The organism is Isoptericola sp. NPDC057559, assembly GCF_042801555.1.
Classification (GTDB): domain Bacteria; phylum Actinomycetota; class Actinomycetes; order Actinomycetales; family Cellulomonadaceae; genus Isoptericola.
The window spans coordinates 91,979-147,958 of record NZ_JBHVFQ010000004.1; the positions used below are offsets into that span (position 1 = coordinate 91,979).

The 55,980-nt window shown below is 76.0% G+C and carries 49 protein-coding genes and 1 tRNA gene (1 of these 50 running past the window's edge); 28 read left to right on the plus strand and 22 right to left on the minus strand.

Features of this window, described 5'->3' with window-relative positions; translation table 11 throughout:
* Nucleotides 1-107: 107 nt before the first annotated feature.
* Together ACFU5J_RS06510 and ACFU5J_RS06515 are read right to left on the minus strand one after the other, a co-directional pair.
* On the minus strand, nt 108-650 hold the full coding sequence (locus ACFU5J_RS06510; protein ID WP_430578173.1) for a GNAT family N-acetyltransferase: 543 nt from the start codon (nt 648-650) through the stop codon (nt 108-110).
* 41 nt (nt 651-691) lie between these two features.
* Entirely contained in the window at nt 692-1,369 is a 678-nt protein-coding gene (locus ACFU5J_RS06515; protein WP_430578174.1) for an NAD(P)-binding oxidoreductase, read from the minus strand.
* A 133-nt stretch (nt 1,370-1,502) separates the two neighbouring features.
* Here ACFU5J_RS06515 and ACFU5J_RS06520 point away from each other — a divergent pair, with 133 nt between their 5' ends.
* Nucleotides 1,503-2,513 carry an AraC family transcriptional regulator gene (locus ACFU5J_RS06520; RefSeq protein WP_430578175.1) on the plus strand — a complete coding sequence of 337 codons (1,011 nt, stop codon included), beginning with the start codon at nt 1,503-1,505 and terminating at the stop codon, nt 2,511-2,513.
* A 55-nt stretch (nt 2,514-2,568) separates the two neighbouring features.
* Nucleotides 2,569-3,417, plus strand: a complete 849-nt coding sequence (locus tag ACFU5J_RS06525) for a TrmH family RNA methyltransferase (RefSeq protein WP_430578176.1) — start codon at nt 2,569-2,571, stop codon at nt 3,415-3,417.
* Between the two features lie 25 nt (nt 3,418-3,442).
* On the opposite strand, the gene ACFU5J_RS06530 is transcribed toward ACFU5J_RS06525, so the two are convergent.
* Nucleotides 3,443-4,450 carry an alpha/beta fold hydrolase gene (locus ACFU5J_RS06530; RefSeq protein WP_430578177.1) on the minus strand — a complete coding sequence of 336 codons (1,008 nt, stop codon included), beginning with the start codon at nt 4,448-4,450 and terminating at the stop codon, nt 3,443-3,445.
* Between the two features lie 115 nt (nt 4,451-4,565).
* Here ACFU5J_RS06530 and ACFU5J_RS06535 point away from each other — a divergent pair, with 115 nt between their 5' ends.
* On the plus strand, nt 4,566-8,060 hold the full coding sequence (locus tag ACFU5J_RS06535; RefSeq protein WP_430578178.1) for an alpha-N-acetylglucosaminidase TIM-barrel domain-containing protein: 3,495 nt from the start codon (nt 4,566-4,568) through the stop codon (nt 8,058-8,060).
* Between the two features lie 41 nt (nt 8,061-8,101).
* Entirely contained in the window at nt 8,102-9,301 is a 1,200-nt protein-coding gene (locus ACFU5J_RS06540) for an ROK family transcriptional regulator (protein WP_430578179.1), read from the plus strand.
* Nucleotides 9,302-9,360: 59 nt separating this feature from the next.
* On the opposite strand, the gene ACFU5J_RS06545 is transcribed toward ACFU5J_RS06540, so the two are convergent.
* Complete coding sequence (locus ACFU5J_RS06545; protein ID WP_430578180.1) at nt 9,361-11,376, minus strand: beta-N-acetylglucosaminidase domain-containing protein; 2,016 nt, start codon at nt 11,374-11,376, stop codon at nt 9,361-9,363.
* 154 nt (nt 11,377-11,530) lie between these two features.
* On the opposite strand from ACFU5J_RS06545, the gene ACFU5J_RS06550 reads away from it, so the two are divergent.
* The 5 genes from ACFU5J_RS06550 (at nt 11,531) to ACFU5J_RS06570 (ending at nt 17,718) form a co-directional block, all read left to right on the plus strand.
* Entirely contained in the window at nt 11,531-12,418 is an 888-nt protein-coding gene (locus ACFU5J_RS06550) for an ABC transporter ATP-binding protein (RefSeq protein ID WP_430578181.1), read from the plus strand.
* A gap of 91 nt (nt 12,419-12,509) precedes the next feature.
* Nucleotides 12,510-13,496 carry an ABC transporter substrate-binding protein gene (locus ACFU5J_RS06555; protein WP_430575462.1) on the plus strand — a complete coding sequence of 329 codons (987 nt, stop codon included), beginning with the start codon at nt 12,510-12,512 and terminating at the stop codon, nt 13,494-13,496.
* Between the two features lie 13 nt (nt 13,497-13,509).
* Nucleotides 13,510-15,612, plus strand: coding sequence for an iron ABC transporter permease (locus tag ACFU5J_RS06560; RefSeq protein ID WP_430575463.1), 2,103 nt, complete (start codon nt 13,510-13,512; stop codon nt 15,610-15,612).
* A gap of 72 nt (nt 15,613-15,684) precedes the next feature.
* Nucleotides 15,685-16,614, plus strand: a complete 930-nt coding sequence (locus tag ACFU5J_RS06565; protein ID WP_430575464.1) for a universal stress protein — start codon at nt 15,685-15,687, stop codon at nt 16,612-16,614.
* Between the two features lie 54 nt (nt 16,615-16,668).
* Entirely contained in the window at nt 16,669-17,718 is a 1,050-nt protein-coding gene (locus ACFU5J_RS06570; RefSeq protein WP_430575465.1) for a siderophore-interacting protein, read from the plus strand.
* 129 nt (nt 17,719-17,847) lie between these two features.
* Here ACFU5J_RS06570 and ACFU5J_RS06575 read toward each other — a convergent pair whose 3' ends face one another.
* The 5 genes from ACFU5J_RS06575 to fabG all read right to left on the minus strand — a co-directional run bounded on the left by ACFU5J_RS06575 (nt 17,848) and on the right by fabG (nt 21,645).
* Nucleotides 17,848-18,432: a YbaK/EbsC family protein gene (locus tag ACFU5J_RS06575; protein WP_430578182.1), complete on the minus strand. Its 585-nt coding sequence runs from the start codon at nt 18,430-18,432 to the stop codon at nt 17,848-17,850.
* Nucleotides 18,429-18,959 carry a YbhB/YbcL family Raf kinase inhibitor-like protein gene (locus tag ACFU5J_RS06580; RefSeq protein ID WP_430575467.1) on the minus strand — a complete coding sequence of 177 codons (531 nt, stop codon included), beginning with the start codon at nt 18,957-18,959 and terminating at the stop codon, nt 18,429-18,431. The genes ACFU5J_RS06575 and ACFU5J_RS06580 overlap by 4 nt, the downstream gene beginning before the upstream one ends.
* A 55-nt stretch (nt 18,960-19,014) precedes the next feature.
* Nucleotides 19,015-20,169 carry a bifunctional glutamate N-acetyltransferase/amino-acid acetyltransferase ArgJ gene (argJ, locus tag ACFU5J_RS06585; RefSeq protein WP_430578183.1) on the minus strand — a complete coding sequence of 385 codons (1,155 nt, stop codon included), beginning with the start codon at nt 20,167-20,169 and terminating at the stop codon, nt 19,015-19,017.
* A 187-nt stretch (nt 20,170-20,356) separates the two neighbouring features.
* The gene (locus tag ACFU5J_RS06590) at nt 20,357-20,821 is read right to left on the minus strand and encodes a MaoC family dehydratase (protein WP_430578184.1); all 465 of its coding nucleotides are present in this window, start codon (nt 20,819-20,821) and stop codon (nt 20,357-20,359) included.
* Nucleotides 20,818-21,645, minus strand: coding sequence for a 3-oxoacyl-ACP reductase FabG (gene fabG, locus ACFU5J_RS06595; protein WP_430578185.1), 828 nt, complete (start codon nt 21,643-21,645; stop codon nt 20,818-20,820). The genes ACFU5J_RS06590 and fabG overlap by 4 nt, the downstream gene beginning before the upstream one ends.
* Nucleotides 21,646-22,003: 358 nt before the next feature.
* Between fabG and ACFU5J_RS06600 the strand changes: the two genes are divergently transcribed.
* The 4 genes from ACFU5J_RS06600 to ACFU5J_RS06615 are packed head-to-tail and all read left to right on the plus strand — an operon-like array spanning nt 22,004 to nt 29,052.
* Nucleotides 22,004-22,870, plus strand: a complete 867-nt coding sequence (locus ACFU5J_RS06600) for a hypothetical protein (protein ID WP_430578186.1) — start codon at nt 22,004-22,006, stop codon at nt 22,868-22,870.
* Nucleotides 22,870-24,654, plus strand: a complete 1,785-nt coding sequence (locus ACFU5J_RS06605; protein ID WP_430578187.1) for a DNA polymerase Y family protein — start codon at nt 22,870-22,872, stop codon at nt 24,652-24,654. Before ACFU5J_RS06600 ends, ACFU5J_RS06605 begins: the two co-directional genes overlap by 1 nt.
* A complete protein-coding gene (locus ACFU5J_RS06610) occupies nt 24,647-28,390 on the plus strand; it encodes a PHP domain-containing protein (protein ID WP_430578188.1) in 3,744 nt (1,247 codons plus the stop codon). Before ACFU5J_RS06605 ends, ACFU5J_RS06610 begins: the two co-directional genes overlap by 8 nt.
* Before the next feature lie 50 nt (nt 28,391-28,440).
* Nucleotides 28,441-29,052, plus strand: coding sequence for a GNAT family N-acetyltransferase (locus ACFU5J_RS06615; protein WP_430578189.1), 612 nt, complete (start codon nt 28,441-28,443; stop codon nt 29,050-29,052).
* Nucleotide 29,053: 1 nt separating this feature from the next.
* On the opposite strand, the gene ACFU5J_RS06620 is transcribed toward ACFU5J_RS06615, so the two are convergent.
* The 3 genes from ACFU5J_RS06620 to ACFU5J_RS06630 form a co-directional block, all read right to left on the minus strand.
* The gene (locus ACFU5J_RS06620) at nt 29,054-29,488 is read right to left on the minus strand and encodes an ArsR/SmtB family transcription factor (protein ID WP_430578190.1); all 435 of its coding nucleotides are present in this window, start codon (nt 29,486-29,488) and stop codon (nt 29,054-29,056) included.
* Nucleotides 29,488-30,135, minus strand: a complete 648-nt coding sequence (locus tag ACFU5J_RS06625) for an SRPBCC family protein (protein WP_430578191.1) — start codon at nt 30,133-30,135, stop codon at nt 29,488-29,490. Before ACFU5J_RS06625 ends, ACFU5J_RS06620 begins: the two co-directional genes overlap by 1 nt.
* 81 nt (nt 30,136-30,216) lie before the next feature.
* Nucleotides 30,217-30,612, minus strand: a complete 396-nt coding sequence (locus tag ACFU5J_RS06630) for a hypothetical protein (RefSeq protein ID WP_430575477.1) — start codon at nt 30,610-30,612, stop codon at nt 30,217-30,219.
* Nucleotides 30,613-30,629: 17 nt separating this feature from the next.
* Between ACFU5J_RS06630 and ACFU5J_RS06635 the strand changes: the two genes are divergently transcribed.
* Complete coding sequence (locus ACFU5J_RS06635; RefSeq protein WP_430578192.1) at nt 30,630-31,289, plus strand: hypothetical protein; 660 nt, start codon at nt 30,630-30,632, stop codon at nt 31,287-31,289.
* A gap of 34 nt (nt 31,290-31,323) precedes the next feature.
* Here the strand turns inward: ACFU5J_RS06635 and ACFU5J_RS06640 are convergent, their stop codons facing one another.
* Complete coding sequence (locus ACFU5J_RS06640) at nt 31,324-32,175, minus strand: serine protein kinase RIO (RefSeq protein WP_430578235.1); 852 nt, start codon at nt 32,173-32,175, stop codon at nt 31,324-31,326.
* A 306-nt stretch (nt 32,176-32,481) separates the two neighbouring features.
* Between ACFU5J_RS06640 and ACFU5J_RS06645 the strand changes: the two genes are divergently transcribed.
* On the plus strand, nt 32,482-33,345 hold the full coding sequence (locus ACFU5J_RS06645) for an MBL fold metallo-hydrolase (protein ID WP_430578193.1): 864 nt from the start codon (nt 32,482-32,484) through the stop codon (nt 33,343-33,345).
* Nucleotides 33,346-33,363: 18 nt separating this feature from the next.
* Here the strand turns inward: ACFU5J_RS06645 and ACFU5J_RS06650 are convergent, their stop codons facing one another.
* Nucleotides 33,364-34,212 (minus strand): metal-dependent hydrolase, encoded by an 849-nt coding sequence (locus tag ACFU5J_RS06650; RefSeq protein ID WP_430575480.1) that lies wholly within the window; start codon nt 34,210-34,212, stop codon nt 33,364-33,366.
* 305 nt (nt 34,213-34,517) lie between these two features.
* On the opposite strand from ACFU5J_RS06650, the gene ACFU5J_RS06655 reads away from it, so the two are divergent.
* Nucleotides 34,518-34,602: transfer RNA gene (locus tag ACFU5J_RS06655), tRNA-Leu, on the plus strand.
* Between the two features lie 162 nt (nt 34,603-34,764).
* Here the strand turns inward: ACFU5J_RS06655 and ACFU5J_RS06660 are convergent.
* Nucleotides 34,765-36,195 carry a DNA polymerase IV gene (locus tag ACFU5J_RS06660; protein WP_430578194.1) on the minus strand — a complete coding sequence of 477 codons (1,431 nt, stop codon included), beginning with the start codon at nt 36,193-36,195 and terminating at the stop codon, nt 34,765-34,767.
* 204 nt (nt 36,196-36,399) lie between these two features.
* On the minus strand, nt 36,400-37,200 hold the full coding sequence (locus ACFU5J_RS06665; protein WP_430575489.1) for a hypothetical protein: 801 nt from the start codon (nt 37,198-37,200) through the stop codon (nt 36,400-36,402).
* Nucleotides 37,201-37,416: 216 nt separating this feature from the next.
* Between ACFU5J_RS06665 and ACFU5J_RS06670 the strand changes: the two genes are divergently transcribed.
* Nucleotides 37,417-38,610 (plus strand): AI-2E family transporter, encoded by a 1,194-nt coding sequence (locus tag ACFU5J_RS06670; protein WP_430578195.1) that lies wholly within the window; start codon nt 37,417-37,419, stop codon nt 38,608-38,610.
* A gap of 36 nt (nt 38,611-38,646) precedes the next feature.
* Nucleotides 38,647-39,249: a GNAT family N-acetyltransferase gene (locus tag ACFU5J_RS06675; protein WP_430575491.1), complete on the plus strand. Its 603-nt coding sequence runs from the start codon at nt 38,647-38,649 to the stop codon at nt 39,247-39,249.
* A gap of 15 nt (nt 39,250-39,264) precedes the next feature.
* Here the strand turns inward: ACFU5J_RS06675 and ACFU5J_RS06680 are convergent, their stop codons facing one another.
* Nucleotides 39,265-39,912 (minus strand): hypothetical protein, encoded by a 648-nt coding sequence (locus tag ACFU5J_RS06680; protein ID WP_430578196.1) that lies wholly within the window; start codon nt 39,910-39,912, stop codon nt 39,265-39,267.
* A 262-nt stretch (nt 39,913-40,174) separates the two neighbouring features.
* On the opposite strand from ACFU5J_RS06680, the gene ACFU5J_RS06685 reads away from it, so the two are divergent.
* From ACFU5J_RS06685 to ACFU5J_RS06695, 3 genes are read left to right on the plus strand one after another with little or no spacing between them, the layout of a single operon-like run.
* On the plus strand, nt 40,175-41,866 hold the full coding sequence (locus ACFU5J_RS06685; protein WP_430578197.1) for an ABC-F family ATP-binding cassette domain-containing protein: 1,692 nt from the start codon (nt 40,175-40,177) through the stop codon (nt 41,864-41,866).
* A 30-nt stretch (nt 41,867-41,896) separates the two neighbouring features.
* A complete protein-coding gene (locus tag ACFU5J_RS06690; protein WP_430578198.1) occupies nt 41,897-43,978 on the plus strand; it encodes a M3 family metallopeptidase in 2,082 nt (693 codons plus the stop codon).
* Between the two features lie 35 nt (nt 43,979-44,013).
* Nucleotides 44,014-45,351 carry a M20/M25/M40 family metallo-hydrolase gene (locus ACFU5J_RS06695; protein WP_430578199.1) on the plus strand — a complete coding sequence of 446 codons (1,338 nt, stop codon included), beginning with the start codon at nt 44,014-44,016 and terminating at the stop codon, nt 45,349-45,351.
* Between the two features lie 31 nt (nt 45,352-45,382).
* Here the strand turns inward: ACFU5J_RS06695 and ACFU5J_RS06700 are convergent, their stop codons facing one another.
* Entirely contained in the window at nt 45,383-46,168 is a 786-nt protein-coding gene (locus tag ACFU5J_RS06700) for a fructosamine kinase family protein (protein ID WP_430578200.1), read from the minus strand.
* A 30-nt stretch (nt 46,169-46,198) separates the two neighbouring features.
* Nucleotides 46,199-46,450: a DUF5703 family protein gene (locus tag ACFU5J_RS06705; RefSeq protein WP_430575497.1), complete on the minus strand. Its 252-nt coding sequence runs from the start codon at nt 46,448-46,450 to the stop codon at nt 46,199-46,201.
* A gap of 74 nt (nt 46,451-46,524) precedes the next feature.
* Between ACFU5J_RS06705 and ACFU5J_RS06710 the strand changes: the two genes are divergently transcribed.
* Nucleotides 46,525-46,896 (plus strand): primosomal protein, encoded by a 372-nt coding sequence (locus ACFU5J_RS06710; RefSeq protein ID WP_430575498.1) that lies wholly within the window; start codon nt 46,525-46,527, stop codon nt 46,894-46,896.
* Here ACFU5J_RS06710 and ACFU5J_RS06715 read toward each other — a convergent pair.
* Nucleotides 46,878-47,843, minus strand: a complete 966-nt coding sequence (locus ACFU5J_RS06715; protein ID WP_430575499.1) for an aldo/keto reductase — start codon at nt 47,841-47,843, stop codon at nt 46,878-46,880. The genes ACFU5J_RS06710 and ACFU5J_RS06715 overlap by 19 nt on opposite strands.
* A 51-nt stretch (nt 47,844-47,894) precedes the next feature.
* Here ACFU5J_RS06715 and ACFU5J_RS06720 point away from each other — a divergent pair, with 51 nt between their 5' ends.
* Nucleotides 47,895-48,767 (plus strand): undecaprenyl-diphosphate phosphatase, encoded by an 873-nt coding sequence (locus ACFU5J_RS06720; protein WP_430578201.1) that lies wholly within the window; start codon nt 47,895-47,897, stop codon nt 48,765-48,767.
* Nucleotides 48,768-48,825: 58 nt separating this feature from the next.
* Nucleotides 48,826-50,109, plus strand: coding sequence for a cysteine--1-D-myo-inosityl 2-amino-2-deoxy-alpha-D-glucopyranoside ligase (gene mshC / locus ACFU5J_RS06725; RefSeq protein WP_430578202.1), 1,284 nt, complete (start codon nt 48,826-48,828; stop codon nt 50,107-50,109).
* A 28-nt stretch (nt 50,110-50,137) separates the two neighbouring features.
* Here the strand turns inward: mshC and ACFU5J_RS06730 are convergent, their stop codons facing one another.
* Entirely contained in the window at nt 50,138-51,028 is an 891-nt protein-coding gene (locus ACFU5J_RS06730; RefSeq protein WP_430575502.1) for a PAC2 family protein, read from the minus strand.
* Between the two features lie 117 nt (nt 51,029-51,145).
* Here ACFU5J_RS06730 and ACFU5J_RS06735 point away from each other — a divergent pair, with 117 nt between their 5' ends.
* The gene (locus ACFU5J_RS06735) at nt 51,146-51,859 is read left to right on the plus strand and encodes an HAD family hydrolase (RefSeq protein WP_430578203.1); all 714 of its coding nucleotides are present in this window, start codon (nt 51,146-51,148) and stop codon (nt 51,857-51,859) included.
* On the opposite strand, the gene ACFU5J_RS06740 is transcribed toward ACFU5J_RS06735, so the two are convergent.
* The gene (locus ACFU5J_RS06740) at nt 51,849-52,772 is read right to left on the minus strand and encodes a RecB family exonuclease (protein WP_430578204.1); all 924 of its coding nucleotides are present in this window, start codon (nt 52,770-52,772) and stop codon (nt 51,849-51,851) included. The two genes, ACFU5J_RS06735 and ACFU5J_RS06740, sit on opposite strands and share 11 nt — an antisense overlap.
* A gap of 130 nt (nt 52,773-52,902) precedes the next feature.
* Here ACFU5J_RS06740 and ACFU5J_RS06745 point away from each other — a divergent pair, with 130 nt between their 5' ends.
* The 3 genes from ACFU5J_RS06745 to arc all read left to right on the plus strand — a co-directional run.
* Nucleotides 52,903-54,027 (plus strand): site-2 protease family protein, encoded by a 1,125-nt coding sequence (locus ACFU5J_RS06745; RefSeq protein WP_430578205.1) that lies wholly within the window; start codon nt 52,903-52,905, stop codon nt 54,025-54,027.
* 43 nt (nt 54,028-54,070) lie between these two features.
* Entirely contained in the window at nt 54,071-55,168 is a 1,098-nt protein-coding gene (locus ACFU5J_RS06750) for a tRNA (adenine-N1)-methyltransferase (protein ID WP_430578206.1), read from the plus strand.
* A 209-nt stretch (nt 55,169-55,377) separates the two neighbouring features.
* A protein-coding gene (gene arc, locus ACFU5J_RS06755) for a proteasome ATPase (RefSeq protein ID WP_430575507.1) crosses the window boundary here: on the plus strand, nt 55,378-55,980 show its beginning. Its footprint extends 1,053 nt past the window's final position; the window shows 603 of its 1,656 coding nt (coding positions 1-603); the start codon lies at nt 55,378-55,380; its stop codon lies off the right edge, out of view.

A 55,980-nucleotide genomic window follows, 5' to 3' on the forward strand; every position in this document is an offset into this window, starting at 1 on the left:
GCGCCGCCCCCCCGGGGGGACGCCCCCCTCGCGCAAACGGTGGGTGGTGCTTTCACCCCCCCCCGCCGGGTCGGTCTACAACCCCCCCACGCTCGATTCCTTGGCGGTCAGGGGAGGACGAGCAGCCGGGCGGGCGGCGCCCCCTCGCGCTGCCAGTCGAACCGGGCCTCGCCGACCACGCGCCACCCGCGGTGCAGGTAGACGGCGTGCGCGATGCCGTCGCGGTCGTCGACGTCGAGCACCGGGGTGCGCCCCAGCGCGTGCAGGTGCGCCACGGCGACGTCGAGCAGGGCGCCTCCGACGCCGCGGCCCTGCGCCGTCGGGCCGACGAACAGGACCGAGACGCAGCCCAGCTCGTCGACCGGGCGGCCGGCGCCGGCCGACCAGATCGCGCCGAACCGGTCGTCGGGCACGGCGGTCACGCTGACGTGCCCGACGACCGCGCCGTCGACCTCGGCGACCCAGGCGCGCTCCTCGTCGGGCCGGACGATGAAGTCCTCCACCGGGAACGGCAGGGGCCAGCGGTGCGGGTAGCCCGACGCCGGCTGCTGGCCGGCGAGGGCCTCGGCGAGGGCGGGCAGGTCGGCGGGGACGCGGTCGCGCAGGACGACGGCGGGCGCGACGCCGTCGCGGGCGGGGTCGGTGGTCACGCCCGTGATCCTGGCACGCCGCCCCGACATGCGGCCCGCCGTTACGCCGACACGCTGAGCGTGGCGCCGACGGTCCCCGGGTCGGCGAGCGCCCCGGCGTGCGCGCCCGCGACCTGCGCCCGGGAGACCTTCAGGCCGCGTCGGGTGTCGTCGGTCGTGACGTGGGCGGGGGAGCCGTCGGCGGCGTCGGTGAGCGAGACGGGGCGCACGAGCGTCCAGTCCAGCCCGCTGCCGCGCACCACCTCCTCCTGCCGCCCCGAGTCGACGAACTGCCGGCCGATGACGAACCGGAACACCAGCTTCCACGTGAGGTCCAGGTGCCGCCAGGAGTCCCCGAGCCCGTACGTGCTCTGCACGACGAGCCGCCGCACGCCGGTCTCCCGCATGGCCGCGACGACGGTCGCGGTGCCGCGCGAGCGGACGTCCGCGGGGGTGCTCGACCGGTGCAGCCACTGCACGGCGAGCGGGTTGTCCGAGATGCCGAGCGTGACGACCACCGCGTCCTGCCCGGCCACGGCCTTGGCGACCGCGTCGGGGTCCAGCGCGTCGCCGTCCACCGGCCGCACGCTGCCCGGCCCGTCGACGGACCCCTCGACGGGCGAGGCGAACGCCGTGCTCGCCGTCCGCCCGAACGCGGTGACGCGGTGCCCGTCCGCCACGAGGCGACGGGTCAGGGCGAGGCCGGTGCCTCGCGTCGCTCCGACCACCAGCACGTCCATGACGATCCTCCTTCCGGCCGGGCCCTCGCGGTCCGGCGTCTGCTCCCAGACTTCCGCCCGGGGACCGGACGAACCATGCCGCGATCACCGGGATTCTTGACCGATCGTCCGAGAGGGCGCGAGGATGGTCGGCATGGCCGACGCCGCGACGCTGCTGCCCGTGCCGGGGGCGGGGCTCCCGCAGGAGGACCCCTGGGCCCAGGTGCTGGGCGACCTCGAGATGACCGCCGTGTTCTGTTCCACGGGCCGGTTCTCCGAGCCGTGGGGGCTCGCGCTGCCGCCGCTGCCGGGCACCACGATGTTCCACCTGCTGCTCGACGGCCGGGCCGTCGTCGACGTCGAGGGTGAGCACCACGACCTGGCGCCCGGCGACCTGGTGCTGGTGCCGCACGGCACGGGGCACCGCATCACCGGTGCCGCCGGCGACCCGGCGACCGGCCTCTGGGACGTCGACCGCACGGTGGTCGCCGACCGCTACGAGCAGCTGCGCATCGCCGGCGGCGGCCGCCCCGCGACGCTCGTCTGCGGGGCGGTCGGGTTCACCGACCCCGGGGTGGGCCGCCTGCTGGCGAGCCTCCCTCCCGTGCTGCGGGCGCCCGGCCCCGGAGCCTCCGGCGCGGACCCCGACAGGGCGTGGCTGCGCGCCCTCGTCACCGCGATCGACCACGAGGTGCGGCGCCCGCGGCCCGGCACCGACGTCGTCACCGCGCGCCTCGCGGACGTCCTGCTCGTGCACGTCGTGCGCGGCTGGCTGGAGGCGGAGGAGCCCGCGTCCGGGTGGATCGCCGCACTGCGCGACCCCGCGCTGGGCCCGGTGCTGCGGGCCGTGCACGCGGCACCCGCCGACCCGTGGACCGTGGAGTCTCTCGCCGCGGTCGCGCGGCTGTCCAGGTCGGCCTTCGCGGAGCGCTTCACGGGCACGGTGGGCGAGCCGCCGATGGCGTACGTCGCGGGCTGCCGCCTGGACGCCGCGGCCCGGCTGCTGCGCGAGGGCGACGCGTCCGTCGAGGCCGTCTCCCGCCGCGTCGGCTACGACTCCGTGCCGGGCTTCCACCGCGCTTTCGTGCGGCGCCACGGCACGACGCCGGGCGCGTGGCGCGCGTCGGGCGGAGCACCCACCCTCGCGGACGCCCTCGGGCGGTGACCGGCGCGGCGGACCGGCCGCGGGTCCGGCCGCCGTCCCGGGGGAGAATGCCCCGGTGAGCACCCCCGAGCCCGGCGCCCTGGCAGATCGCGTCACGCGCGTCACCGACCCCGCCGACCCGCGCCTGCACGACTACACCGACCTCAAGGACGTGAAGCTCCGCTCCGCTCGCGAGCCCGCCGAGGGGCTGTACATGGCCGAGTCGTCGTCGGTGATCCGCCGCGCGCTCGAGGCGGGGCACCGGCCGCGGTCGTTCCTCATGGGCGAGAAGTGGCTCGACTCCATGGCCGACGTGCTCGACGCGTACCCCGACGTGCCCGTCTTCGTCGGCGGCGACGACGTGGTGCAGCGGATCACCGGGTTCCACCTGCACCGCGGGGCGCTCGCGGCCATGCACCGCCCGGTGCTGCCGAGCGTGCACGAGCTGGTCGCGGGCGCCCGCGGCGGCGCCGGGGCGCGCCGCGTCGCGGTGCTGGAGGACATCGTCGACCACACGAACGTGGGTGCCATCTTCCGCTCCGCGGCCGCGCTCGGCGTGGACGCCGTGCTGGTCTCGCCCCGCTGCGCGGACCCGCTGTACCGCCGGTCGGTGCGCGTCTCCATGGGCACGGTGTTCCAGGTCCCGTGGACGCGCCTGGAGTCGTGGCCGGGCGACCTGCGCGCCCTGCAGGAGGACGGCTTCACCGTCGCAGCCCTCGCCCTGGCGGACGACGCCGTCTCCCTCGACGACGTCGTCGCCGACCCGCCCGAGCGCCTCGCGCTGGTGCTCGGCACCGAGGGCGACGGGCTCTCGCGCGGCGCGGTCGACACCGCCGACCTCGTCGTCACGATCCCGATGGCCGGGGGCGTGGACTCGCTCAACGTCGCCGCCGCGTCGGCCGTGGCGTTCTGGGCCACGCGCTAGCCGGGGCGGGGCCGGACGCCGGTCGTCAGCGTCCGGCGTGCGGCAGCGCCAGGCTCACCAGACCGACGACGAACCGGCCGGGCTCCTCGTGCATGCACAGGTGCGCCGAGTGCTCGAACCACAGGACGTCCTTCGACGGCGCGGTGACGCGGTCGAACCACCGCTCCACGGGGGCGGTCGGCGTCGTGAAGTCGTGCCGGCCGAGGAGCTGGACCATCGGGACGTCGAACTCGACCTGGTCGCTCGCGTCGAAGGCGAGGACGTCGGACAGGACCCGGGGCAGGGTGATCGACTGGCCCTGCCCGATCAGCTCCCGGTCGTCGGCGGAGTAGTACGGCGACAGCGACTCGGACTCGAAGAAGTACATCGACTCCGCGCGGTAGGCGGACAGGCCGCCGTAGTGCTGCGCCCACCGCCGGCACACGACGATGCGCTCGACGGTGAGCGGCTCGTCGCCGGGGTAGTCGCCGAGGGCGCGCAGCTCCGCGAGAGCCTCGGAGTTCCCGTCGGCGGTGGCGCTCCGCACCGCGTGCGCGAAGACCTCGGACTCGTTGTCCGGGCCGGAGATGACCTGGCCGACGCCGATGTACGCCCAGAGCAGGTCGGGCCGGCGCCGGGCGAGCAGGACGCCGAGGATCGACCCCCAGCTGTGCCCGAGGAGGCCGACCCGCTCGACGCCGAGCTCGTCCTGCAGCCAGGCGATCAGCTCGACCAGGTCGTCGACGTAGCGGTCCACGCTCAGGTCGGTGGCGTCGTCGACGCCGGCGACGGACCTGCCGCTGCCGCGCTGGTCGTAGTTGACGACGGTGAAGTAGTCCTCCACCCCGCGCTGCCAGATCCACGAGGTGGGCAGGGACGGGACGGCGGGCCCGCCGTGACAGACGACGAGCACCGGGTTCGCGCGGTCACGGCCTCGGACGGAGACGAACTGCTCGACGCCGCCGAGCTCGACCATGGCCGTGAGGTCCACGGCCTGCGGGTTGGGGATCATGCTCAGGTCGGCGATGACTGCTCGCCCCGCGTCGTCGGTCATGGCGGCACCCTAGGGGACCCCGGCGACTGTCCGCGGCAGGCGCCACGACCCTTGACCGGCTCCCGGCCCAGGTTTAGGTTGGGCCGCGATCATAATCGCTGCAAAGGGGCAGACCATGGTCGGGAGCACGACGCTGCGGCAGTTCTCCACGAAGGCGATCGCCACGCTGATGGGCGTCGCGATGCTCGCCACGACCGGGGCGGGCGCGGCCGGCGCCGCCGGACCACCACCGCGCACCGACGATCTCGCGGCTCAGCAGGCGGCCGGCCCGGGGGCGTTCGACACCCGGCCCGCGCGCGACGTCCTGCGGCGGGTGCTCGGCCCGCGGTACGCCGGCCAGGTGGGACTGGCCACCGTCGCGGCCGACGACGGGCACGAGACCTTCCGGGTCGCAGCGCGTGGCGGTCGGCTGGTGGTCGAGGGCAGCAGCACCTCGGCCCTGCTCATGGGCGTCAACTGGTACCTCAAGGACGTCGCGAAGGCGGACGTCTCCTGGACCGGGGACCAGCTGGACCTTCCGCCCCGGCTCCCGCTGCCGCGTGAGCCGATCACGCAGACGTCGCTCGTCGCGCACCGGTTCTCCGGCAACGACACCGAGGACGGCTACTCCGGCCCCTTCCGCACCTTCGAGGACTGGGAGCGGGAGATCGACGTGGCGGCCATGCACGGCGTGAACGAGATGTTCATGCCCGTCGGCGCCGATGCCGTCTACGCCGAGACCCTGCAGTCGTTCGGCTACTCGGCGGAGGAGATGCGGCACTGGGTCCCGACCCCCGGCTATCAGCCGTGGTGGCTCCTGCAGAACATGTCCGGCTTCACCACGCCCGTCAGCGAGCGGCTGCTCCAGGAACGCGCGGACCTCGGCCGCCGGATCGCCGACCGGATGCGCTCGCTCGGCATCACGCCCGTGCTGCCCGGGTACTTCGGCACCGTGCCGACCGACTTCGAGGAGCGCAACCCGGGCGCGAAGACGGTGCCGCAGGGCACCTGGAGCGGGTTCACGAGGCCGGACTGGCTGGCTCCCACGGACCCGACCTTCGACCGCGTCGCCGCACGCTTCTACACGGTGCAGGAACGCGTCCTGGGTCCGTCGACGATGTTCAAGATGGACCTGCTGCACGAGGGCGGGCGCGCCGGTGACATCCCCGTGGGCGACGCGTCGGTCGCGGTGCAGGACGCGCTCGAGGCGGCCCACCCGGGCGCGATCTGGGTCATCCTCGGTTGGCAGAGCAACCCGCGCCCGGAGACGGTGGCGGCGATCGACAGGACCCGCATGCTCGTGGTGGACGGGCTCTCCGACCGCGCGCTGAAGCCCGACCGGGACAACGACTGGAAGGGCACGCCCTACGCCTTCGGGTCCATCTGGAACTTCGGCGGCAACTTGACCGTGGGGGCGCCGATCAAGGCGTGGAACGAGCGGTTCTGGGCCTGGCTCGAGCGCCCGGGCAGCGCCCTGGACGGCGTGGCGATCCTGCCGGAGGCGAGCGGCAACAACCCGGTCGCGATGGAGTTCCTGGCCGAGCTGCCCTGGCACGACGGCCCGGTCGACCTCGACCGCTGGTTCGACGTCTACGCCGACGCCCGCTACGGCGGCGTCGACCCCGCCGCGCGCAGGGCGTGGCGCGTGCTCGCCGGCACGGCGTACTCCATCCCGCCCACCGGGGGCCGTTCCTCGGGTCACGGCGGCCTGTTCGCCGCGACGCCCAACCTCTCGACCACGCGCCCGCACACCTACGCGCAGGCCGCCTTCGCCTACGACCCGGCGGCGTTCGCGAAGGCCCTGCCCGCCCTGCTCGACGTCGACCCGGCGCTGCGCGGCAGCGCCGCCTACCGGTACGACCTGGTCGACGTCGCGCGGCAGTCGGTGGCCGACCGGTCCCGTACCCTGCTGCCCCAGATCCAGGCGGCGTACCAGGCCGGCGACCTCGACGAGCTCACCCGCCTCACCCGGTCGTGGACCGGGCACGTGCGCGGGCTGGACGACCTCCTGGCCACCGACGAGCATTTCCTCCTGGGCCCGTGGACCGCGCAGGCGCGCGCCGCCGCGGGCGACCCGCAGGAGGCGGTCGCCCTCGAGCAGGACGCGCGCCGGCTGATCACCTCCTGGGGGCCGGCGACCACCGACCTGCACGACTACGCCTACCGTGAGCGGTCCGGCCTGCTGGACGACTACTACCTGCCGCGCTGGGAGCGCCTGTTCGACGCGCTCCGCGCGCACCTGGAGACCGGCGAGGCGGTGCCCGACATCGACTGGGACGCGATGGCGGAGGAGTGGATCGCGGACCGCACGGTCTACCCGACCCGGCCGTCGGGCAACGCCTACCGGGAGGCGTCGCGCACGCTCCGCCGCCTGCAGGACGACCGGTACGACGTGCCCCTCACGCTGCGGCCGACGGGCTCGGTCACGGGGTCGGGGACGGGTCCGGACGCCGCGCAGGTGACCGCGTCGGTGACCAACACCAACTACTTCGCCGCGGCCACCGGCGTCCACGTCGAGGTCGCGGCGCCCGCCGGGATCGAGGTGGTCCCGACCGGGGGGCAGCCGGACGAGATCGGGCCCGGGGAGACGGCCGAGCGGACCTGGACCGTGCGGCGCACCGCCGCGCTGCCGGCGGGCACCGACGAGGTGACCGTCGACGTCACCCTCCGCTTCGACGGTGCCGACGGTGCCGACGGGTCCCAGGTCCGGACGTCGTCCGCCGTGCTCCCGGTCGCCTCGACGGGGCGGTACCAGCTCAGCGACCTGGCGTTCTCGTCGTCGCGCAACCACGACGGCCTGCACCCGGTGGCCCGGGACACCGTCACGGCCGCCACCCCGGCCGGCGACGGCGCGCCGATCCGGCTCGACGGGGTCGCGTTCGCGAAGGGTCTGGGCACCAACTCCAACGCCGACGTGCGCGTCGAGCTGGGCGGCACCTGCTCCCGGCTCACGACCGTCGTCGGCGTCGACGACGCGATGAACCACACCGCCGACGGCGACGTGGTCGTGCGCGTCTACGGCGACGGCAGGCTCCTGACGCAGACCGGCGTGCTCCGCAGCGGCCCCTCGGGCCCCGGCACGGCGGCCGTCCGCCTCGACGTCGACGTCACGGGGGTGCGGCAGCTGCGCCTGCAGGTGGACCAGTCGGACGCGAACCGCTACTTCGACGCGCTGTCCTTCGGTGTCCCGACGGTGGCGTGCGCGTCCCCGCCGCCCACCCCGCTCGGCGAGGGGGCGTCGGTGACGGCCACGAGCGCGGAGGCGGGCCGCGAGCCGGCCAAGGCGGTCGACGCCGACCTGTCCACGGGGTGGTTCTGCCTCCCGGCGGCCTGCAACGGGAAGCCCGCGTCGCTCCAGGTCGACCTGGGGGCCGCCCACGACCTGTCGGCGGTCCGGGTGACGCCGTACTACGCCGACCGCCGGTCGTACCTCTACCGCGTGGAGGGCAGCGCGGACGGGCAGGCGTGGACGCTGCTGGCGGAGAAGACGGCGCACGCCCCGCAGACGGACGTGGGCGACCGGTACGCCGTCGAGGGCAGCTACCGGTTCGTGCGGGTGACCGGGTTCGGGAACACCACCAATGCCTATAGCCTCCATCTGCAGGAGCTGGCGGTCTACGGGGCCGGGTAGGGCCCGTCCGCCGGGCGGGCGCGAGGCCGCGGGGAGGGTCGATGACGTCGGGACCGGTGCGCGTCGCGCAGAAGGCGACCCCCGCGGACCTGCGCGAGCGCAACACCCGGCTGGTGCTGCAGAGCGTGCTGAGCGGCGCCGGTGAGGTCTCGCGGGCCGACATCGCCCGGTCGGTCGGGCTCGCGAGGGCGGTGGTGTCCGAGATCGTGCAGGACCTGGTGGCCCGGCGCCTCGTCGCCGAGGGGGCGGGCAGGCCGCAGGGGCGCGGCAAGCCGGCGACGCCGCTGCGGGTCGACACCCAGCACTCCTGCCTGCTGATGGCCGACGTGACGCCGGGCGGCGTGCGCGCCGGGATCGGCGGGCTCGACGGCGCGATCGGCGCGATCGCGGAGATGCCGTTGCCGGCGGGCCCGACGCCCGGCGACGTGGTCGGGGTCCTGGCCCCGCTGCTCGCCGGGCTGGTCGAGCGCGACGGCCGCGACGTGCTCGCGGTGGGCGTCGCCGTGCCCGGCATCGTCTCCCCGGACGGCGGGGTCACCGAGGCCCTGCAGCTCGGCTGGCAGGACGTGAACCTCGCCGGCCCGCTGTCGGCCGTCCTCGGGCACGAGGTCGTCCTGGTGAACGACGCGACGGCGGTGGCGCTGTCGGAGGTCTCCCACCAGGGTGCGCCGGGCGCGGGGGTCGTCGTGCTGCACGTCGACACGGGTGTCGGCTCGGCCGTGCTCCTCGACGGGCGCGTCCACCTCGGCGACCGGCAGCGCGCGGGCGAGGTCGGTCACATCGACCTCGGCGTGAGCGACCGCCTCTGCTCGTGCGGGCGGCGCGGCTGCCTCGAGACGGTGGCGGGCCTGCCCGCCGTGCTGGAGGGGCTGCCGCTCGAGCGGCTCGACGACGTCGCGGCCCTCGGGGACGGGCCGGCGCCCGCGGAGCTGCGGGCCCTGGCCGCGCGCGTCGACCGCGCGGCGGAGGGGCTGGCGGCGCTGATCTGCGCCCAGGTCGCGATCCTCGACGTCGCGGACGTGGTGGTCGACGGGCCGGTGCGGCGGGCGGGTCCGCGGCTCCTCGACACGATCGAGGCGGCCCTGGCCAGGCGGCTGCCGCCGAGCGACGTGCGCCGCCCGCGCTACTCGGCGATGGGGGAGCGGGCCGTCATGCACGGTGCGGGCGCCGCGGCGATGCTGCACCGGCTCGGGGTGATGTGGCTCCAGGGCGCGGACGGCGAGGGGCCGGGCGGGTCCTGACCGGGGACGCGCGAGGGCGAGGGGTCGTGCGCCGACCCCTCGCCCCCGTTCCGACCGCGTCAGGAGGCCAGGTCGGCCCCCAGGTCGCGCAGGAACGTGTCGAGCACGCCGTCGCCCAGCTTCACCGGGGCGACGCCCCACCGGTTGTCCGGCGGGTCCACGAGGACCTTCGCCGCCGAGGCGGCGGACGCCTTCGCCCGGGCGAGGAGGGCGTCGCGGGCGGCCGTGTCGCCGTCGAGGTCGGCCTGCGCGGCATCGAGGGTCGCGACGAAGGCGTCGCCCCACAGGTCGTCGGCGTCCAGCCAGGGCTTCGCGTCGGACAGGAACCCGGGGTCGACGTCCGCGGACCGCAGCGTCTCGGGGATCGCGGCGACCAGTTCGGCGCGGCGCCGCAGCCCGTCGACCGCGGCCTGCCGGTCGCCGGCCTCCCAGCGGTCCCAGAACCGGTCGACGTCGGCCGCGAGAGCCGGGGCCTGCGGCTGCCACGGGTCGCCGAAGCTGGGCGCGAGGTGGTTGAGGTCGCCGAACGCGAGGAGCGCGTCGACCGCACGCTCGTCGTCGTGGGCGAGGTAGCGCATCGCCTCGTCCCAGCCGCGGTCCCGGTCGTAGCCGCGGTCGTGCCACGCGAAGTCGAGCATGCCGAAGACGGCGACCTTGCTGGCCGCGGCCTGGTTCATCGGGTTGGAGACGAGCCCCGCGAGGTGGTCGGAGAGGCCGGGCTCGCGCTTGTCGTAGGGCGCGAGCAGGAGCCGGCCGCTGGTCTGCCCGTAGTCGTTCACGGGATAGTTGTCCCAGAGGAACGTGGGCCCGCCGAACACGGTGTCGGCCTCGACCGCCTGGGCGACGGAGATCGACTGCGGCACGACGTCGTTGCCGGTCCACATGACGACGACGTCGTCGTCCATGGTGCGCAGCGCGGCCTTGTAGGGCGACTCGGTCGTGTTGTAGTACTCGGTCGGCACCATCTGGAGCGGCCGGGCGCCGTCGTGCGTCTCGATCCACCCCTGCTGCACCCGGGTGAGGAAGTCGGCCTGGGCCTGGCCGGCGGCCCCCGGCGACGGGTCGCCGTACGCGGCGCGGTCCGAGTCGCACGCCCAGCGCGAGTAGTCGATGTCGTCGAGCGGCACGTTGAAGGCCCGCACCCCGACGTCGTACAGGGCCTGGAACTTGGCCTCGAGGGCGGCCATGTCGGCGTCGCTGGTGTAGCAGATGCTGTTGCCGGGGGAGAGGGCGAACGTGAAGCGCACGTGGTTCGCGGTGGCCGCGTCGACGAGCTCCGCGAGCCCGGCGAGCTCGTCCGCGGGGTAGGGGTCGCGCCACTGCTCGCGGTGGTAGGGGTCGTCCTTGGGCGCGTAGACGTACGTGTTCGCCTTGAGGTCGCCGTAGAAGGCCATCTGGTCGAGGCGCTCGGCGCTCGTCCACGGCTCGCCGTAGAAGCCCTCGATGGTGCCGCGCAGCGGCATGGACGGGAAGTCCTGCACGGCGGCGCCGGCGATCGTCGTGTCGTGGCCGCGGGTGACGAGGAGCTGCTCGAGCGACTTCACGGCGTAGAACTGCCCGGCCGCGTCGGCGCCGGCGAGGGTCACGGTGCCGACGCGTCCACCGGCGCCGCGGTCGACGCGGAGCGCGTAGGCCTCCGCGTGGTCGGGGACGGACACGTCCCCGAGCGCGGAGCGCACGTCCGCGCGCCCCGCGTCGCCGAGCAGGATCTGCAGCGGTGCGCGACCGTGGGCGCCTGCCTCGGCGGGGCCCGTCACGCGCACCCGGTCGACCCCGTGCGCGCGCAGGGTCCGGACCAGCGCGTCGCGGGCGGCGGGGTCGGTGTGCTCGTCGACGACGACGCCGACGTTGCCGGTGAGCGGCACGTCGCGGCCGGCGCGCCACATCTGCTGCGGTGCGGGGCTGACGACCGGCAGGTCGGTGCCGGCGGTGCCGGTGGGGGCCGCCAGGGCGGACGGGGCGAGCGGGCTTGGGGCGGCCGCGGCGGCGGACGGGACGGCGACGGCCGCGGCCGCGAGGAGCGCGGCGGCGGAGAGCATCCCCGCGGCGTTGCGGGGTCTCGTGGGCATGGTCATGAGTACCTCCATTGGTCTAGACCAGGGCGTGATAACGCTGTCATCGACGGTGGCCCGTGTCAACAGCTCCGGAGGGGGTGGCGTGACCCGAGTCACACAGAATTACGCAACAGGGGGATGACGAATTGTTTCGGTGAAGGTTAGCCTCACCTACGTGAGTCAGACCCTGGTGCCGTCGGTGCCCCCCGTGCTCGCCGCCCGCCCCGCCGTCGCGCTGGCCGGGCGCGACCTGCGGCTCTCCTACGACCGCCGCACCGTCGTCGACGGCGCCGCGATCGAGCTGCGGCCGGGCCAGGTGACCGCGCTGCTGGGCCCCAACGGCTCGGGCAAGTCGACGCTGCTGCGCTCGCTCGCGCGGCTGCACCGCCCCGACCAGGGCAGCGTCACCCTCGCCGCCGCCGGCACCGCCGGCGCCGGCGGCACGGACGGCGACGGCGCGACCGACGCCCTGGCGCTGCACCCGAAGGACTTCGCCCGCCGGGTCACGCTGCTCTCGCAGAGCCACCCCACGCCCAGCGGCGTCACCGTGCGAGACGTCGTCGCCTACGGCCGGCACCCCTACCGCGGGCGGTTCCGCTCCGCCGACGCCGACGGGCCGCGCGCCATCGCGCACGCCATGGAGGTCACGGGCGTCGCCGACATGGCCGAGCGGGGCGTCGACGAGCTGTCCGGGGGCGAGCTGCAGCGCGTGTGGCTCGCGACCTGCCTCGCGCAGGACACCGGCGTCGTGCTGCTCGACGAGCCCACGACCTACCTCGACCTGCGCTACCAGGTGGAGCTGCTCGACCTGATGCGGGACCTCGCCGCCGAGCACGGCGTGGCCGTCGGCGTCGTCCTGCACGACCTCAACCAGGCCGCCGCCGTCGCCGACCACGTCGTGGTGCTGCACCGCGGCGAGGTGCGGGCCTCCGGCCCGGCGGCCGAGGTGCTCACCAGCGAGCTCCTCACCGAGGTCTACGGCATCCGCGTCGAGGTCACGACCCACCCGGACACCGGCCGGACCCGCTGCGAGGCCGTCGGCCGGCACGACGCGCGCGCCTGACCCGACCCCACCGAGACTCCCGCCGGCCCGCGCCGGCGGCCCCCGCGCGCCCGTCCCGCGGCGCGCCGACACGAAGGACACCGAGACACCCATGCGCACCTCCACCCGTTCGCTGCTCGCCGGCGCCACCGCCGCGGTGGCCGCCCTCGCCCTCGCGGCGTGCGGCACCACCGAGGACCCCGCGGCGGAGGCGGCGCCCGAGACGTCGGCCGCCAGCGGCCCCGTCACCTACACCGACGAGCGCGGCGAGCACACGCTCGACGCCCCCGCGACCGACGTCGTCTCGCTCGAGTGGGGCCTCACCGAGAACCTCGTCGCGCTCGGCGTGCAGCCGGCCGGCCAGGCCGACGTCAAGGGCTACAACACCTGGGACACCGTCGCCCCGATCGACGCGGGCACGCCCGACGTCGGCACCCGCGGAGAGCCGAGCCTCGACGCCATCTCGGCGCTCGAGCCGGACCTGGTCGTGACCACGACCGACCTGCCCGAGAACGTCATCAAGCAGATCGAGGAGGTCGCGCCCGTCCTGACGCTGCGCGGCTCGGACGGCACGGACCCGCTCGGGTACATGAAGGAGACCGTGACGACCCTCGGCGAGGTCACGGGGCAGCAGGACGCCGCCGCGTCCGCGCTGAAGGACTTCGACGCGAAGGTCGCCGAGGGCAAGTCCGCCCTCGAGGCCGCGGGCCTCGGCGGCGCCGAGTTCGCGATGGCCGACGGCTGGATCGCCAACGGCACGGTGTCCGTCCGCCTGTACACGCCGGGGTCGTTCTTCGGCGCGCTCGGCGAGGCCGTCGGCCTCAAGGACGCCTGGACCGAGGGCGGCGACCCCGACTACGGGCTCGCGCAGACCGACGTCGAGGGCCTCACGAAGCTCGGCGACGTGAAGTTCGTGTACGCCGCGAACGACTCCGAGGCGGACCCGTTCGCGGACGGTCTCAAGGACAACAAGGTCTGGAAGCAGCTGCCGTTCGTCACCGCGGGCGACGTGCACCGCATCCCGGACGGCATCTGGATGTTCGGCGGCCCGCTGTCGGGCGCCGCGTACATCGACGCGCTCGTCGACGCGCTCGCCTGACCGCCCGCCGCACGTGTCCGTGACCGTCTCCCCGCCGTCCGCCGCCCCCGCCACCGCGCCGGGGCGGCGGGCGGCGCCCGTCCGCGTGGCCGCGGCGTTCGTGCTCGCCGTCGTCGCCGTCCTCGTGCTGTCCGCCGTCCACCTCGCCCAGGGCACGGCGGACGTCGGCGCGCTGGACGTGCTGCGTGCCGCCGTCGGTGCGGACACCGACGGCACGGTCGCGGTGCTCCTGTCCTCCCGGCTGCCGCGCCTGCTCGCGGGGCTGCTCGTCGGGGTCGCGCTGGGGGTCGCCGGCGCGGTGCTCCAGTCGGTGGCGCGCAACCCGCTCGCCTCGCCGGACACGCTCGCGGTCAACGCGGGCGCCTACGTCACGGTGGTCGCGGCGGCCGCGCTCGGCCTCACCGTGCCGTTCTACCTGCAGGGCGGCCTCGCCTTCGTCGGCGGGCTGGCCGCCGCCGGGCTCGTGCTCGCCCTCGCCCGCGGCGGGGCGGACGGGCCCACGCGGCTCGTCCTGGCCGGGTCGGCCATCATGCTGGCCCTGCACTCGCTGACGATGGTGCTGCTCGTCCTCTTCGAGCAGGAGACCACCGGCCTGTTCGCGTGGGGCAGCGGCAGCATCGTGCAGTCCGGCACGCGGACCGTGAGCCTCGCCGCGCCGGTCGTCGCCGTCGGCGTCGTGGTCGCGCTGCTGCTCGCCCGCCGGCTCGACCTGCTCGGCCTCGGCGACGACGCCGCGCGCGTGCTCGGCATCGACGTGCGCCGCACCCGGGTGCTCGCGGTCCTGGCGGCGGTGCTGCTCGCCGCGATCGCCGTGACCGTCGCCGGCCCCATCGGCTTCGTCGGCCTCGCCGCCCCCGTCATCGCCCGGCTCGTGGGGCGCAAGGTGCCCGGCCTCGGCCGGCACGTGCTGCTCCTGCCCTTCGCGGCGCTCGTCGGCGTGATCGTGGTGCTCGGCTCCGACGTGCTGCTGCGCGCCGTCCTGCCGGGCCAGGCGTCCGTCGCGGTGCCCACGGGCGTCGTGACGACCGTGCTCGGCGCCGGGATCCTCGTGTGGATGGCGCGCCGCCTGCGCGACTCCGGGACCGGCGCGCGGGGCGCCCGCGGCGCGCTCGGCCGGCCCCGGTCGCGGGCCAGGGTGGTCACCGTGCTCGTGGTGCTGGTCGCCGCCCTCGTCGCCGCGGTGGTCGCCGGGCTCCTGCTGGGGGACCGGATCGTGCTGCTGGGCGACGTCGCGAACTGGGTCCAGGGCGCCGCCGGGCGGCAGGTCTCGTTCGTCCTCGACCAGCGCGTGCCGCGGGTGCTCGCCGCCGTCCTCGCGGGCGGGGCGCTGGCGCTCGCCGGGACGATCGTGCAGGCGGTGTGCCGCAACCCGCTCGCCGAGCCCAGCCTGCTCGGCGTGACGTCGGGCGCGGGCCTCGGCGCGGTCCTCACGATCCTGCTCGTGCCGGGCGTCGGGATCTGGTCCATGTCCGCCGCCGCCGGGATCGGCGCGCTCGTCGTCTTCGCCCTCGTGTACCTGCTCTCGTCGCGCGGCGGCCTCGGCTCGGAACGGCTCGTCCTGGTCGGGATCGGCGCGCAGGCGGGCACGACGGCGCTCATCACGCTGGTCGTCCTCGTGATCTCGCCGTGGGACGTCAACCTCGCGCTCACGTGGCTCTCGGGCTCCACGTACGGGCGCAGCCTCGAGCAGCTGCTGCCCGTCGCGCTGGCGCTCGTCGTGATGGTGCCGCTCGCCGCGACCTACCGCCGCGAGCTCGACGTGCTCGCCCTCGACGAGGACACGCCCCGCGTGCTCGGCCTCGCCGTCGACCGCACGCGCCTCGTGCTGCTCGCGGCGGCGGCCCTGACCACCGCGGCCGCCGTCTGCGCGGTCGGTGTCATCGGCTTCGTCGGCCTCGTCGCGCCGCACGCCGCGCGGGCGCTGGTCGGCGCCCGGCACACCCGCGTGCTGCCCGTCGCCATCCTGCTCGGCGCCGTGCTGGTGTCCGTCGCGGACACCGTCGGCCGCGTCGTCATCGCCCCCGGGCAGATCCCCGCCGGGCTCGGCACCGCGCTGCTGGGCGCGCCGTACTTCGTCTACCTGCTCTGGCGGTCGCGGGGTCGCGGCACCGCCTGACCCGGCCCGACCGACCGTCGCGGCGGTGCCGGCGCGGTGTCGAGCGGGGCCGCCCCGAGAGACGATGGCGGGGTGAGCGAGCACCAGGCCGCCCCGGTGGTGGTGGGCTACGACGCGTCGGGACCCGCCGACGTCGCCCTGGCGTGGGCGGCGCGCGAGGCCCGCATGCGCGGCGCCGTGCTGCGCGTCGTCTACGTGCGCGACGCCCACGACACGGGGACCGCCGTCCACCCCCACGGCGGCGACCTGGGGGAGCGTGGCGACGGCGGCGCGTGGCCGGTGGTCGAGGAGGCCGCGGCGCGCGCCCGCGACGTCGCGCCCGGCGTGGAGACCGAGACGTTCGTCGAGTACGCCTCGCCCGCCTCGGCGCTGGTGGGCGTGTCCGCCGACGCCGGCGCGCTCGTGCTCGGCGCGTCGCGGCACGGTGGGCTGTACGAGGCCGTGCGGGGGACCGTGGTGCTGCAGGTGACCGCGCACGCGCACTGCCCGGTCGTCGTGGTGCCCGCCGACGGGGTGCGCCCCGACCTGCCCCCGGACGCGCCCGTCGTCGTCGGCTACGACGGCTCGGAGCCCGCGGGGCTGGCGCTCGACGCCGCCTCCGGCACGGCGTGGGAGCTCGGGCGCACGCTGCGCGTCGTCGTCGTGTGGCGCCCGGGCGTCACCGAGTGGGTGACGTCGCGCGGCCCCTCCGAGCACGAGGGCCACGACATCACGGAGGCCGACGCCGGCACGGTGCTGGAGAAGGCGATGGCCCGCGTGGAGGAGCGGCTGCGCGAGCGGGGCGCGGCCGACGGCGCCCTCGAGGTCGTGGGCCTGACCCGCGAGGGGCAGGTGGCACGCGTGCTGCACCGGGAGGCGGAGGATGCCGAGCGGCTGCTGGTGGGCACCCGGGGGCGCGGCGGCTTCGCCTCCCTGCTGCTGGGCTCCGCCACGCACACGCTGGTGCGGACGTCGGCCTGCCCCGTCGTGGTGGTCCGCGCGACGAGCGCGCCGTCGGTGTGATGCCGGTCACCCAGCCTTGCGGACCCCCGGCGAGGTGAGGTTAGGCTTACCACCGTGACCGAGACCGTCGAGGCGACCGAGCGCGCCGACCAGACCACGCAGCAGGTGGTCCCCGAGCAGCCCTACCGCATGTTCGACGTCACGGTCTCGCGCGTGATCCGGCTGTGTCCGTCGTTCATCCGCATCACGTTCACCGGCGAGGACCTGCACCTCTTCGCCGACAACGGCCGCGACCAGCGGATCAAGTTCCTCCTCCCCGCGCCGTGCGGCGGCTGGGAGTACCTCGACCGGCAGAACCCCGACTGGTTCACGTCGTGGCGCGCGCTCCCCGAGGAGCGTCGTAACCCGCTGCGCACCTACACCGTCCGCACCGTCCGCCAGGACCTGCGCGAGGTGGACGTCGACATCGTGCTGCACGGCGACACCGGGCCCGCCTCCCGCTGGGCCAACGGCGCCAAGCCGGGCGCCCCGCTCGTCATCATGGGCCCCAACGCCGGGTACACCGACGGCCCGCACGGCGGCCTCGAGTTCAACCCGCCGCAGCGCAGCCACGCGCTGCTGCTCGCCGGCGACGAGACCGCCGTCCCCGCGATCGCGGCCATCTGCGAGTCGCTGCCCGACGACGCCGTCGGCGAGGTCTTCCTCGAGGTCCCGCACCGCGAGGACCGCTGGACGCTGGCCGCGCCCGCCGGCGTGCGGATCTCCTGGCTGCCGCGCGAGGACCGCGAGCACGGCGACGTGCTCGTCCCCGCCGTGAAGGAGGCGGCCGACCGGCTGCTCGCCATGGGCGTGCGCCCCTCGTCCGACGCCCCCGTGGCGCCCGAGCTGCTCGAGACCGAGGGCGACCGCCCGGCCCTCACCGCCGCCGGCGTCGACCTGGACGGCGAGCTGCCCGACGTCGACATCGACGCGGACATCCTCTGGGAGGTCCCCGTCGACGCGACCGGCCAGCCGCTCGCGCAGGACACCGTGCTCTACGCGTGGCTCGCCGGCGAGGCCGGCTCCATCAAGACGCTGCGCCGCTACCTCGTCTCCGAGAAGGGCGTGGACCGCAAGGCGGTCGCCTTCATGGGCTACTGGCGCCGCGGCCGCGCGGAGTGCTGAACGCGGAGTCTTGAACGCGGAGTCATGAACGCCGAGTGCTGAGCGTCCCGCGCGCCTGACGGCGAGGCCGAACGACGACGCCCCGCCCCCCACGACCGGGGGCGGGGCGTCGTCGTCCCCGGGGCGGGGTCAGCCGCGCTCCACGCCGAGGTCCTCGATCACCTCGACACCCGGCAGCGCGCACAGCAGCTCGCCGGGCATGAGCAGCTTGGAGCGGCGCACGCCCGAGCCCATCAGCGCCAGCGCGCCGGGCGCGGCGAACCGGGAGTCCACGAGCACGCGCCACCCGGTGGGCAGGCCGACGGGAGTGATGCCGCCGTACTCCATGCCGGACTCCGCCGTGGCGCGGTCCATGGGCAGGAACGACGCCTTGCGGGCGTCGAGGAGCTTGCGCACCCGGGTGTTCACGTCGGCGAACGTGCGGGCCGTGACGACGCACGCCGCGACCCGCTCCACGTCGCCCCGGCGGCCGGCCACGACCACGCAGTTCGCGGACGCCTCGGGCGGCAGGCCGTGCAGCGCGTTGAGCGTGGCGGTGTCCGCATGGTCCGGGTCGATCTCGACCACCGCGACCTGCCGGGCCACCCGGTCGTCGTCGGCCGCCCAGGACTCGAGCGCGGCGCGCACCGGGTCGGCGAGCAGGTCCGGGTGCTCGAGAGCCGGCGCCCAGGCGAGGTCGCCGAGGGCCGGGAGCCCGGCCGTGGCGCCGCTCATCGCCGGAAGGTCGCCGTGAGCGTGGCGCGCGCGAGGGTGTGGAAGTAGACGTTGAACGCCACGTGCACCGGGCTGTTCGCCTCCGACAGCCCGAGCGACGGCACGTCGAGCGCGTGCACGGCGAACACGTAGCGGTGCGGGTGGTCCCCGGGCGGCGGGCCGGCGCCCTCGAAGCCGGGGCGCCCGCCGTCGCTGGGCACGTGGAACGCCCCGGCGGGCAGCCCGGCCCCGCCGACCGCGCCCGCGTCGCGGGCCAGGGACGTCACGTCCGCGGGCACGTCGGCGACCGTCCAGTGCCAGTAGCCCGACGGCGTCGGGGCGTCCGGGTCGAAGCAGCTCACCACGTACGAGCGGGTGCCCTCCGGGGCGCCGGACCAGGCCAGGTGCGGCGACTCGTCGGCGCCGTCGACGCTGAAGTCGACGTCGAGGGGCTCGCCCTCCGCGACGTCCGCGCTCTTCAGCGTGAACGTGGTGGGGACGGGGAGCAGCGAGTACGGGTCGGGAGGAAGCGGGCGCTCGAAGTCCATGCCGGTCATGGTGCCCGACCACGGTCGTGCTGGCCAGGGCGCGACGACCGGCGGGTCAGGAGGTGTAGTCGGCGTTGAGGCGCACGTACCCCTCGGTCAGGTCGCAGCCGTAGACGGTGAACGCGCCGGCGGCGATGCCGAGGTCGACCCCGATGACGACCTCGTCGGCCCGGAGGTAGTCGGCGGCGCGCGCCAGGAGCGCGTCGTCGGGCTCGGCGGGGTGCATCGGCAGGTCGCCGAACGCGATGCGCACGCGCGCCGGCTCGACGTCGGTCTCGGCGTCGAGCTTGCCCACGGCCATGGCGACCCGGCCCCAGTTCGGGTCCGCGCCGTGCACCGCGGTCTTGACCAGCGGCGAGTTGACCACGGCCTTGCCGACCCGCCTGGCCTGCGCGTCGTCGCGGGCCCCGGTGACCCGGACCTCGATGAGCTTCGACGCGCCCTCGCCGTCGGAGGCGATCGATCGGACGAGGTGCAGCGCGCACTCCTCCAGCGCCTCCTCGAACGCCGCGAGGTCGACGGGGCCGGCGAGCCCGTTGGCGAAGACGGCCGCCGTGTCGCTGGTGGACGTGTCGGTGTCGATGCTCAGCGCGTTGAACGTCCGGTCCATGACCCGGCGGAAGACGGCGTCGAGGTCGTCGGCGGCGACGTCGGCGTCGGTGAAGAAGAACGTGAGCAGGGTGGCCATGTTCGGCTCGATCATGCCGACGCCCTTGGCGATGCCGGTCAGGACCGCGTCGCCGACGCGGACGCTCCGGTGCTTGGGGCGGGTGTCGGTCGTCATGATCGCGGCGGCCGCGGCGGGGAGGTCCGCCTCGGGGAAGGGCCAGCGGAGGGAGTCGATCCCGGCCCGGATGCCGTCCATCGGATAGGGCCGGCCGATCACGCCCGTGGAGCCGATGACCAGCTCCTCGGGGGCGATGCCGACGACCTCGGCCACCCGGCGGCGCACCTCGGCGGCGTGCTCGGCGCCGACCGGGCCGGTGGCCACGTTGGCGTTGCGCGAGAGGACGACCATCCCCCTGCTGCGCTGAGCCGGGGCGGACCCGCGGCTCAGGAGCACGCTCGGCCCGGCGAACCGGGACCGGGTGAACACCGCGGCCGAGCGGGCCGGCACCTCGGACACGACGACGGCGAAGTCGTGACCGCTGTCCTTGAGGCCCATGTTCATGGTCGTGCTGCGGAATCCCCGGGGGGTCAGTGGCTGCATGGTCGGCGCACCTCCGTGACGGGCCGGGAGGCGACGACACCTCAGCCGACCGCTGCATGATGATGTTGTGAACCGTACATGTATGCGACCGATGCGGGAAGACGGGGGCGACACGGGGACTCGTCGATGCATAGATATGCATCTGATGCTGCGCATCCTCGGACGGCTGTGCCGTCCGGGGCGCCGCCTAGGGAGCCGGGACGTAGAGCGCCAGGGTCTGCGCGACGAGGGCCGGCCGCTGAGCGCCCTCGATCTCGACGGTCACGGTCGAGGCCAGCCGCACGCCCCGCGCGACGGTCTCCGCGCCCGTGAGCTCCGTGGCCGCGCGGACGCGCGCGCCCGCCGGCACGGGTGCGAGGAAGCGCACCCGGTCCAGCCCGTAGTTCATCGCCATCGCGGTGCCGCCCACCTCGACGAGCGACGACGCCAGCCTTGGCAGCAGCGACAGGGAGAGGAACCCGTGCGCGATCGTCGTGCCGAACGGGCCGGACGCGGCGCGGTCCGGGTCCACGTGGATCCACTGGTGGTCCTCGGTGACGTCGGCGAACGCGTCGATCCGCGCCTGGTCCACCGTGAGCCAGGCGCCGGTGGCCCGCCGCCCGACCGCGTCCGCGAGCGCGGCGGGGGAGGCGACGCGGATCGGTGCGGTCACGCCTTCGGCCCGCCCGCGACGTAGAGCACCTGCCCGGAGACGTACCCGGCCTCCTCGGAGCAGAAGAACGCCACGGCGGCCGCGATGTCCTCGGGCCGCCCGGCGCGACCCACGGGCACGTCCTTCGCCGCGGCGGCGAGGTAGTCGTCCAGGGTCATGCCGATGCGCGCGGCCGTCGCGGCGATCATCTCCGTGGCGACGACGCCGGGCGCGACGGCGTTGGCCGTCACGCCGAACTTGCCCAGCTCGATCGCGAGGGTCTTGGTGAAGCCCTGCATGCCGGCCTTCGCGGCGGAGTAGTTCGCCTGGCCGCGGTTGCCGAGGGCGGACGTGCTGGACAGGTTGACGATGCGGCCCCAGCCGGCGGAGACCATGTGCGACTGCACCGCGCGCGACATGACGAAGGCGCCCCGCAGGTGCACGCGCAGCACGGCGTCCCAGTCGTCCTCGGACATCTTGAACAGCAGGTTGTCGCGCAGGATGCCGGCGTTGTTGACCAGGATGGTGGGCGCGCCCAGCTCGTCGGTCACGCGGGCGACGGCGGCCTCGGCGGCCTCGGCGTCGGCGACGTCCGCGCCGATCCCGATCGCGCGGCCGCCGGCGGCGACGATGCCCGCGGCCGTCTCGGCGGCCTGCTCCTCGAGCAGGTCGAGGACGGCGACGGCGCGCCCGTCGGCGGCGAGGCGGCGGGCGGTCGCGGCGCCGATGCCGCGGGCTCCTCCGGTGACGATCGCCGTGCGGGTCGGGGTGGGCTGCTCGGTGGGCTGCTCGGTGGGCTGCTCGGTGGGCTGCTCGGTGGGCTGCTCGGTGGGCTGCTCGGTCATGCGTGGTCCTTCCTCGGGTGGAGGCGCGGGGGCCGGCGCAGGGCGGGGCGTGACGTCGCGTCGGGCGTCTGCACGGGCACGACCTCCTCGTCGCCGCGGTGCTCCTCCGGCCGGGCCGGGGGTCGCCGCGCGGGGTGTGGCGCGGCGAGGAGAGCGTACGACGACGTGCGGTCGGTGCGCGGCGGAGGGTGACGGCGCGGCGTCCGGGGCGCGGGCCTGCGCGGTTGACAGGTCGGCCGCGTCCGACGTCTACTGGCAGTGTTCGAACAAGCGTTCGAACGCGACGCGGCGTCGCCCGTCGTGCTGGTCTGGCCCGTCCGGGGTGCTCGCGCACGTCGGGGGCCCGGGAGGAGGTCGCGTGACGGTCGTCGCACCTCCGCGCACCGCGGCTCCCGCCCCGGCCGCCGCCCCGGCCGCCGCACCGGCCCAGGACCGCGCGGCCGTGGCGCGCGCCGCGCTCCGGGCCGCGGAGCACCGCACCGGGCACCACGCCGGACGCCAGGCCGGGCACCACACGGGTCAGCACTCCGGTCAGCACGCCGGGCCCGGCCGGGCGACCGAACCCCGCGAGGCCCGGCTGCTGCCGGTGCACCCGGGGCTGACCGGCCTCCTGCCCGGGGGCGGGCTGGCCGCGGGCACCGTGCTCGCGGTGCACGGCTCGACCACGCTGCTGCTCGCCCTGCTGGGCGAGGCGTCCCGGGCCGGGGCGTGGGTCGCGTTTGTCGGCACGCCGGCGGTCGGGATGCTGGCCGCCGCCGACGCCGGGATCGCGCTCGGACGGACCGTGCTCGTGCCGGCCCCGGGCCCGGACGCGCCGGCGGCCCTCGCCGCGCTGCTCGACGGGATGGACGTGGTGGTCGTCGGCCCCGGCGCCACGCTGCTGGACGCCGACCGGCGTCGCCTGGCCGCGCGCGCCCGGGAGCGGGGCGCGGTGCTGGTCGCGCAGGCGGCGTGGCCGGGCGCGCACGTCGCCCTCGAGGCGCGCGGCGGCACCTGGTCCGGCGTCGACCACGGGTCGGGGTGGCTGCGCCGCCGCACCCTGCGGGTGCGCCGCACCGGGCGCGGCGCCGCCGCCCGGCCGGTCGAGGTCGAGGTGGACGTGCCGCTGCGGGTCGAGCGCGTGGTCGGGGGCGACCCGGCGGGTCTCGACGCGGGTCTCGACGAGGGGCTCGGCTCGCCCGCTGCGGAGCGCGGCGGGCCGGGCGCCCGGCTGCGGGTGGCGTGATGGCTGCGACGTCGGATGCTGCGACGTCGGGTCCTGCGACGGCGCCGGACGCCGCAGCACGGGGTGCGACGACGCCGGGCGGCACGACGGCGGTCGGGGTCCGGACGGCCGTCGTGTGGGTCCCGGACTGGCCGGTGGTGGCGGCGCTGGCGGGCGCGGGCCTGGACGCGCACGTCCCGGCCGCGGTGCTCGGCGCGCGGTCGGGCGGCGGATCGGGCGCGGGGCACAGCGTGGTGGCCGTGTCCGCGGTCGCGCGGGCGCAGGGGGTGCGGCGCGGGATGCGGCGCCGGCAGGCGCAGGAGCGGTGCCCCGAGGTGGCGCTGCTGCCCGCCGACGACGCCCGCGACGCACGCGAGTTCGAGCCCGTGGCGCTCGCCGCCGAGACGGTGGTGGCGGGGCTCGAGGTGGCGCGTCCCGGCCTGCTCCTGCTGCCGGCGGGCGGGGCCGCGCGCTACCACGGCTCCGAGCTCGCGCTGGCGCAGGCCCTGGTGGGCGCGGTCGCCGCGCGCACCGGGTACGAGAGCCAGGTGGGCGTGGCCGACGGGCTGCTCGCGGCGGTGCTCGCCGCCCGTGAGGACGCCGTCGTGCCCGCGGGCGGGTCCGCGGCCTTCCTCGCCGACCGCCCGGTGGGCGAGCTGGTGCACGCCGTCTGCGACCCGGCCGGGGTGGCCGCCGTGCGCGAGGCGGCGGGGCTGTGGTGGCGGCTGGGGCTGCACACCCTGGGCGACCTGGCCGCCCTGCCCGCCCCGAGCGTGCAGGCCCGCTTCGGCGACCTGGGCACCTGGGCCCAGCGTCTCGCCCGCGGGGAGGACCTGCGCCCGCCGGCGCGCCGCCGCGTGGAGGAGGACCTCGCCGTCGCCGAGGAGCTCGACCCGCCCGCCCTGCGGATCGACGTCGCGACCTTCGCCGCGCGCCGCCTGGCGACCGCGCTGTACGACCTGCTCACCGCCCGCGGCCTGGCCTGCGGGCGCCTGCGCATCACCGCGCGCACGACGGCGGGCGCGGACCTGGGCGGGGACGACGTCGGCGGGGACGCCGAGGGCGCCGTGCTGGAGCGCGTGTGGCGCACGGACGACGGCGCGGCCGGCGGGATGAGCGCGGCGCGGATCACCGACCGCGTGCGGTGGCAGCTCGAGGGCTGGCTCACCGCCGCCTCCGCCCGGCGCGGGGGGTCGGGCACGGACCCGGTCGTCGCGCCCATCGCGCACCTCGCGCTGGCGGCGGAGGAGGTCGTCCCGGCGACCACGCACCAGCCCGGCCTGTGGGGCGCGGACGCCGGCGAGGGGGAGCGCGCCCGGCGCGCCCTCGGCCGGGTGCAGGGGCTGCTCGGCGGGCACGCCGTGCTCACGGTGGAGCTGCAGGGCGGCCGCGGACCCCGGGACCGGGTGCGGCTCGTGCCCTTCGGCACCGAGGGCGGCGCAGGCCGCGACCCCGACCTGCCCTGGCCCGGCGTCCTGCCCAGCCCCGCGCCCGCCGGCCTGCCGGACGACCCGGTGCCCGCACGGGTGCTCGACGCGGCGGGGCACGACGTCGTCGTGGACGCCCGGCTCGCGATGAGCGGCGAGCCGGCGGCCGTCGTGTGCGGTCGTGACCCGGGTGGCCCCGGCGCGCGGGAGGCGGCCTCCGTGACGGGCTGGGCCGGGCCGTGGCCGCTCGCCGAGCGCTGGTGGGCGGCCGGCGGGGGCGCGCGCCGCGTCTACCTGCAGGCGGTGCTCGACGACGGGCGGGCGCTGCTGCTGGCGCAGTCCGGCGGCCGGTGGCAGGTGGAGGCGTTCTATGACTGAGACGACGGGGAGCGCCGGCGGGCGCCCGGGCGGCTACGCGGAGCTGCACGCCCACTCGGCGTTCAGCTTCCTCGACGGTGCCTCGCACCCGGAGGAGCTGGCCGCCGAGGGTGCGCGGCTGGGGCTGGAGGCGCTGGCCCTCACCGACCACGACGGGCTGTACGGGGTGGTGCGCTTCGCGGAGGCGGCCCGGAAGGTGGGGCTGCCCACGGTCTTCGGAGCCGAGCTGCACCTGCCCGCCCCGCTGACGCCCGGGGCGGCGCCCGGCACGGCGGGGAGCCGCCCGGTGCTCGACCCGCCCACCGGGCTGCCCGACCCGCGCGCCACCCACCTGCTGGTCCTCGCCCGCGGCGACCAGGGCTACCGCAACCTGTCCCGCGCGATCGCCACCGCGCACCTGGAGGCGGGGGTCAAGGGCAAGGCCCGCTACGACCTCGAGCAGCTCGGCGCCGAGGCGGGCGGCGAGTGGCTCGTGCTCACCGGGTGCCGCAAGGGCGCCGTCCGGCGCGCCCTCACCGCCCCCGGGCCGGGCGGCGGCGTCGCCGCGGCGCGGCGCGAGCTCGACCTGCTGACCGCCACCTTCGGCCGCGACAACGTCGCGGTCGAGATCACGGCGACCGGCGACCCCCGGGACGCCGACCTGCACGCGGCGCTCGCGGCGCTGGCCCGCGACGCGGGCGTGCCGCTCGTGGCGACCACCGACGCGCACTACGCCCGCCCGCGCGACGCCGACCTCGCGGGCGCGCTCGCCGCGGTGCGGGCGCGCTCCTCGCTGGACGGGCTGGACGGCTGGCTGCCCGGCGGCCCGGTGGCGCACCTGCGCTCGGCCGCCGAGATGCGGTCGCTGCACCGCCGGCACCCGCAGGCCGTCGCCGCGGCGGCGGCGCTCGCCGCCGAGTGCGCCTTCGACCTGCGCCTGGTGGCGCCGAACCTGCCGCCCTACCCGGTGCCGGACGGCCACGACGAGGCGAGCTGGCTGCGCGAGCTGGTGCGGCGGGGCGCCACCGACCGGTACGGGCCGCGGCCGGACGCCGGGCCGGACGCCGGGCCGGATGCCGGGCCGGACGACGGTGGGGCGGGCGCCGCCCGGGCGTGGGCGCAGATCGACCACGAGCTGCGCGTCATCGAGGACCTGACGTTCCCCGGCTACTTCCTGGTCGTCTACGACCTCGTGGAGTTCTGCCGGCGCGAGGGCATCCTGTGCCAGGGGCGGGGGAGCGCCGCCAACTCGGCGGTCTGCTACGCCCTGGGCATCACGGCGGTGGACGCGGTGAAGCACGGCCTGCTGTTCGAGCGCTTCCTCGCGCCCGAGCGCGACGGCCCGCCGGACATCGACATCGACATCGAGTCCGGGCGCCGCGAGGAGGTCATCCAGCACGTCTACGCGACGTTCGGGCGCACGCACGCCGCGCAGGTCGCGAACGTCATCTCCTACCGGCCGCGATCGGCCGTGCGCGACGCGGCCCGCGCGCTCGGCTACGACGTCGGGCAGCAGGACGCCTGGAGCAAGTCCATCGAGCGCTGGGGGTCGCTGCGCGGGCCGGACCCGGCCAGCCCGGCGGCCGACGCCGCGGCCGGGGCCGCGCGGGCGGCGGCGGGCGCACCGGAGAACCGGACGGCGGCCAAGGACGCGCGCGTGGCCGCGCTGTGGGGGCCGGCGGAGACGCTCCCGGACGGGCCGCACGGACAGCTCGGACAGGGCGGGCAGGGTGGACAGGGCGGACAGGGCGGGGGCAGCGCCGACCGCCCGCACGCGGGTCACCAGCCGGGGCGCGGCCGCCGCGACTGGTCGCCGACGCTCGGCCACCGGCAGGGCCCCCGGCCCGACGGTGACGAGGGCCGCCGGCGGGTCGTGGACCCGCTCGCGACGGACGAGGGCGAGGTCCGCCGCGCGGACGACTCCCACGACGTCGTGCCCGGCCGGCGCCCGCCGTCGGCCGCGGAGGAGGGGCAGATCCCCGCGCCCGTGCTCGACCTCGCCGAGCGCATGCTGCGTCTGCCCCGGCACCTGGGCATCCACTCCGGCGGGATGGTCATGTGCGACCGCCCGGTGATCGAGGTCTGCCCCGTGGAGTGGGCCCGCATGGAGGGACGCACGGTGCTGCAGTGGGACAAGGAGGACTGCGCGGACGCGGGGCTGGTGAAGTTCGACCTGCTCGGCCTCGGCATGCTCACCGCGATCCGGTACGCGTTCGACTCGGTGGCCGCGCGCACGGGCGAGCAGCTCACGCTGCACGGCCTGCCCGACGACGACCCGGCGGTGTACGACCTGCTGTGCGCCGCCGACACCGTCGGGGTGTTCCAGGTGGAGTCGCGCGCCCAGATGGCCACCCTGCCGCGCCTGCAGCCGCGGGAGTTCTACGACATCGTCGTGGAGGTGGCGCTCATCCGCCCCGGGCCCATCCAGGGCGGGTCGGTGCACCCGTACATCGAGCGGGCGCGCGGCCGGGAGCCCGTGACGTACCTGCACCCGCTGCTCGAGAGCTCCTTGCGCAAGACGAAGGGCGTGCCGCTGTTCCAGGAGCAGCTCATGCAGATGGCGATCGACGTCGCGGGCTTCACCCCCTCCGAGTCGGACCAGCTGCGGCGCGCGATGGGCTCCAAGCGGTCGGTCGAGCGGATGGAGGCGCTGCACGGCCGGCTCCTGGAGGGGATGCGGAAGAAGGGGGTCGACGACCCGGTCGTGCGGGAGGCGATCTACGACAAGCTCAAGGCGTTCGCGGACTTCGGGTTCCCCGAGTCGCACGCCTACTCGTTCGCGTACCTCGTGTACGCGAGCTCGTGGCTCAAGGTGCACCATCCGGCCGCGTTCTACGCCGGGCTGCTGGCCGCGCAGCCGATGGGCTTCTACTCGCCGCAGTCGCTGGCCGCGGACGCCCGCCGCCACGGCGTGCAGGTGCTGCGCCCGGACGTCAACGCGTCGGGGGCGCTCGCGGGCGTCGAGCGGCTGCCCGGGCACGACCCGGCGGACGCGCCGACCGGCCCGGCCGCGCCGCCCGCGGGGGAGTTCGGCCCGCCGCCGGACCCGGCGCTCGCGGTGCGCCTCGGGCTGTCCGCCGTGCGGGGCGTCGGGGACGACCTGGCGGAGCAGATGGTCGCCGAGCGCACGGAGCGCGGGCCGTTCCGCGACCTGCGCGACCTGGCCCGCCGGGTGGGGCTCAGCACCGCCCAGCTGGAGGCGCTCGCGACGGCGGGCGCCACCGAGGGCCTCGGCGCGGGGCGCCGCGAGGCGCTCTGGGCCGCGGGGGCCCTCGGCCAGGAGGGGCCGGGCACCCTGCCGGGCGTGTCGGTCGGGGTGGACGCGCCGACGCTGCCGGGCATGACGGAGCTCGAGGTGGACGTCGCGGACGCCTGGGCCACCGGCATCACGCCGGGCTCGACGTCGCCGCTGGAGCACGTGCGCGAGGGCCTGGAGCGCGCGGGGGTGCTCACCGTCGCGCAGGCGTGCGCCACCGAGCCCGGCCGGCGGGCGGCGGTGGGCGGCGTCGTGACGCACCGGCAGCGCCCGGGCACGGCCGGCGGCGTGACGTTCCTGTCGCTCGAGGACGAGACCGGGCTGCTCAACGTGATCTGCACCGCCGGGCTGTGGCGGCGCTTCCGCACCGTGGCGCGCAGCGCCCCGGCCATGGTGGTCCGGGGCCGGATCGAGAGCGCCGACGGCGCGGTCAACCTGCTCGCGGAGCACCTCGCGCCGCTGCGGCTGCCGGTGGCCACCCGGTCGCGGGACTTCCGGTGACGGCGGCTTCCCGTGGGCGGAGGTCAGGACCGCCCCCTAGCCTGGCGGGCATGACCTCCGGGCTCCGGATCGCCCCGGCGAGCGCCGACCGGTTCGACGACGTGGTGACGATGCTCAACCCGCGCGGCCGGCCGCAGGCGTGCTGGTGCCTGCACTGGCGCCAGCCGCGCGGGATGCCCGTCGACGGCCGTCGTGAGCACCTGCGCGACCTGTCGGGCCGCACCCCGGCACCGGGGCTCCTCGCCTACCTTCCCGACCCGGAGCACGGGGAGGAGGGCGAGACGGTCGTCGGCTGGGTGGGCCTCGCGCCGGTGTCCGCGGCGTCGTCGCTCCAGCGCTCGCGGGTGCTGCCGCGGGTCGACCCGGACGACTGGCCGACGACGTGGGCCGTCATGTGCTTCGTCGTCCGGCCGGGGTACCGCCGCCGCGGCGTCGCCCGCGCCCTGCTCGCCGCGTCCGTGGACTACGCCCGCGAGCACGGGGCGCACGCCGTGCAGGGCTACCCGGTCGAGCCGGAGCCGGGACGGCGCGTCCCCGTCAGCGCGGCGTTCGTGGGCACCGTCGACCTGTTCGAGTCGGTGGGCTTCGACCGGGTCGACGAGACGTCCGCGACGAGCGGTCGCCTGCCGCGGTGGGTCCTGCGCCGCGAGCTCGTGCCCTGAGTCAGCCCGCCCGGTCCGCGGTGCCCTCCCCGGTGCCCTCGGCGCCGGCGTCCGTGCCGCGGCCCGATCCCTGTCGTCGTGCCCGCCGGCCACGGGCCAGCTCGGTCTCGAGGGCGTCGAGCGGCTGGGCGAAGGGCTCGCCGAAGCGGGCGAGCCAGAGGCGTGCGACGTCGAGCCCGGCGTCGTCGACGGCGTAGTGGCGGCGGGTGCCCTCCGCGCGCACGGTGACGAGGCGGGCGTCACGCAGCACGCGCAGGTGCTGGGAGACCGCGGGCTGGGAGATGCGCGCCTCGGCGCGCAGGGTCTCGACCAGAGCCCCCGCGGGCTGCTCACCGGCGGCGAGCAGCTCCAGCAGTCGGCGCCGGACCGGGTCGCCCAGCGCCTCGAAGACTCCCCGCCGGGCCGCTGCCGGTCCGTCGCCCGCGGCCTGGGTCATCAGGCCTCCGGCGCCGTGGTGTAGAAGGCGACGGTGCGCTCGGCGGCCGCGCGGGCGGCCTCGGGGGAGTCCCCGTCGGCGACGGCGGCGTCGGCCCATCCCGTGGCGGCGAGCCGGGCGAACGCGACGCCGTCGGGGGAGAGGGTCCACGCCTCGGCGACCTGCGGGTCGATCGGGGTCGACGGGTCGGCGACGTGCAGGCCGAGGCCCATGAGCCCCAGGTCCCAGCCGACGCCGGTGGCGCCCGGCCCGTACTGGTCCCACAGCTCCTGCGGCACGGACGCCTCGTGCACGAGCTCCAGCACGGTGCCGTCGACGGCGGGCGCCAGCGACACGGTCAGCCACGACACGGACCCGGCGAACTCCCAGGTCACGGCGAATCCCTCGGGTGCCGCGCAGCGCTCGACGGTGCCCCCGGCGTTGCCCTCGAGCTGGTAGCGGCCGCCGACGGCGAGGTCGCCCGTGACGGGCAGGAACCAGCGCCGGATGCGCTCGGGGGAGGTGACGGCGTCCCACAGGTCGTCGCGGTCGGTGGCGTAGGCGCGGCGGGCGACGGCGATCTTGGTCGGCGCGCCGTCGCGCTCGCCGGTGCGGATCTCCCTCGCCACCAGGCCGGCGGTGGCCACCGGGTCGATGGTGATGGTCATGTCGGCTCCTCGGTCTCGGTTCTCTATAAGTTGACACTTATAGAGAATCACGGATCGCGTCCCGGGGGAAGAGGGGGCGGCTCAGTCGACGGGCGCGACGACGCACACGACGAAGGTGGCCCGCCCGCGCCGCAGCAGGTAGCGGACCTCCTCGCCGGCCCGCTCGGCGGCGAGCTCGTCCCGGTAGCTCCATCGCACGTCCACCCAGAGCAGGCCCCAGCCCGCCTCGTCGACGGCGCGGACCTCGGGGACGGCGGCCACGGCGTCAGCGGCGGTCACGGCCGCGGGCCGCTCCCGGTGGAGCGCCAGCACCTGCTCGGGCGACGTCACGACCGTGGAGACGGACTGGCCGACGTGCAGCACCGGGAGGTCGAACCGCTCGGACAGGTCCTCGAGGTCTCGGGCGCCCAGCGCCAGGCCGAGGCCCGCGAAGAAGGTCGCCAGCGCCTCGTCGTCGTACGCCGCCGGTGCACCCATCCGTCCACGGTAGTCCCGTGGCATCATCAGCGCTCATGAGCCTGCGCCGCGCACGGACCCTGCCCGCCGTCGTCGCGCTGCTGGCCCTGGGCGCCTGTGGTTCGCCCTCGGGTGGCCCGGGCGGGTCGTCCTCCACGGCCCCGCCGGCCGACCCCGACGAGGTCGCCGCGGCGGCGGCCGGCTGGGGTGCCGCGCCGCAGTACGTGCTGACCACGTCGGCCGAGCCGTTCGCGGCCGTGGCGACGGCCGCGGGCGTCTACGGCGCGGACGGGTTCTCGCTGGTCTTCAGCGACCCGGCGACGGCGGGCGCGTTCCTGCTCAGCGCGACGGGCAACGCGATGACCGCGGACGACTGCCCGCGCGTGCCGCTCCTCTCCGTCACGGGCGACGAGGTCGCCGGCCCCGTCACCTGCACGGACGACGGCGACCTCCTGGAGCGCGCGGCCGGCGACGCGCTGGAGTACGTCGTGCAGCGTGACGACGTCACGGTGCGCCTCTCCGGAGAGGCCGCGGACGGCGAGGCGCTCAAGGAGGCGGCCCGGAACGTCCGCGTCCCCTCGCACGACGAGCTCGCGGCCCTGACCGCGGGGACTCCCGGAGGCGGGAACCCCCTGGAGCGCGGCGACCTGCCCCCGGGCGACGGCGCCCCGGACAACAGCGTGGGCGCGGGCGGCTGACGCGCGCGCCCACGCTGCTGTCCCGCCGGGGGCCTCACCAGGCCTGGGCGAAGACGTCCGCGAACAGCTCGTCGGGGTCGACGTCGAGGCCGCGCGACGCGAACCAGGTGCACACGTTGCGGCAGTCGCGGTGCAGCAGGTCCGCGCCGAACGGGTTCGCCACGAGGTCCACGACCTGCGGCAGGTCGATGATCACGAGCCGCCCGCCGTCGGCGGCGTCGTCCACGAGGATGTTGTACGGCGACAGGTCGCCGTGCGCCCAGCCGAGCCGGGCGATGACGCCCATGCCGTGCCGCAGCTGGTCGAACCAGTCGGCGAGCTGCTCCGCCTCGGGGCGCGTGCGGGCGAGGCGCGGGGCGGCTTCCGCCGTGCCGTCCGCGGACTCCCGGCCCACGAACTCCAGCAGGATCTCCGTGCCGTCGATCTGCACGGGGTAGGGCACCGGGGCGCCCGCGTCCCACAGGCGGGAGAGCGCGAGGAACTCGGCGTCGGCCCACTGGGTGGCGGCCACGGCCTTGCCCCACGAGGACTTGCGGTCCTCGATCGCCCGCTGGTCGCGGGTGCGGCGGACGCGACGGCCGTCGGTGTACTCGCCGTCGCGGTGGAACTGCCGGTGGTCGCGGCCCCGGTAGCGCTTGGCGGCCAGCAGGCTGCGGCGGTCCGGGTCGCCGGGCACCGCGCGCTCGACGAGGAAGACGTCCGCCTCCTTGCCGGTCTTGAGCACGCCGAGCTCGGTGTCGAGCGCGGCGTCGGCGGTGACGACCCAGTCGGGACGGGGCTCCGGGCCGCGCTGACCCTTGGTCACGGAGGTCCAGGTGGACCATCGCTGGTCGGCGCCGGGCTCCACGGGGGCGTCGCCGCCCGCCTCCGCCCCGAAGGCGGTCAGGGGGAAGGACGTGGAGAGGGAAAGGGAAGGGGTGTGCTGGTGCACGCGAGACTCCTGCTCAGGTCGAGGAGCTCGAGCACGGCCCCTCAGGATCGGGTGGTGTCCGCCCGCCGGAGCGTCTCCGGGAGGGCGCGCATGACGACGACGTCCATCGGTCTGCCCTCCTTCGCGTGCGGGCCCGCGTCGATCGCGTGCCCTCTGCCGGGAGCATGTCAGTCGCGCTCCCGGGCGGTCCAGGTATTTATCGATCCCGTGGGTGAGCGGGTCCGCGGGCCGTGCGCGGGTCCGCGTCCGTAGGGTGCGGGGATGGGGTTCGTGCCGGTGGCCGAGGGACGGCCCGGGGTCGAGACGGTGCTGGTCCGGACCGCCCGGCGCCTGCGCACGACGACCACCCTGGTCCTCGCGCCGCCGACGGGCGGCGCACGGGCCGCGCTCCTCGTGGACCCGGCGTGGGAACCGGACGAGCTCGTGGCGATCGCCGACGAGGTGCGGGCGCTCGGCGGGTGGCCGGCCGCGGGGTTCGCGACCCACGCCCACCACGACCATCTCCTCTGGCACCCGCGCCTGGGGAGCCGCGTCCCGCGCTGGGCAACGCCTCGGGCCGCCGCCGTGGCCTCGCGGTACCGGGTGCGGCTGCTCTCGGAGGCGGGCGCCGATGCCGCGCGCTACGGCGGGGCCGGTCACCCGCCCGAGGTGCTGGGCCTCGTCGGGCGCGTCGACCCGATCCCGGCGGGGGAGCCCGGTGTCCCGGACCCGGGCGGGGTGCTGCCGCCCACCGAGGTCGTGGTGCACGACGGGCACGCCCCCGGGCACGGCGCGCTGTGGTTGCCGCGCGGCGGCGTGCTGGTCGCCGGGGACCTGCTGAGCGACGTCGAGCTCCCGCTGCCGCGCGACGAGATCAGCGGCGGGCGGGGAGCGGTGCGGGACGTCGAGGACCACCTCGCCGGGCTCGACCGGCTCGCGCCCCTGGTCGCCCGCTGCGCCGTCCTGGTGCCCGGGCACGGCGCGCCGACGGCGGACCCGGTGCCGCGTCTCGCCGCCGACCGCCGCTACCTCGAGGCGGTGCTCGCCGGGCGGGCGTCCGACGACCCGCGCCTGGGGCTGCCGGGGATGGCGGCGGAGGACCGGGGCCTGCGCGCGGCGGTCGAGGCGGACAGGCGCGGGGGCTGACCCGGACCCGAGGTGGGCTCAGCCGGCCAGCGCCGTGGCCCAGGCGGACGCCTGGTCCCACACCGGCTGCGTGTCGAAGCCCATCTGCCCCAGCGCGGACCAGGCGACGCCGACGACGGCGTACAGGCTGACCGGGGTCATGACGAGCCACTCGCGCCACGAGCCGGCGTCGCCGAGGATCGGCAGGGACAGGTTGCCGCCGTCGCGCCACACGTCGTCGAAGGGCAGCACGCGGTAGCGGCGCACCCAGTACGGGGAGCGGAACTTCAGCGGCCACAGGAGCGGCACGCCGGCGGTGGTGAGCAGGTCGCCGACCACGTGCACCGCGCAGCCGAGCGCGACGGCGATCGGCATCCAGTTCCACTCCTCGGGAGCGAAGACGGCGACGCAGGCGGCCAGGAACAGTGACAGGGTCCAGTTCCACCAGCGCTTGCCGCCGGTGACCTTCCAGGCGCGCAGCGCGAACGCGATGAGCAGGACGGCCATGATGCCGGGGCCGATCAGGACCTCGCCGAACGTCTCCGTACGGATCGAGAGCATGCCCATCACCCAGGCGATCGCGGTGAAGACGGCGATGCCGAGGATCGAGTGGGTGCCGTTGCGGTGCCCGCCCGAGACGGTCGCGACGAGCTTCGACACGCCCTCGGACACCGGGGGGAGCGAGTGGGCGATGGTGCCGCTGTGATGGTCGGCGTCGGGCAGCAGGGCCGCGCCCGCGCAGACCAGCGCGCCGGTCATCACCCCGACGTCCGACACGGGGTGCCAGCCGAACGCGAACGGTGCCGTCGACGTGACCGCGACCCAGGCGGCCGCTCCCGACGCGGCGTGGTGCCCACCCATCATGACGTGCGGCGCTCCCGTCCTCACGACCGCTCGACGCCGGTCGTCCCGTTCCTCACCCTTGACCGGTTGGTCCGGGCGGGCAGGACGCTACACGTCGCCACCGACGGTCGTGCGCAGCGCTCAGACCTGCGCGGACGCCCCGCCCGCGCAGCTCGCGAGGATCCCCGCGGCGCCGACGGGCCCGGGGCGCTCGGCGGTCGTCCGGGGGACGGCGTCGACGGTGGCGCCGAGGCCGGGGGAGGGGCCCGGCGGTTTGGAGGATCCCTCCCTCGTCGTGCTATGTTTTTCCACGCACCGAGACGGCGCTGAGGCGCGGTCGAGGTCCACTCGTCCGGGTGGCGGAATGGCAGACGCGCTAGCTTGAGGTGCTAGTGCCCTTTATCGGGCGTGGGGGTTCAAGTCCCCCTCCGGACACCGAAGTTCGACCTGGAACAGCCTCTCGCCTGCGGGTGAGGGGCTGTTTTGTGTGCGGGGGCCAGGTCGTCTCCGCGGTGTGAGGTGCCACACCTTCGGTGTCGAAGGCGGAGGCGACCGCGAGGTGCGGGCACGACCGATGCGGTCGATGCGGTCGGCCTCCTAGTCCTCCCTGGTCGCGCCCGGGAGCGGCTCACCGTCCGGGCCGAGGGGCTCGACGAGGGTGAGGTCCTCGGCGTCGGGGTCGATCCAGCGCTGGTAGCCGGGTCCGGTCCGTGCGGTCTCGAAGCGCACCGCGATGCGTCCGTCGTCGCCCACGCGCACGACCCATCCGCGTCCGTCGGCGGCGGTCTCGACGTCCAGGCCGGGGGCGACGGTGGCGGCCGTCGCCCGGACGGGGCCCGTCACCGGCGGCGGCGCGGACACGGCCTCGCCGCCGCCCGGGCCGTCGGCCTGGTCGGGGGTCACCGCCACCTCCGCCACCTCCGGCAGCTCCGGCCCGAGGGGCAGCATGAGCTGTGCGTGCTCGGACAGGGCGTGGAACGCGACGCCGAGGAGGCGGACGGGCTCGGTGACCTCGGCGAGCTGCAGCGCGCGGTGGGCCGCGTCGCGCAGGGCGGCCTCCTCGATGGTGGGGCGGGGCAGGGTGACCGAGCGGGTCAGGGTCGTGAACGACGCGAGGCGCACCTTGACGACCACGGTGCGGGCCGCCGCGGCGTGCCGTCCGAGGCGTGCGAGCGCGGCGTCGATGACGGGGTCGAGGGCCGCGGCGGTCGCGGCGCGGCCGTGCAGGTCGGTGTCGAAGGTGTGCTCGGCGCCGGCGGACTTGCGTTCGCGCACGGTCGTGAGGGGGCGGTCGTCCCAGCCGCGCGCGATCCGGTACAGGTTGGTCCCGCCCGCCTCGCCGGCGACCATGAGGAGAGTGTCGAGCGGTTGGCGGCGCAGGTCGGCGACCGTGCGCACTCCCAGACCGTCCAGGCGCGCTGCCGAGACCGGGCCCACGCCCCACAGCGCCCGCACGGGCAGGTCGAGCAGGAACGCGTCCTCCTCGTCCGCGCCGACGACCCGGACCCCGCCCGGCTTCGCGGCCTCCGAGGCGAGCTTCGCGACGAGCTTGGAGCGACCCAGGCCGATCGAGACCGGCAGCCCGCTCAGCTCGCGCGCCCGCTCGCGGATCGTGTGCGCGAGCTCGTCGAGGTCGGTCTGCGGCCCGGTGGCGGCGGTGAGGTCGGCGAAGGCCTCGTCGATGCTCACGGGCTCGACGACGTCGGTGACCTCGCGCAGCGCGGTCATGATCCGGGCCGAGAAGGCCGAGTACGCGGCGAACCGTGGCACGAGGACGATCGTCGAGGGCGGGCACAGCCGCCGGGCCTGCTCCATCGGCATCGCGGAACGCGCGCCGTGCTGCCGGGCCTCGTACGACGCCGTGGCCACGACGCTGCGCGGCCCGACGCCGCCGACCAGCACGGGGCGCCCGCGCAACGACGGCCGCTGGTGCTGCTCGACGGCCGCGAAGAACGCGTCGGCGTCCAGGTGCGCGATCGTCGGGCGGGCGCGCAGCACCGGGGCGTGCAGCGCGGGGTCGGGTCTCACCGTCCTACTCTGCCGCGACCCGCCGACACGGGGACGCCGGTCGGTGGCCGCACGGACAGCAAGACGCCCCCGTCGTGTGGAGCGACGAGGGCGTCTCGATCCGCCGTCTCATTCGGATCCCGCCGACGCTCTCGCGCCGGAAGTCTGGACGTCATCCTACCTGGCCACGGATGCGTCCGGGAAAGGCCTCGTCGCCCCGGGACGTCACCCCGGGACGTCGAGCCGGGCGACGAGCGCTCCCAGGGCCGTCCGCGTCTTCGTCTCCTGCGGGGCGCCGAGGTCGACGCCGCGCCGGGCGAGGAACACCTTGGTCTCCGCCGCGGCCTGGAACGCCGCGCCGGGCGTCGCCTTGCTCGACAGCTCCAGGACCCGGCCGCCGTCGGGCAGGAACCACAGCTCGGCGACCATCCGCCGCGGGAGCTCGGGCGGCGCGAACCGCGCCTTGAGCAGGGTGAGCGGCCCGAGCACGCGCAGGTCGCCGAGGGCGGTGCCCGCGGGGAGCCGGTCGGACAGCAGCGAGCGCTGCACCGGGTCGAGCAGGTCGGGCAGCCGACCCACGTCGGCCAGCAGGGCGCGCACGTCGCCGTCGGGCACGCGCCGGGTCAGCGAGCACGAGCACGTGAAGCCGGCAGGGGAGGCGTCCACCTCGACCTTGAAGCCGTCGGCCCGGCGCACCCGCTCGGGGACCTCCGTCGGCAGCATCGGCCGCAGCTTCACGGTGACGTCGCCGTCCTTGCGCGCCGTGCGCCGGGCACGCACGACGAGCCCCGCCGCGGACAGGTCCAGGCCGGGGGTGTCCACGAACGCGACCTGGCGGATCGTCGCGTCCAGGGCATCGATGCCGAGCCGCTCGAGCACACGGCGGTGGTCAGCGCCGGGCACGGTGAGCTTGAGCTCGACGGCGTCGACGTCGGGCAGCAGGGCCAGGAGGCCGGCGAGCGACTCCGCGTCGTAGGACGGGACCTCGCGCGCGCGGTCGGTGGGCTTCGGCGGTGCCACGGACATGGTGCGCTCCTCTCGCCGGACGCCCGCGCCCCGGACGTCACCCCATGGTCGTGCGGCGTCGGCCGTCGCGCACCGTGCCCGGGGCCGCGCCGTCGAAGTTCACCCGGGCCGGGCTCGCACGCCCGAGGTGCGGAACGGCGACGCCCGGGGACGTCCTCCCTCGTCGGGCGGCACGGTGCGGCAGACTGGGCGGACGATCGCGAGAGGGGTGCACGGGTGGCGAAGCGTGCGAACGAGAACGTCCCGGCGTGGCTGCGGACGTCGGCCGGGTGGTCGTGGCGGCTCATCGCCCTCACCGCGGCGGTGGCGCTGGTGTTCTGGGCGACGGTGCAGGTGCAGCTCGTCTTCATCGCGGTGTTCCTCGGCCTCGTGTTCGCGTCCGTGCTCAACCCGGTCGCGGACTTCTACGCGAAGGCCATGCCTCGAGCCCTGGCCACCGCGCTCGCCATCCTCAGCGCGTTCCTCGTGCTGGGCGGGCTCATCACCTACGTGGTGGCGTCGGTGGCGGGCCAGTGGGAGAACCTCGCCGGCCAGTTCGACACCGGCGTGCAGCAGATCCTCAAGTACGTGGAGAGCGGGCCGTTCGGGCTGTCCGTGACCGGCGACCAGATCAACGAGTGGATCGACCAGGGCCGGCAGTGGGTCGCCGACAACGCCGACTCGCTGGTCAGCCAGGCGGCGCAGAGCGCGGGCTCGGTCTTCGAGGGCTTCGCCATCTTCGCCCTGTCGATCTTCTGCACGGTCTTCTTCGTCGCGTCGGGCGGCAAGATGTGGCGCTGGTTCCTGGGCCAGATCCCGGAGGAGCACCGCACCCGGTGGCAGGCCGCCGCGGGAGCGGGCTGGTACAGCTTCTCGGGCTACGCGCGCGGCACGGTGATCATCGCGTTCACCGACGGCGTCCTGGCGTTCATCCTGCTGAGCATCCTCGGGGTGCCGCTCGCGGCCCCGCTGGCCGTCCTCGTGTTCATCGGCGCCTTCATCCCCCTCATCGGTGCCCCGCTGGCCATGATCATCGCGGCCGTCGTCGCGCTCGCCGCCAACGGGTTCGTCACCGCGCTCATCGTGACGATCGGCATCGCGCTCATCGGGCAGCTCGAGGGGCACGTCCTGCAGCCGCTCATCATGGGCAAGCAGGTCGCGCTGCACCCGCTCGTCATCGGCCTCGGCGTCACCGCGGGCACGGTGCTCGCCGGCATCCTCGGCGCGATCATCGCGGTGCCGCTCATGGCCGTCGCGTGGACGGTCTTCTCCACCCTGCGCGGCGACCGGCCGCACCCCGAGCTGGACGAGCCCGCCGGGCTGCGCGACGGGCCGCTCGCCGTCGCCCCGGTCCTCCCGGCGCCCGAGGGCGGTCCGGTCCGGGCCGACGACGAGGCCGCCGGAGCGACCGAGGAGACACCGGACAAATAGCGTGAAGCCGTCCGGGCCCCGTGCCACCATGCGCGGATGGAACCGTTCGTCCTCACCTCCGACCGCGTCCGCCTCTCCGTCCCGACGGCCGCGGACGTCGACCGCATCGCCGAGATCTGCGCGGACCCCGCCGTCGCGCGGTGGACCACCGTCCCGTCCCCGTACACGCGGGCGGACGCCGAGGGGTTCGTCGACCAGTTCGTCGCGGACGGCTGGGCGCAGGAGAAGGACTTCACCTGGGCGGTGCGCGCGCCCGGCGACGTCGACGGCCCGGTCCTGGCGATGGTCGGGATGTCGCGAGAGGGAGCGCCCGGTGTCCAGCCCGCGGGTGAGCTGGGCTTCTGGTGCGCCCCCGACGCCCGCGGCCGCGGCCTGACGACGGAGGCGGCGCGCCTCGTCGTCGACTGGGCGGTCGACCCCGAGGGCCTGGGCCTCGGCGTCGTGCGGTGGCGGGCGAACGTGGGCAACTGGGCCTCCCGCCGGGTGGCCTGGAAGCTCGGCTTCACGTACGAGGGTCTGCTGCGCCGCTTCGGCGCGCAGCGCGGCGTGCTCCAGGACTCGTGGGTCGCGTCGTACGTGCCGGGGGACCCGCGCGAGCCGAACGAGCCGTGGCCCGCCGAGGCGCCGGCGGCCGCCTGAGCGACCGTCCGGCGCTCAGCGCAGCGCCTCCAGCCAGGGGTGCCCCGACAGGGTGCGCGCGAGCGCGTCGGCGAGCCACGCACGGCGGTCCCGGCCGAGCGCCGGCACGGTCGCGTCGAAGTCGCGGCGGTCCTTGGGGCGCAGGCCGCGCGCCTTGTACAGCAGCTGGATCTCCGGCTGCAGGTAGGTGATGCCGTCCGCGGACCACAGGGCGTCCGCCATCGGCATCGTGATCCCCGGGTCTCGCTTGTACACCCAGGTCTCCGGCGTCCCGGGGCCGAGCAGGATGTCGAACTCCCAGGGCGACGTGGCGTCGCGGCGGGTCCACAGCTGCCCGCAGCCGTCGGGCAGGACGTCGTCGGCCGGGGCGTCGGGGTCGACGTCGGGACGCACGGGGGTCAGCGTGCCCGACGACGCGGCCCACGTGTGCAGGGAAGGCGCGAGGTGGCGCCGCAGCGCGGGGAGGTCCTGGCGCAGCACGCCGGGGTCGATGTCCTCGTGGTGCCGCCGGACGCCGGTGAAGGCCTCCAGGGCCCAGCCGCCGGCGACCCACCACGTCCCCGGGTAGCCGACGAAGAGGGCAGCGACGTCCCGCGGTGTGCGCGGCGCCCACGGGCCGTACCAGAGGTCGAACTCGGCGTCGCTCAGGGGCTCGGCAGGCATCCGGACAGCCTAGGCCGCGACGTGGGGGAAACGAGGTTGCGCCCCGGGCGACGGTGTGCGAATCTCGACGCCGTCCCCGCGGCCTCCGCCGCGCGTGAGAGGGGACGGCTCCAGGACGAGAGGCAGACACCGAGCGATGACGGGCACCCGGACCGCCTGACCGCGTCGACCCGAGGCTCCCCGCCGGCCGCACGAACGGCCCGGGGGAGCGGCGTCGACGCACCCGCCGTCCGCCGCACCCCGCACCCGCTGGAGCCCCTGAGTGCCTCTCACCCACACCTCCGTCGTCCTGCACGACGTCACCTTCTCCTGGCCCGACGGGGCCACCCCGATCGCCGGCGTCTCCGGCGCGTTCTCCCGCGGCCGGACCGGCCTCGTCGGCCTGAACGGCGCGGGGAAGTCCACGCTGCTGCGGCTCGTCGCGGGCCGCCTGCGCCCGACGTCCGGCACGATCACCGTGTCGGGCGTGGCCGACTACCTGCCGCAGCGCCTCACCCTCGACACCGGCGCCACCGTGGCCGACCTGCTGGGCGTGCGCGAGGTCGTCGACGCCGTGCGTGCCATCACGGACGGCACCGCGCCCGAGGACGGCCTCGCCGCGCTGTTCGACGTCGTCGGCGACGCGTGGGACGTCGAGGAGCGTGCCCTCGCCGAGCTCGCCGGAGCCGGGCTGCCCTCGGGCGACGGCGTGCTCGACCGCCCGGTGGGCACGCTGTCCGGCGGCGAGGCGATGCTGGTCGCCGTCACCGGCGTGCGGCTGCGCGGCGCGGACGTCGCCCTGCTCGACGAGCCGACGAACAACCTGGACGGCGGCGCCCGCGAGCGGCTGCACGAGATCGTCCGCACCTGGCGCGGCACCCTCGTCGTCGTCTCCCATGACCGCGAGCTGCTCGAGCTCGTCGACGAGACCGCGGAGCTGCGCACCGGCGGGCTGACCACCTTCGGTGGCACGTACTCCCGGTACGAGGAGTACCTGGCCACCCAGCAGGAGGCGGCGCGCGCCGCGCTGCGGGACGCCGAGCAGTCCCTGCGCCGCGAGAAGCGGCAGCGGATCGAGGCGGAGGAGAAGATCGCGCACTCCGAGCGCCAGGGGCGCAAGGACGTCGCGAACTCCCGCTACGTCAAGGCCGTGGTCAACGACCGACGCAACTCCGCGCAGAAGTCGCAGGGGGCACGGCGCGGGGCGGCCGCCGACAAGGAGGCCGCGGCGCGCGCGGCGGTCGAGGCGGCCGAGCTCTCGGTGCGGGACGACGACCGCATCGTCGTCGACCTGCCGGACCCGGGCGTGCCCGCCGGGCGACGGCTCGCGGTGCTGCGCGGCACGGACGGGCGCGAGGTCGTCCTCGCCGGCCCCGAGCGCGTGGCCCTCACCGGGCCCAACGGCGTCGGGAAGACGACGCTGCTGGAGCGGCTCGTCGGGTCGGCCCTCGACGGCTCCGTGGACGGGGCCCCGGGCGCGACCGCGGCCGGGGTCGCCGACGGCGTCGGCACCGGCGCCCGGGCCCAGGCGCTCACCGACCGGGTCGGCTACCTGCCGCAGCGGCTCGACGTGCTCGACGACGACCAGACCGTGCTCGACGCCGTCCGCGCCGGCGCACCGCACGTCGCGCCCGGCGAGCTGCGCAACCGGCTCGCGCGCTTCCTGGTCCGCGGCGACCAGACGGGCCGTCCCGTGGCGACGCTCTCGGGCGGCGAGCGGTTCCGCGTCACCCTGGCGCGGCTGCTGCTGTCCGACCCGCCCGCGCAGCTGCTGGTGCTCGACGAGCCCACCAACAACCTCGACATCGCCAGCACCGACCAGCTGGTGCAGGCGCTGGCGGCGTACCGGGGCGCGCTGGTCGTCGTGAGCCACGACCGGGCGTTCCTCGACCGGCTCGGGCTGGACGCCGAGCTCGTGCTGGCCGCCGACGGGACGCTGCGCGAGGAGCGGGGGACGGGCCGCGTCGCCGGCTGAGCGAGGGCGCCGGTGCGGTTGGATGGGGTGATGAGCCTCGACCCCGCGAACCCGTTCGCCGCACCGTCCTCCCTGCCGTACGAGCTGCCCGACTTCCGCGTGCTCCGCGAGGAGCACTACGAGCCCGCGATCCGGGCGGGCATGGCCGAGCAGCTCGCCGAGGTCGAGGCGATCGTGACCGACCCGGCCCCGGCGAGCGTGGCGAACACCCTGCAGGCCCTCGAGCGCTCGGGCCGGACCCTGCACCGCGCCCTGACGGCCTTCTTCAACCAGGTCAGCGCGGACGCGACGCCGGGGCTCGAGGACCTGCACGAGCGGCTGTCGCCGGCGCTCGCCGCCCACCGCGACGCGATCGGCATGGACGTGCGGCTGCACGCGCGGGTGCGGGCGCTCGCGGACGCGGCCGCGTCGGGCGACGTCGAGCTCGAGGACGACTCCGCGTGGCTGCTGCGCACGCTGCTGAAGGACTTCCGGCGCTCGGGCATCGACCTGGGCCCGGGGGAGCAGGACGAGCTGCGCCGCCTCAACGGGCGGCTCACCGAGCTCGAGGCGGTCTTCGGCCGCAAGCTGCTCGCGGGGGAGAAGGCCTCGGCGGTCCTCGTCACCGACGTCGCGGAGCTCGAGGGGCTGCCCGCCGACGCGATCGACGCGGCGGCGGCGTCCGCGGCGTCGCGGGGGCACGAGGGCGCGTGGCTGCTCGACCTCCAGCTGCCGACCCGGCAGGACGTCGTGGCTTCCCTCGCGCGCCGGGACGTACGGGAGCGGGTGCAGGCCGCCAGCGAGTCCCGAGGCACCCGCGGCGACGCCCACGACACCCGGGAGACGCTGCTCGAGATCGCCCGGCTCCGCGCCGAGCGCGCGCGGCTGCTGGGCTACGCGCACCACGCGGCCTACGTTGCGGAGGACGCCACCGCCCGCACCACCGAGGCGATCAGCGCGATGCTGGGACGGCTCGCCCCGCCGGCCGTCGCGAACGCGCGCGCCGAGGAGGCGGAGCTGACCGCCCTGCTCCACCGGACCGACCCCGGCGCCGGGCTGCGGGCGTCGGACTGGGCGCGGCTCGCCGAGGGCGTGCGCCAGGAGCGGTACGCGCTGGACGACGCCCTGCTGCGGCCCTACCTGGAGCTGGAGCGCGTCGTGCACGACGGCGTCTTCCGCGCCGCGGGCCTCCTGTTCGGCCTGAGCTTCGCCGAGCGCACCGACCTCGTCGGCTACCACCCGGACGTGCGGGTCTTCGAGGTCTTCGACTCCGAGGAGCCCGGCGAGCCGGGCACGGGGCTGGGGCTGTTCCTCGCCGACTGGTACACGCGGGCCTCGAAGCGCGGTGGGGCCTGGATGAACAACCTCGTCGACCAGAGCCACCTGCTCGGGCAGCGCCCCGTGGTGGTCAACAACCTCAACATCGTCAAGCCGCCGGCGGGCGAGCCCACGCTGCTGCTCTGGGACCAGGTCATCACCCTGTTCCACGAGTTCGGTCACGCCCTGCACGGCCTGCTGTCCGACGTGCGCTACCCCTCGCAGTCCGGCACCGAGGTGCCGCGGGACTTCGTGGAGTACCCGTCGCAGGTCAACGAGATGTGGGCGTGGGAGCCCGAGGTGCTGCGCTCCTACGCCGTGCACCACGCCACCGGCGAGCCGCTGCCGGCCGCGTGGGTCGAGACCATGCTCGCGTCGCGGCAGTGGGGCGAGGGGTTCGCCACGACGGAGTACCTCGCCGCCGCGCTGCTCGACCAGGCGTGGCACCTGGTGACCCCCGAGGAGGTCCCGACGTCGGTCGACGAGGTGCTCGACTTCGAGGCGAAGGCGCTCGCGGACGCGGGGGTCGCGCTCCCGGCCGTCCCGCCGCGGTACCGCACGACCTACTTCAACCACGTGTTCGGCGGCGGCTACGCGGCGGGCTACTACTCGTACATCTGGTCGGAGGTGCTCGACGCCGACACCGTCGAGTGGTACCGCGAGAACGGCGGGCTGACGCGGGAGAACGGCGAGGCCTTCCGCCGTCGCCTGCTCGCCCGCGGCGGGTCCCAGGACCCGCTGACGTCGTTCCGCGAGCTGCGCGGACGCGACCCGCGGATCGACCCGCTGCTGGCGCGCCGGGGCCTGGCCGGCTGAGCCCGCGTCGGCGGCGGGCTGGGTACGGTGTGCCCGTGACCACTGAGCCCCTGAGCCTCCAGCCCGTGCCCGCCGCCGAGGACGAGGTGGTGCGGATCTGCCAGGACCTGCTGCGCATCGACACCTCCAACTACGGCAACGGCGAGGGCCCGGGGGAGCGGCGGGCCGCCGAGCACGTCGCCGCCCTGCTCACGGAGGTGGGCCTCGAGGTGGACGTGTTCGAGGCCGCCCCCGGCCGCACGTCGGTCGTGACCCGGCTCGAGGGCACCGACCCGACGCGGCCGGCGCTGGTGCTGCACGGGCACACCGACGTCGTCCCCGCGGCGGCCGAGGACTGGACGGTCGACCCGTTCGGCGGCGAGGAGATCGACGGGCTCCTGTGGGGCCGCGGCGCCGTCGACATGAAGGACATGGACGCCATGATCCTGTCGGTCGTGCGGCAGATGGCCCGGGAGGGCCGCCGCCCGGCTCGTGACGTTGTCGTCGCCTTCTTCGCCGACGAGGAGGCCGGTGGCGTGCAGGGCGCGCAGTGGGCCGTGCGGCACCGCCCGGAGCTCTTCGAGGGCGCCACCGAGGCGATCAGCGAGGTGGGCGGCTTCTCGGTGGAGGTGGGCGGCCGCCGGGCGTACCTGCTGCAGACGGCGGAGAAGGGGCTCGCGTGGCTGCGGCTCGTCGCCGACGGTCGCGCCGGGCACGGCTCCCAGGTGAACGAGGAGAACGCGGTCACCGAGCTCGCCGCGGCCGTCGCGCGGATCGGTCAGCACCGGTGGCCGTACACGCTCACCCCGACGGTCGAGCGCCTGCTGCGCGGCGTGGCCGACCTCACGGGTCTGCGGTACGACGGCGAGGACCCGGCCGCGATCGACGCCCTGGTGGCGGCGCTGGGCCCGGCGGCCCGGTTCGTCGGCGCCACCGTGCGCCACACGTCCAACCCGACCCAGCTCGAGGCGGGCTACAAGGCCAACGTCATCCCGGGCCGGGCCGAGGCCACCGTGGACGTGCGCCTGCTCCCCGGGCACGAGGAGGAGGGCATGGCCACGCTGCGCGAGCTGGCCGGGCCCACCGTCCGGGTGGAGCCCATCCACCAGGACACGGCGCTCGAGGTGCCGTTCTCCGGCGACCTCGTCGACACGATGGTCGCCTCGCTGCTCGCCGAGGACCCGGGCGCGGCGGTGCTGCCCTACACGCTCTCGGGCGGCACGGACAACAAGTCCCTCTCGCGCCTCGGCATCACCGGTTACGGGTTCGCGCCCCTGCGCCTGCCCGCGGACCTCGACTTCTCCGGCATGTTCCACGGCGTCGACGAGCGCGTGCCCACCGAGTCGCTGCGCTTCGGCACCCGCGTGCTGGACCGCCTGCTGCGCACCTGCTGAGGCGGCGCGGCCTGCGGGCCGGCCCGGCGCCTCACCTGCCGAGCCGGGCCAGCAGCTGCCGCGTGCGGTCCACGTACGCGCCGCCGAAGAGCACGGCGTGCACGGCGAGCGGGTAGAGCTGGTGCAGGGCCACCCGGCCCTGCCACCCCGGCGCCAGGGGGCTCGCCGCGTCGTACCCGGCCACGACCTGGCCCAGGTGCGGCGCCCCGAAGAGCGCGAGCATCGCCAGGTCGGCCTCGCGGTGCCCGCCGTGCGCCGCGGGGTCGATGAGCACGGCCTCGGCCGTGCCCGCGGGGCCGGGGGCCCACAGCACGTTCCCGGACCACAGGTCTCCGTGCACCCGCGCGGGACCCTCCCGGGCGGCGGGGCCGGCGAGGGCGCCGAGGCGCCCGCACACCCGCTCGACGGCGGCCGCGTCGTCCGCGTCGAGCACGCCGCGCTCGCGGCCCTGCGCGACGACGGGCCGCAGCCGGGCGTGGGCGTAGAACGCGGGCCAGTCGCCCCACGTCCCGGCGACCAGGGGCAGGGGGTCGCCGAGTGGACCGAACCAGCCCGCGTCGGCGCCCGGCGGCAGCACCCCGAACCCGGCGGCGCCGGCGCGGTGGAGCACCGCGAGGCGGCGGCCGAGGTCGCGCGCCGCGTCGGGGGTCGGGTGGGCCGCCGGGACCCGCTCGAGGTCGAGGTGGTCCGGGCCGAGGTCCAGGACCCGGGCGACGCGCGGGCCTCCCGGCACGGCGAGCCAGCGCAGCCCGGCCGCCTCGGTGGCGAAGAACCCGGGCGGCGCGTGCGGGCGCGACTTGCGGAACGTGGCGACCATGGGCACTCCCTCGGCCGGTGCGCGGCCGGGTCAGTACGTCGGCGTCACCTTGATGATCTTGCGGCGCAGCCACACCCGGCGCTCGCCGCCGATGTAGAGGCGGGTGCGCGCCAGCTCCCACCGGCCGTACTCGGCCTCGTCGGTGAGCATCTTGCGCGCGTCCGGGACGCTGGTGTCCCGGTCGATCGTCAGCACGCGGAACTCGTACTGTCCGTGCTTGCGCCAGGCGGACGTCGCGTCGCGGCGTCCGCCTTCCTGCGTGGTCGACGAGGTCGAAGCCATCCGTCGTCCTCCCGAAGTGCTCGCGGGCGGTATTCGTCTGCCCATTGTGCCCCTCGGGGCGCTACCGTCAGAGCATGACCGCTGACCCGCGTGCCGCGCTGGACCGCTTCGTCGCCGCACTGGAGGCGCACTACCACGCGGTGTCGACCCGCAGGGGTGACGACGACCCGGCGGTCGACGACGCCTACGAGGTCCTGGCCGACGCGTTCGAGGTCTACGAGGACGCCCTGGCGCAGGTGTACTCGGAGGTGACGCCGTTCTTCCTGGACGACGGCGACGACGACGGCGACGACGAGGACGACGACGAGGACGGCGAGGAAGACCTGGACGCCGATCTCGACGCGGACCTCGACACGGACCTGGAGGGCCCGGGGCTGACCGGGTCGACGGCGGGCGGGTCCGTCGGGACGGAGCCGCCCGGGCAGGCCTACCAGCGCTCGGGGTAGCCGATCTCCGGGGCGGAGACGTCGTCGAGCGCGGCGTGCACCTCGCCCGGAAGGTCGAGGTCGAGGGCCGACAGGGACGCCCTGAGCTGGGCGGGTGTGCGGGCACCGACGATCGCGCTCGCGACGGTGTCGCGGGCGAGCAGCCAGGCCAGCGCCACCTCGAGGGGGGCCCGTCCCAGACCGTCGGCGGCGGTGGCCACGGCCTCCACGACGGACGACGCCGCCCCGTCGAGGTACGGGTCGACGAAGGCGGCCAGGTGCGCGGACGCTGCGCGGGAGTCCGCCGGGATGGCCCGCCGGTACTTGCCGGTGAGCACGCCTCGCCCGAGGGGCGACCACGCGAGCAGCCCCAGGCCGAGGGCGTCGGCGGCGGGGGCCACGTCCCGTTCGGCGCCGCGCTGCAGCAGCGAGTACTCGAGCTCCAGGGCGCTCAGGCCGGTGCCGTCGGGCTCCAGGAGCGTCGCGGCGCGGGCGGCGGCCCAGGCGGGGTGGTTGGCGAGGCCGACGTAGCGCGCCCGCCCCGACGACACCGCCAGGCGCAGCGCGGACACCGTCTCGGCCAGCGGCGTCGCCGGGTCGGGGCAGGCGACGAGGAACAGGTCCACGTGGTCGGTGCCGAGGCGCTCCAGGGACGCGTCCAGGTCCGCGAGGAGGCCCGCGCGGGAGGCGTCGACCCGGGCGCCCGACCGGCCGGCCCGTACGCCGCCCTTGGTGCACAGCACCAGCTCGTCGCGCGAGACCTTGCCGTCGAGCAGCGACCCGATGAGGCGCTCCGCGTCGCCGTCGCCGTACGTCGCGGCCGTGTCGACGAGGCTCCCGCCGGCGTCGACGAAGTCGCGGAGCTGTTCCGCCGCGTCCAGGTCGTCGGTGTCCCGACCCCAGGTCATCGTCCCCAGGCCGAGCTCGGACACGCGCAGACCCGTACGGCCCACCTGACGACGCTCCATGGCGGGTCACGCTACCGGGAAACATCGCTGGTCCGGGTAGTGTGACCGCCCGTGAATGCCTGGGAAGCGATCCTGCTGGGCCTGGTCCAGGGCCTGACCGAGTTCCTGCCGATCTCCTCGAGCGCGCACCTGCGCATCGTCGGTGAGCTGCTCGGCGGCGACGACCCCGGCGCGGCGTTCACCGCCATCACCCAGATCGGTACCGAGGCCGCGGTGCTGCTCTACTACCGCCGGACCATCCGGGACATCTGCGTCGCGTGGTGGAGGTCCCTCGTGGGCGCCCACGGCCGCGACTGGGCCGCGCGGTTCGGCGCGCACGACTCCCAGGCGCGCATGGCCTGGTTCATCGCGCTGGGCTCCATCCCGATCGGCGTGCTCGGCCTGCTCTTCCAGGACGCGATCGAGACGTACCTGCGCAACCTCTGGATCACCGTCACGACGCTGGTCGTCTTCGGCCTGCTGCTCGGCTGGGCCGACAAGATCGGCCGCCGCACCCGCCGGCTCGACGAGCTCACCCCGAAGCGGGCGATCGGCTTCGGCTTCGCCCAGGCGCTCGCGCTCATCCCGGGCGTGTCGCGCTCGGGCGGCACCATCACGGCCGGGCTCCTCATGGGCTTCACCCGCAAGGCCGCCGCGGACTACTCGTTCCTGCTGGCCGTGCCCGCCGTGCTGCTGTCCGGCTTCTACCAGCTCGGCAAGTCCGTCGGCGAGACCCCGGCGCCCGGGGCGCCCGGGGCGGGCGCGACGCTCATCGCGACGCTGGTGGCGTTCGTCGTCGGGTACATCGTGATCATCGGCTTCCTCAAGCTCATCACCACGCACTCGTTCATGCCGTTCGTCTGGTACCGCCTCGGGCTCGCGGCCGTGGTGGTCGTGCTCCTGCTGACCGGCGTCCTCACGCCCATGGGCGGCACCGCCGTCTGACGGCTGCCCCGGCGGACGGGGTGACCTGACCGGGTGAGACGCCCGGTAGCCTGGGCCCGTGCGTTCCTGGCCCGCCCCCCAGATCCCTGAGCTCCCCGCCCCGGCCGACGGCCGCCGCACCCTCGTCCGGGTGCACGACAGCACCACGGGCCGGCTCGTGGACCCGGCGCCCGGCGACACCGCCCGCTACTACGTCTGCGGCATCACGCCCTACGACGCGACCCACCTCGGGCACGCGAACACCTACCTGGCGTTCGACCTGCTGCACCGCGCGTGGCTCGACGCCGGGAAGGCCGTGACCTTCGTCTCGAACGTCACCGACGTCGACGACCCGCTGCTGGAGCGGGCCACCGCCACCGGCGTGGACTGGCGGGACCTGGCCGCCGACCAGGTGGCGCTCTTCCGCGAGGACATGACCGCGCTCGGCATGGTGCCGCCCGCGACCTGGACCGGCGCGGTCGAGTCCGTCCCCGCCGTGGTCGAGGCGGTCGAGCGGCTGCTGGCGGACGGCGCGGCCTACCGCGTCCCGAACGAGCCCGGCGCGGGCGGGGACGACCCCGGCCTGGGCGACGTGTACGCGGACCTGTCCGCCGACCCCGACTTCGGCGCGGTCGCCCGCCTCGCCCCGGAGGCGATGACGGCCCTGTTCGCCGAGCGCGGGGGCGACCCGCGGCGCGAGGGCAAGAAGGACCCGCTCGACCCGCTGCTGTGGCGGCGCGAGCGCCCGGGCGAGCCCGCCTGGGACGGCGCGTCCCTGGGCACGGGGCGGCCGGGCTGGCACATCGAGTGCGCGGTCATCGCCCGCGACGGCCTGGGCCTGCCGTTCGACCTGCAGGGCGGGGGAGCGGACCTGCTGTTCCCGCACCACGAGATGTCGACGTCCCACGACCGCCTACTGGGCGGCGGCGGGGCACGCGTGCACGTGCACGCCGGGCTGGTGGCCTACCAGGGCGAGAAGATGAGCAAGTCGCGGGGCAACCTGGTGTTCGTCTCCGCGCTGCGGCGTGACGGCGTCGACCCGATGGCGATCCGCCTGGCCCTGCTCGCCCACCACTACCGCACCGAGTGGGAGTGGACGGACGCCGACCTGGCCGCCGGCGTCGCGCGCCTCGAGCGGTGGCGCACGGCCGTGTCCGGCAACGGCGGCCCCGACGCGACCGCCACCCTCGACGCCCTGCGTGCCGCTCTCGCCCAGGACCTGGACGGGCCGGCCGCGCTCGCGGCCGTCGACGTGTGGGCCGACCTCGCGCTCGCGCCCGGCCGGGACACCTCCGCCGACCAGGAGGGCGCGCCGGGCGTGCTCGCCCGCGCGGTCAACGCCCTGCTCGGCGTCCGCCTCTGACGTCCGCGGCGAAGGCCGGGGGCCGGCGTCAGCCCTTGTCGCCGCCCCGGTCGCCGCGGTCGCCCTTGTCCCCGCCGACGTCCCGCCGGCGCAGGTAGCGCTCGAATTCCCGCGCGATCGCCTCCCCGGTCGCCTCCGGCAGGTCGGCGGTGTCCTTCGCCTCCTCCAGCTGCTGCACGTACTCGGCGATCTCGGCGTCGTCCGAGGCCAGCTCGTCGACGCCGTGCTGCCACGCCTCGGCGTCCTCGGGCAGGTCGCCCAGAGGGACGGTCGCGGCGATCAGCTCCTCCACCCGGGTGAGGATCGCGAGCGTGGCCTTGGGCGACGGCGGGTTCGCCACGTAGTGCGGCACCGCGGCCCACAGGGACACGGCCTGGAAGCCGCGGCGGTCGGCCTCGTGCTGCAGCACGCCCACGATGCCCGTCGGGCCCTCGTACGTGCTCGGCTCGACGTCGAGCACGGCCTGCATGCCGTCGCTCTCCGTGGTCGCCGTCATCGGGATGGGGCGCGTGTGCGGGACGTCCGCCAGCAGGGCGCCCAGCGTCACGACCGTGCGCACGCCGAGCTCCGCCGCGAGGTCCAGCAGCTCCGCGCAGTACGACCGCCACCGGAACGACGGCTCGATGCCGTGCACCAGCACCACCGTGCGGTCGGGCAGCTCCGCGACCGAGACGGTGGTGCTGGGCCAGATGATGGTCCGCTCGCCGTCGGGCCCCGTCTCCATGACCGGCCGGTTCACCTGGAAGTCGTGGTAGTCCTCGGGGTCGAGCTCGCGCACCTCGTGGGCGTCCCAGACCTCGGCCAGGTGCCCGAGCGCCGCCGTGGCGGCGTTCCCGGCGTCGTTCCACCCCTCGAACGCGGCGATCATCACGGTCTGCCGTGCGGCGTGGCGCCCGGTGGGCTCCGGCTCGGTCGTCATTCGTCCAGCGTATACAGCACGTCCACGGCACGGGGCTGCGCCGGCGGTCGGGTCGCGTGGGCGGGCTCACGGGACCCCGACGGCCGGCGCGCGGCCCACGGTCCGTACGATGGACGGGTGCCCGAGACCCTCGCCCCCGCCCCCCAGACCCCCGAGCAGACCCTCCCCGCGGCCGTCCTGTGGGACATGGACGGGACCCTCGTCGACACCGAGCCGTACTGGATCGAGGCCGAGCACGAGCTCGTGGCCGAGCACGGCGGCACGTGGAGCCACGAGCAGGCGCTTCAGCTCGTCGGCAACGCGCTGACGGTCTCCGCCCAGATCCTGCGGGACCAGGGTGGCGTCGACCTCCCGGTCGACGCGATCGTCCGGCGGCTCCTGGGCCGCGTCGTCGAGCAGGTGCGGGTGCGGGTGCCGTGGCAGCCGGGGGCGCTCGAGCTGCTCACGGGTCTCGCCGAGGCCGGCGTGCCCTGCGCGCTGGTGACGATGAGCTACGCGGAGCTGGCCGAGGAGGTCGTCTCGCGCGGGCCCGCGGGCGCGTTCGTCACCCTCGTCACGGGCGACCAGGTGGAGCGCGGCAAGCCGGACCCCGAGCCCTACCTGGTCGCCGCCGAGCGCCTGGGCGTCGACCCGGCCGCGTGCGTCGCCATCGAGGACTCGCCCACCGGGATCGCGTCGGCCCGCGCGGCCGGTGTGACGACCCTCGGCGTCGAGGCCGTGGTGCCCGTGCCGCAGCTGGACGGGCTCAGCCGGGCGTCGTCGCTGGAGGCCGTCGACGTGGCCACCATCGCGCGCATCGGCGCCGGCGAGGTCCTCGACCTCAGCCGCTGACGGACTCCTCGTCGGGCCGGGCGCCCGCCTCGGGCTCGACCCCGAGGCGGGCGCGCAGCGCGCCCGCCGGGATCACCGGCGGCGTGCCGCCGAACTCCGGGCACACCGACCGGTGCGCGCACCAGCCGCACAGCCGGCTGCGACGCGGGCGCCAGTCGCCGGTGCGCGCGGCGTCCTGGACGGCCGTCCAGAGGGCGCGCACCTTGGTCGCCGTGGCCTCGAGCTCGTGCTCGTCCGGCTGCGCCCGCAGCACCTGCCCGTCGCCCAGGTACAGCAGCTGCAGCATTCGCGGCAGCACGCCGCGCTCGCGCCAGAGCACCAGCCCGTAGAACCGCATCTGGAACAGGGCGCCGGCCTCGAAGCCGGGCCCGGGCGCGCGCCCGGTCTTGTAGTCGACCACCCGCATGGCGCCGCCGGGGGCGACGTCGAGGCGGTCCACGATCCCGCGCAGCAGCGGGCCGCCGTCGAGGGCGGTCTCCACCCGCAGCTCGCGTGCCTCGGGCTCCAGCCGGTTCGGGTCCTCCAGGGTGAAGTAGGTGCCCACCAGCCGGCGGGCGCGGGCGATCCACTGCTCGGGCGTGGTCCCCGCGGCGTCCCCGTCGGCGTCGAACAGGGTGGCGTACCGCGGCTCCGCCTCGACGAGGCGGTCCCACTCCACGGGCAGCAGCGCCTCGGCCGCCTCCGGCGTGCGCTCGCCGACCGGCGCGTCGTACAGGCGCTCGAGCACCGCGTGCACGAGCGTGCCGCGCGCGGCCGCCGACGACGGCGGCTCGGGCAGCCGGTCGACCACGCGCAGCCGGAACAGCAGGGGGCAGCGCATGAAATCGCTCGCGCGTGACGGCGACAGCGCCGGCGTCCGGACCTCGGCCGCCGACGACGCGTCGGGCACGTCGGGGGCGGCGGTCGTCGTCATGCGCGCCACCCTACGGTCGGCCGGGGACACGACGGGGTCCGCAGGGACCGGACGGGTCCCGAGCGGCACGAGGGGCGCGGAGCCGTGGCCGGCGACCCGGGCGGCGGCCGACGCCGGATAGCCTGGCGGGGTGACCTCTCGCTCCCGGGGATGGGTGGTCGGCCGCATCGCGGGCGCGCCGGTCCTCGTCACCCCCTCGTGGTTCCTCGGCGCCGTCGTCCTCACCCTGGTGTTCGCGCCCTCGGTCCGGACGTGGTTCGCGCCGCACATGCCGACGACGGGCGTCCTCGTCGTCGCGTTCTCGTTCGTGCTGCTGCTGTTCGCGTCCGTCTTCCTGCACGAGGTGGCGCACGCGCTCGTCGCCCGCCGGCGCGGGCACCAGGTCACGGAGCTCGCCCTGACGCTCTGGGGCGGCCACACGGCGTACACCGGGGCGGGGGCCCGCCCGCTCGACGGGGCGCTGGTGGCCGTCGTCGGCCCGCTGACCAACCTCGTCCTGGCGGGGGCGTTCTGGGTCGCCTTCCAGCTGCAGCCGACCGCGGGGACCGTGCCGGCCGCGCTGCTGCTCGCCGGGGCGTTCTCCAACGCGTTCGTCGGGTTCTTCAACCTCCTGCCCGGGCTGCCGCTGGACGGCGGCCAGATCCTCGAGTCGATCGTGTGGGGCGCGACCGGCTCCCGGTCCCGGGGCACGCTCGCCGCGGGCTGGGTCGGGCGCGCCGTCGCCGTCGCCGTGCTCGCGTGGGCGCTCCTGTGGCCCCTGCTCGAGGGCCGGCGGCCCTCCTGGGTGATGGTCGTGTGGGGAGCGCTGATCGGCGCGTTCCTGTGGTCCGGCGCGGGCGACGCGATCAAGGGCGCGCAGGCCCGCGCCCGGGTCGCGACGCTCTCCGCGCGCGGCCTCGCGGTGCCGGCCGTCGCGGTGCCCGTCGCCACCACGGTCGCGGGCGTGTCCGCGGCCGCGGCCCGGAACCCGGGCGTCGTCGTGGCGGTCGTCGGCCCGGCCGGCGAGCCGGTCGGCTGGGTGGACCCGGCCGCCGTCGCGAACGTCCCCGCCGCCCGCGCGGACCTGACCCCGGTGGAGGCCGTCGTCGTGCCGTTCCCGCCGGGCTCGGCGGTCACGCCCGACCTCGAGGGGGACGCCCTGCTCGACCGCCTGGCGCACGGTTCCTCGGGGGCGCGCGTCGTGCCCGTGGTCGAGGGCGGCCGCGTCACCGGGGTGCTCGACGTCGCGCGCGTCGCCGCCGCGCTGCGCCGGTAGCGCGGGGGAGGGCGCGGGAGGGCGGCCGGTAGACTCGCGCGTCGTGACTCCCGCCGATCCTGCCGCGCCCGAGACCCGACCGACCGCCGAGCCGACCGCCACGCCGACCGGCGACGCCGCGCCGACGGCCACCGGTGCCGACCTGCGCCGCGGCCCGCTGCGCGAGGGGGACCGGGTCCAGCTGACCGACCCCAAGGGTCGCCTGCACACCATCACGCTGAAGCCCGGCGGCACGTTCCACACCCACAAGGGCTACTTCCGCCACGAGGACCTCATCGGCCGCCCCGAGGGATGGGTCGTGACCAACACGGCGGGCATCGAGTACCTGGCGCTGCGGCCCCTGCTGAGCGACTACGTCCTGTCGATGCCGCGCGGCGCCGCCGTCGTCTACCCGAAGGACGCCGGCCAGATCGTGCAGATGGCCGACATCTTCCCGGGCGCGCGCGTGGTCGAGGCGGGCGTCGGCTCGGGCGCGCTGACGATGTCCCTGCTGCGCGCCGTCGGCGACGCCGGCGAGCTGCACTCCATCGAGCGGCGCGAGGACTTCGCCGCGATCGCGCGCGGCAACGTCGAGTCGTTCTTCGGCGGCGAGCACCCGGCCTGGCGCCTGTCGATCGGCGACCTGGCCGACGTGCTGCCCACCGTCGCCGAGCCCGGCACCGTGGACCGCGTGGTGCTCGACATGCTCGCGCCGTGGGAGAACGTCGACCCGGTCGCGCAGGCGCTCGTGCCCGGCGGCGTGCTGATCTGCTACGTCGCGACCGCCACCCAGCTCTCGCGGACCGCGGAGGACCTGCGCGCCGACGGCCGGTTCGCCGAGCCGCAGGCGTGGGAGTCGATGGTGCGCGGCTGGCACCTGGAAGGCCTCGCGGTGCGCCCGCAGCACCGGATGATCGGACACACGGGCTTCCTCGTCACGGCCCGGCGGCTCGCCGACGGCGTCGTCCCGCCGGAGCGCACCCGCCGGCCGGCCAAGGGCTCGTACCCCGCGCCCGACGCCGAGTGGTCCGAGGAGGAGCTGGGCGAGCGCGCCGTGTCGGACAAGAAGATCCGGCGCGTGCGCCGCGACCTCGGCGTCGCCCCGGACGCCGTCGCTCCCGAGGCGGCGGTGCCCGCCGGCGACGCGCCCGCCGAGGGCTGAGCCCCGTCGGACCGCCACGACCCGCCGTGCCCCCGTCGAGGGGCGCGGCGGGTCACGGCCCGGTCACCGTCAGGTCTCGGTCGGGCGACGTCGCGACCGCTCCGTGAAATGAACCCCCGGACGTCGGCGTTGATGTCTAGGGTGCTGTACTCCGGGGGCGTCTTCCCGCCCGGGCAGGTGACCACCCGGGCCGCACGAGAGGGGATGCGATGACCGACAACCCTGTCCGCCCGGACTCGTCGGGGCTGCCGACCGGACCGAGCCACGACGCCCAGCTCGCCCTCCTCGCCGCGAAGAACGAGCGGCTCGCCGAGGCGCTCCGCGCCGCGCGCGACCAGATCGTCGAGCTCAAGGGCCAGATCGACGAGCTCGCCAAGCCGCCGGGGACGTACGCCACGTTCCTCGCCGCGCACGACGACGGCTCGGTCGACATCTCGTCCGCCGGCCGCAAGATGCACGTCCAGTCGAGCCCGGGGCTCGACGTCGAGGCGCTGCGCCCCGGCCAGGAGGTCAAGCTCAACGAGGCCATGACGGTGGTCGAGGCCGGCGGCTACGAGCGCACCGGCGAGCTGGTCACCGTCAAGGAGGTCCTCGACACCGAGCGCGTGCTGGTGGTCGGCCGCGCCGACGAGGAGCGCGTCGTGCGTCTCGCCGGGTCGGTCGCCGACGCGGCGCTGCGCGTCGGCGACGCGCTGACCGTCGACGTGCGCAGCGGGTTCGTCTACGAGGTGGTGCCCAAGTCCGAGGTCGAGGAGCTCGTCCTCGAGGAGGTCCCGGACATCGCCTACGAGGACATCGGGGGCCTCGGGCCG

Excerpts from the sequence above, each read along its gene's own strand:
- ACFU5J_RS06730 (WP_430575502.1), bottom strand. The coding sequence starts at position 51,028 with ATGACGACCGAGCCGGAGCCCACCGGGCGCCACGCCGCACGGCAGACC.
- ACFU5J_RS06710 (WP_430575498.1), top strand. The coding sequence starts at position 46,525 with ATGACCGCTGACCCGCGTGCCGCGCTGGACCGCTTCGTCGCCGCACTG.
- ACFU5J_RS06555 (WP_430575462.1), top strand. The coding sequence starts at position 12,510 with ATGCGCACCTCCACCCGTTCGCTGCTCGCCGGCGCCACCGCCGCGGTG.
- ACFU5J_RS06645 (WP_430578193.1), top strand. The coding sequence starts at position 32,482 with ATGGGGTTCGTGCCGGTGGCCGAGGGACGGCCCGGGGTCGAGACGGTG.
- ACFU5J_RS06680 (WP_430578196.1), bottom strand. The coding sequence starts at position 39,912 with ATGCCTGCCGAGCCCCTGAGCGACGCCGAGTTCGACCTCTGGTACGGC.
- ACFU5J_RS06530 (WP_430578177.1), bottom strand. The coding sequence starts at position 4,450 with ATGACCGACGACGCGGGGCGAGCAGTCATCGCCGACCTGAGCATGATC.
- ACFU5J_RS06545 (WP_430578180.1), bottom strand. The coding sequence starts at position 11,376 with ATGACCATGCCCACGAGACCCCGCAACGCCGCGGGGATGCTCTCCGCC.
- argJ (WP_430578183.1), bottom strand. The coding sequence starts at position 20,169 with ATGCAGCCACTGACCCCCCGGGGATTCCGCAGCACGACCATGAACATG.
- ACFU5J_RS06675 (WP_430575491.1), top strand. The coding sequence starts at position 38,647 with ATGGAACCGTTCGTCCTCACCTCCGACCGCGTCCGCCTCTCCGTCCCG.
- ACFU5J_RS06520 (WP_430578175.1), top strand. The coding sequence starts at position 1,503 with ATGGCCGACGCCGCGACGCTGCTGCCCGTGCCGGGGGCGGGGCTCCCG.
- ACFU5J_RS06740 (WP_430578204.1), bottom strand. The coding sequence starts at position 52,772 with ATGACGACGACCGCCGCCCCCGACGTGCCCGACGCGTCGTCGGCGGCC.
- ACFU5J_RS06515 (WP_430578174.1), bottom strand. The coding sequence starts at position 1,369 with ATGGACGTGCTGGTGGTCGGAGCGACGCGAGGCACCGGCCTCGCCCTG.
- fabG (WP_430578185.1), bottom strand. The coding sequence starts at position 21,645 with ATGACCGAGCAGCCCACCGAGCAGCCCACCGAGCAGCCCACCGAGCAG.
- ACFU5J_RS06535 (WP_430578178.1), top strand. The coding sequence starts at position 4,566 with ATGGTCGGGAGCACGACGCTGCGGCAGTTCTCCACGAAGGCGATCGCC.
- ACFU5J_RS06605 (WP_430578187.1), top strand. The coding sequence starts at position 22,870 with ATGGCTGCGACGTCGGATGCTGCGACGTCGGGTCCTGCGACGGCGCCG.
- ACFU5J_RS06665 (WP_430575489.1), bottom strand. The coding sequence starts at position 37,200 with ATGTCCGTGGCACCGCCGAAGCCCACCGACCGCGCGCGCGAGGTCCCG.
- ACFU5J_RS06700 (WP_430578200.1), bottom strand. The coding sequence starts at position 46,168 with ATGGTCGCCACGTTCCGCAAGTCGCGCCCGCACGCGCCGCCCGGGTTC.
- ACFU5J_RS06615 (WP_430578189.1), top strand. The coding sequence starts at position 28,441 with ATGACCTCCGGGCTCCGGATCGCCCCGGCGAGCGCCGACCGGTTCGAC.
- ACFU5J_RS06625 (WP_430578191.1), bottom strand. The coding sequence starts at position 30,135 with ATGACCATCACCATCGACCCGGTGGCCACCGCCGGCCTGGTGGCGAGG.
- ACFU5J_RS06705 (WP_430575497.1), bottom strand. The coding sequence starts at position 46,450 with ATGGCTTCGACCTCGTCGACCACGCAGGAAGGCGGACGCCGCGACGCG.
- ACFU5J_RS06620 (WP_430578190.1), bottom strand. The coding sequence starts at position 29,488 with ATGACCCAGGCCGCGGGCGACGGACCGGCAGCGGCCCGGCGGGGAGTC.
- ACFU5J_RS06715 (WP_430575499.1), bottom strand. The coding sequence starts at position 47,843 with ATGGAGCGTCGTCAGGTGGGCCGTACGGGTCTGCGCGTGTCCGAGCTC.
- ACFU5J_RS06630 (WP_430575477.1), bottom strand. The coding sequence starts at position 30,612 with ATGGGTGCACCGGCGGCGTACGACGACGAGGCGCTGGCGACCTTCTTC.
- ACFU5J_RS06575 (WP_430578182.1), bottom strand. The coding sequence starts at position 18,432 with ATGAGCGGCGCCACGGCCGGGCTCCCGGCCCTCGGCGACCTCGCCTGG.
- ACFU5J_RS06540 (WP_430578179.1), top strand. The coding sequence starts at position 8,102 with ATGACGTCGGGACCGGTGCGCGTCGCGCAGAAGGCGACCCCCGCGGAC.
- ACFU5J_RS06610 (WP_430578188.1), top strand. The coding sequence starts at position 24,647 with ATGACTGAGACGACGGGGAGCGCCGGCGGGCGCCCGGGCGGCTACGCG.
- ACFU5J_RS06580 (WP_430575467.1), bottom strand. The coding sequence starts at position 18,959 with ATGGACTTCGAGCGCCCGCTTCCTCCCGACCCGTACTCGCTGCTCCCC.
- ACFU5J_RS06690 (WP_430578198.1), top strand. The coding sequence starts at position 41,897 with ATGAGCCTCGACCCCGCGAACCCGTTCGCCGCACCGTCCTCCCTGCCG.